The sequence below is a fragment of the Kosakonia sp. genome (assembly GCF_032104925.1).
GTDB lineage: Bacteria > Pseudomonadota > Gammaproteobacteria > Enterobacterales > Enterobacteriaceae > Kosakonia.
Map to the genome: position 1 here is coordinate 53,918 of NZ_DAMCGF010000010.1, position 56,589 is coordinate 110,506.

Genomic DNA, 56,589 nt, shown 5'->3' on the forward strand with positions numbered 1-56,589 from the left:
GATACGGCCGAAACTGAAGCCGGGCGCAGGGAGGCCGCCGCGCTGGCGGCCAGTCTGCTGGCAAAAAGCCGTTCAACCACCGGTAACGCCTACCTGACCCGCAAGGGCTTTCCTGCTCTGGAATGCCTGACGCTGACCACCACGCACAAAACCGGCGGCGTGACATACCGCGCCGGGGATGTGGTGGTGCCGCTGTATGACGACACCGGCGCGCTTGTGAACCTCCAGTTCATTAACGCTGACGGCGACAAGCGCACCCTGAAAGGCGGCCAGGTGAAGGGAGCCTGTCACCTTATCAACGGTGAAAAACAGGCGGGGAAACGCCTGTGGATAGCGGAAGGGTACGCCACGGCGCTGACCGTGCATCACCTGACCGGTGAAACCGTGATGGCGGCGCTGTCGTCCGTGAACCTCCTTTCTCTGGCGAGCCTTGCCCGCAACCGGCATCCGGGCTGTCAGATTGTCCTTGCCGCTGACTGTGACCTGAACGGCGACGGCCAGACAAAAGCCGCTGCGGCCGCAAAAGCCTGCGAGGGAATTGTCGCGCTGCCGCCGGTGTTCGGTGACTGGAATGATGCGTTTACCCTGAATGGTAAGGACGCCACGCGCAGGGAGATTTACGATGCCATTAAGCCACCGGTCGCGAGCCCTTTCGACGCCATGAGCGAGGCGGAATTCACCGCCATGAGCACCAGTGAGAAGGCGATGCGGGTACATGAGCATTACGGCGAGGCGCTGGCGGTGGATGCTAACGGCCAGCTTCTATCCCGGTATGAAGCCGGAGCCTGGAAAGTGATGTCCCCGGCTGACTTCTCCCGCGATGTGGCCGCACTCTTTCAGCGCCTGCGCGCGCCGTTCTCGTCAGGGAAAATTGCGTCGGTGGTGGAGACCCTGAAACTGATTGTGCCGCAACAGGGCGCTCCGGCACGGCGTCTGATTGGCTTTCGCAACGGTGTGCTCGATACCGTCAGCGGTACGTTCAGCCCGCACCACAAATCCCACTGGCTGCGTACCCTGTGCGAGGTGGACTTCACCCCGCCGGTGGCGGGCGAAACGCTGGAAACGCATGCCCCGCATTTCTGGCGCTGGCTCGACCGCGCTGCCGGTGGCCGCGCCGACAAGCGCGACGTGATACTCGCTGCGCTGTTTATGGTGCTGGCGAACCGCTACGACTGGCAGCTCTTTCTTGAAGTGACGGGACCAGGGGGAAGCGGGAAAAGCATTCTCGCCGAAATTGCGACTATGCTTGCAGGCGAGGACAACGCCACCTCCGCGACCATCGAGACGCTGGAATCACCCCGCGAGCGCGCCGCCCTGATTGGCTTCTCGCTGATTCGCCTGCCTGACCAGGAGAAATGGAGCGGTGACGGTGCGGGACTCAAGGCCATCACCGGCGGCGATGCCGTGTCAGTTGACCCGAAATACCGCGACGCCTATTCCACGCATATTCCGGCGGTGATTCTGGCCGTCAACAACAACCCGATGCGTTTCACCGACCGCAGCGGCGGCGTCTCCCGTCGCCGGGTTATCCTGCACTTCCCGGAACAGATTGCGCCGGAGGAGCGCGACCCGCACCTGAAGGACAAAATCGCCCGCGAGCTGGCCGTCATTGTGCGTCAGCTCATGCAACGGTTCAGCGACCCGATGAGCGCCCGCACGCTGCTCCAGTCGCAGCAGAACTCCGGCGAGGCACTGAGCATCAAGCGTGACGCCGACCCGGCGTTTGATTTTTGCGGCTATCTGGAGGCTCTGCCTGACGCTGACGGGATGTATATGGGTAATGCCAACATTATTCCGCGCCAGCCGCGCCAGTATCTTTATCACGCCTATCTGGTCTACATGGAGGCGCACGGTTACAAAAACACGCTCAGCCTGACCTCGTTCGGAAAGGGGTTACCGGCCATGCTGAAAGAGTACGGCCTGAACTATGACAGGCGGCGGACAAATCAGGGGATGCAGACTAACCTGACACTGAAAGAAGAAAGTAACGGCGACTGGCTGCCGAAGTGCGATGAGCCCGCAACAAAATAACCACCACAGACCGGCGATTGCCGGTCTTTTTCTATCTGACGCCCCCGGAAGTGAACAGTGTACTGTTCACTATTCACTAGCTCATCACCATCCATGCCACTGATAAACAATAAAAAAATCGCGAAATGAACAGTGTGAACGGTAAACCCCCAAAAAACTTTTTACGCCCATCGGCTTAATGCTTGTTGGAAAGCGCGCTACAGAAAGAGAACACTCTGCACACAGAACATATTTAAGAATCCGATTGAAGAGCCCGGAGCTGACGGATTTTAAAGGGAGTGGCTCTAAAGGATTGTTTTGGGCTGTGAGAGGAATTGGAATTTAAGTTAAATTTTGTTATTCAATTTACTGTGGGGAGCGGCAAAAATGCCGCCCCGAGATATATGCGAAAATCCAAGTGATACTAAGGATTAGCATACTCTAAAATTTCTTCCCCCATGAGCGTACAGTCATTAAGGAAGATGAATCTCATACGATACTTGCCTTTGTAGATATAACCCCAGGTCTGCAATACATCAAAATATTGCGATTTATTTTCCGGATTTTGCATCTTCGCTAATGCAGTTACATCTTTATCAACCTCAGCCCTGTCATCGTTGTCCCGATAAAAAGCCAGCAGTTTATTTGCTTCTGTTATTGCCTGAGCTTTACAAGTTAATTCAGACTGTTTCGCAGCAGCCAAAGACGGAAAAGTTATAGCACACAGAAATAATGTTAGAATGCCAGTTGATACTTTCATATTATTCCAAGCTCTCTCTTTGCTCTTATCAACGCCCCTTTCCTTTCTTCGAGACCGTTGTAGCCACCGTTCACGAGAAGGGTTACTTTATTTACGTCATCCCTGTCTGCTGCCGCATTCACATGTCTGAGATCCCAATAATAACAAGCTGCTTTAACCGCAACATATGGGTTCCTTGCAACTATAGTGGGATCAGTTACGTAATCTTTCTCAAACTGGCTTCCGAAATTCGTATAATTTTCTCGACCTGTCAGATGTAATAACCCACGACCTATAAATTTTGGACCATCACCGACTTCTGTATTACCTAAATTACGTCCTATCCGTGTTCCTGCATCATATTCTCTGCCACCATCTCTTGGAACTTCAGTTAATCTAGAAAAGTTGGCAGTTTCAACACAAGCTTGCGCTATAAAATGAGCGGCTCTTAATTCTGTATTTATTCCATAAACGGTAAACCATTGGTTCAAATGTGGTGCTATGGCATGGACATTGTAATGCTGTGAATTTAGCAGGCTTTCTATATGCCGGTAATGCCTGGCAATATTCCAAAGCATCTCTGCTGTAATATCAACCATTTGCCTTTTCCTTTTCTTATATCCCATAATCATTTTAACTACCGTGATTGAGCATTTGGCAGGCATTTTTTGCTTTCGTTTACAATCTAGGAAAATTCTTATCCTCTTATTTTTCAGCGTCGGGAGGAGCTAACATGCAACTGACAGATAACGATCAAGCAAACCGCATCACTGTCTGGCACGCCTTATCGGAGCTTTTCACCGGTCGGGAACTCCAGGACTATGACTATCGATGGATGGCTAAGGTGTTAAAGGAATCCGGGCTCAGCCGGGAAGCGATCTTTGTGATTCTGGATGAGGAAGTTGCCCCTGCCCTCCAGGCTAATCTCCTTTATAACCCAACGCCGGTGATGGATGGCTGGACAGAAGAAGATATTAAGCGGCTCGTAACAGAGTACGTGAGCAGGAAGCCGACCATCATTGAGCGTGTTGTTCCAGCCTGCTTGTTGTTAAAACAGCGTCGGAAACATATTCGGGATGAGCTGAATAGGCTTACTGCCGAGCTGGATAAATGCACATAAGAAATGAGCCCAAAAGTCTGTTAGGCGAAGCGATTGGTACACGTTTAGGTACACAATTGAAAGTTGAATTCACTAAAAACACTTTAATTCAATCAATTAGCGAATTTATTCAGACTCCGCCAGCCCAAAATTCTCCATCGGTGATTACCAGAGTCATCCGATGAAGTCCTAAGAGCCCGCACGGCGCAAGCCCTGCGGGCTTTTTTGTGCCTTGAGTTTGTCCCGCGAAGTCAGAAGCCAACTAATTAAATCCGAACCTTGCCGGCACCCCATAAAATATTCCTGTTTTGATTAATAGCGGGAATAAAAACTTTGGAATCAAGGGGTAGCCAGCTGCGCCACTTCAGCTTGCCGGGAAATGTCGTACAACAGCAAATGTTGGCATAGCGTGGTGATCAGACACTATCCGGTAAACAGAAAAGCAATATGATCAATGACTTTGGTGAGTCTGCATCTCAGCCATGTATCCCCCGCCCCTTAAAGAATAAAGGGGCGAGGGAACAATAACGCTCATAACAGCTCAGGCAGCGTTAGAGGGCCTTAGTGCACATGGTTGGGCTTAGCGTACCACCAGAACCCTCGTAAAGGTTGCCACCCCACTTGTCCAGCGAGTAGTGATAATTGGGATCGCTTGGTGTTGCATCTGCCAGCCAGTAAGCATCGTCGGGGAACGCAGAGGTGCCGCCTAAAGATCCCCACTCGTTCCACAATGCCCCCAGCGTACGAACCCCGGTGGGGACGAAACCAGAGTTTTGCGACACCTGGGCTGCGGTCGGCTGAGTGTACCCCTGCGCACTGCAATAGGGGCCAGCATCTACCCATAGCACTTGTTGTCTATCAGTAATAAACCAATTGCGCAGCGTGAAACTGTAGGTGATATCTGGCCCGATACCGCTTTTTGGTGTACCAGTAATGGTGACTTTGCGCCCATCGCCTGTCCCCGTGAAGCTCACCACGGCATTGATGTCAACATCGACCCAAGTGGCATCCGACGACCAGTTGAAATCTAAGGGAGCGCCATTGCCGATATTTAAAGTGAATGTCGCGCCGGTAAAGCCCGTCGTCGGGAAGCCGTCTCCTTTCTGGAATGTCGCCCCATTAACAGAGATATTCTGCAAGAACGGAATCGGGTTAATCGCATAGCCTGCCGACTCGATAGCCTGGCTCCACCCGCTCAGTTGCAACGTCGCCTTGTTTCCCGAGCTAACAGCCCCTGCCGTGTAGGTCGCCGTGTAAGTTCCGTCCTGGTTATCACTCCAGTTCCCATTTAAGCTGGCATTCGGAACCTGAACATTCTGCGCGGTCAGCAACCCGGTCGCACCCGTTATCACGTTCTGGTAGCTATCTTGCAGTGCGACCGTCACCCGGATTGTCATACTGGACATGTAGCGTGTCATATCCGTTGCAATGGCCGACCGTATCGGGTTCGGACTGCCCGGTGTCAGTGTTACCGTTGCGCGCAGGCTACTGAGACTGGTGTTGTCATACGCCGGGATAATGGTGTAAACACCCGCCTTCGTTCCCGACAGTCTTGCCGTATAGGTACCCGGCGTCGCGCTTTCAGTCAGCGAAGTAAGAGTGACCTGCGTTGCAGACGGCGTGTTACCGTTGCTGTCTTTTACCAACAGTGACAGGTTGCCCTGAATACCGCTCATCACCTTGCCTTGCAGATCTTTCGCCGCCAGCGTGAATGTCGACACCTCAGTGTTATCCGCCTTGATGGTATTTGGATTCACAGTAAACAGTGACTGCTGGGCATCAAGCAGCGTGGCATTGAATGCAACCGTCGCGGAAGGCAGTGAAATGCCTTTTGCTGTCGGCTCTAACGTGACCGTTTCCGTATCTTTCCCCGCTTTCACGGTGACGAGATATACACCCGCCTGCTTGCGGGTTAACGCAGAAACAGTGGCGCTTTTCAGCGTGTTATGGTTGAGCACAATATCCCGTGGATCGAGATCAACAAGCTGGTTGGTGTCATCCTTCAATGTCAGTGTCAATACCTGTTCGCTGACGCCGTCTGCCGCCAGCGAGCTATTTGCAGGCGTGAAGGTGCTCGTTTTGTTATTCACCGCAGAGGCAAGTACCGTCACCTGCGTCTCCTGGCGATCGGAACGGTTCCCCTTCGTGTCCACAGCAACGCCACTCACGGTATAGGTATTTACCGCTTGCGCGGAATATTGATAGCGCGGTAGTACGACCATGTAATCTGCGCCGTTTTGCACTATTTTTCCGCCAGCGGCAGTAAGTGTCGACGCATCCCATTCAATATGCGAAAGCCCATGCGTGCTTTTCACTGAAACACCGAGCGATTTTTGCTCACCGCCATTCCCTGTAACCCGTTCTGCAAGATGCAGCCTGATAATCTCTTTTTTCCGGTATTCAAGAACAATATTGTTGTTACGCTCAACAAAATCATACCGGCTTCCCTGCAGGCTGCGCATCGCGGCGACAGCTTCCGGGTTCAGCTGTTTTTGCCACGGCACACCAAGCTGATAGTTCACATTCAGGCTGAATCGGGTGTCGCTTTCCCCCGATGTCCCCTGCCGTTGCTCAGCCCCTAACGTCACGAGAGGAACCGGCGTATAAGTGATGCCGGCGGTAATCGCATGCGGGTCGCGCTGGCGATGGTTCACCCCGAACAACGCAACCTCCTGGCCATAATATTGTTCAAAGGTCAGCTTTCCGCCCAGTTGCGGCAGAGAAGGCAACCAGGCCTGGGCACGCACATCCCAGCCATTCGCCGGACGCTCCTGGTAATCGGCCAGATCTCTGGAATCTTTCCATCCGGTCAGCCGCATATACCCATTGGCGCTCAGCTTCATAAAGTCACGCCAGTATTCAGCGCCCACGCCCATACGCGCGTGTTCGCGGGAAAGATCGTAGTCACCGAAGACGTTTGCGCCCAGCATATACCCCGGCGCGAAATAACGAAGCCCCGCCCCCAGGTTAGCCTGGAGACGATCATCAGTACGGTGCACACTGCCCTGGGTGAAGACCATTTTGTCACCCCGGTCATACAGCGGCACAAGCAATTCAAACTGTGAGTTCTTTAAGGAAAAGTTCTTATCCGTGTCGAGTTGTACACGGGCGGTACCAAATTGGTTCAGCCAACGCTGAACTTCTCCGCCCGCTGCAGAGGTCGCCATACCACGCGCCATTGACGTCGCGGCATCGCTATTCGAACCGTTGGCAAAGAAGCGTCCAACCTGGGAGGAATAACCCGCCATTTTCAGCGCGGCGTCATTCGCGACTGTCGCACGCTGGGACGCGAAAGCGCCTGGTTTAGCCCCGCCCTTCACCGCCACGGCCGGAACCTCCAGTTCATCTCCCGGCTGCACATTGTTCAGGCCTCGCGCAAACGTGCGGAACTGGTTGAGCTGGCGAAGCTCCTCCAGGGTGAGGTTATATTTCTTAGCAACAGAGCGGGCCGTTTCTCCTGCACCCAGTGTGTAGGTCTGGGTCTTGATAGACGAAACGGTTTGAGATTGCAATTCAGCCCCGGCAATTGCCGGCGTAAATGCAACCGCGAGCGGAAAAGTTATCTGAATCGCAATATTAAGCCATGCCAACAGACTCAGCCCAGGAGAAAAGCCGATATTCGCAACAAAATATCGCGATTTAAATTTCGAAATCATGCATTCAACCAGACAAGAAAATTAAGCAATAAAAAGAAAATTCCGAAACCATTCTAAAATGGCAAAAGTTATTCCTCAATAGAGAATATTGAAACAAAAAAGAAAGAAGCACTGCAATAAGATTAATTATCTCCCTACCTACTCAAACCGCAACCCTTTAACCCTTTGTTTTCGCTATCTAATTCCAAGGCCCATCTGTGTTCTTACGATAATAAAATAATAATGTATTACGACATCCTGCTTTACTTTAATTTACATACTTAATGAGGCCTCAGTCAATTCTCAATTTCAATCCCTTTAAATGCAGACAGAACTGCGCGCTTTTCGCGTTATTAATTAACGAGAGGCTAAAAAGGCGGTTATCATTAATTCTTTTCTGTGTAATAAAATTAACTATCCTCTCGTTGCCATCCATTTATTAATGGTAATGAGAAGGGCAGCAGCAACCTCATCCGTTTCTTAATGATGCGAATCATTCGTTTTATTGACATTAACATTACCGCTTCTGCCCCTCCTCTTACGCCCCCCCGGAACGCAAACTTTCGGCACAAGATATCCCGGGCACGACTTTTACCCTTCCTGCTACCCGGACGGTCGTAGAGGGTAGCCTGTGCAACACGCCCATGCGCGAGGCAGCGTTTGTGGCAGCCCCGTCTATATACCTGCATAAGGAAAAACTTATACAGCGCAAATCTATTTGCATCGACTTTGTTCAACTCTTTAAATAAGCGTTGTGATTTTTCCTATATGTGACATTTACCGGCTTGCTTGTTAAAATGATGTAATAAATTAACGTTAGAAAAAAACCATTATCATTTACGCACACCGGTATTATTTATAGATAAAATTCAAGAAGATAAAGCATGGCTGAAAAGGATAATTTTTCTCAACGGGTTTTTACGCATTTTGTAATTAAAGTTATCGATTTTTTTAAAAATTATCTAACCGACTGTAATTGCTAAAGTTAAATTAGTAACAAAAACACAACTTTACAAACCGCCTATTTTTTCCGCATTATTTCCATTGTTCGCATGAATCCTTTTGTGTAAACTTATTTCCGTTGTCAGGAAAAGTCCTGGAAACAAAGATTTAAGCAGGAACACAATACAATCACCTGCACAATTATATTAAAGCTGTTAAAAGATTTACCTTTTAGTATTTTTAATTAATATCGAAATAAAGTGGTTGCTCGCATATTTAATTTTTAAATAACAGCGAAAGACAGCGCATCGCCTGTTTTTTGCGGGAGCAACTTTATGAACGAACAAAACTTTGACGAACAAATGCAATCTATCCAGGATCTGAACCTGTCCTATTTATTACTGGCACAGCGTCTGATCCGTGAAGATAAAATTGCAGCCGGTTTCCGCCTCGGTTTAAACGAAACCACGATGGAAACCTTACGCAGCTTGTCACTGTCGCAACTGATTAAACTGTCCTCTTCAGGCCAGCTGATTAGCCGGTTGCGTATTGATGATGATGTGATGATCAACTGCCTGACCAAAGACTCGCGTATTGATGCGCTTCAGCGTTTGCATACCGGCATTATTTTGTCGAGCAATCTGCTTAACACGCTCAATCATGATGACAGCGAGGCGGCGTAATGGAAGACTCAATGTTGCACGAAAAAAGCATTATGTCGGAAATTAAAGATACGCATATCGCCATGCAGTTGATTAATTTCGGCGCCAGAATGCAGGTGCTGGAGAGTGAAACCAGCCTTAGCCGCAGGAAACTGTTAAAGCTCTATAAAGAGCTGAAAGGGGATTCCCCGGCGAAAGGGATGCTGCCTTTTTCCGCCGACTGGTATATGGCGTGGGAGCAGAATATTCACTCATCCATTTTTTATAATATTTATCTTTACCTGCAGAAGGTCGAACCTGGCCGCTCTGTTGAAGTGATGCTGAAAGCCTACCGTCTCTATATGGAACACGGTTTGGCTGAAGAAAATGAAGAACCGGTGCTGGGGTTAACCCGCGCATGGACGCTGTTGCGCTTTATCGACGGCGGCATGCTCAAGCAGACACAGTGCGATTGTTGTGGCGGCAGTTTTATCACCACGCCGGAGCACATGTTCAACGGTTTTACCTGCAGCCTTTGCGTGCCACCGTCACGCGCGCTGAAGCGTAGCCCGCTGCTCAACTTCGCGGCTGGTGCACCTACCACATTGCAGTAATGGCATGATTTTGCCCCGACAGCGGGCAAAATCATCTTCACACCGCCAATAGCAGCCTCGCCTGCTCAGCATAACGTTGAGCAGGCGAGGCTGTTGTCTTTCTGTTATCTACGCCCGTTATGACAAGCGACCGGAAAAAACACCACGATAATAATTCGGGCTAATGTTAAGCCGCATCAGAATATCGCGCCGGTGTACGTAGGCGGTTTTCAGGCTGATCCCAAGCTCAGCAGAAACATCCTGCGCGCTGGCACCGGAGGCCAGCAGACAAAGCACCTCGCGCTGGCGCTGTGTTAACAGCGGTAGCGCAGAATAGTGCGGCGATGCCGCCCCTTTGCGTGACAGCAAACGGCTGATTGACTCATAAATGTGGCGGATAGGCGTATTCAGACACAGCGTCGGAACATCCGGCATCAGGGCGGGCAAAACAGGGTCCAGAGCGTCGCTCAGCACCAGGCATGGCAAATCCGGCTTCGCGTCGCGCAAATACTGCATGGTGTTCATCAACGACATCAGATTGGTGGCCTGCGTGGCCACCGCAACCACAAAACGCACTTTATTGCTGTTTGCTGCATACGCCTCTTGTGGGCTTGCGATATGGCTGATGCGCAAGCTCGGGCGATAGAACTTAATCAGCGTGGTTAATCCCTGCGCCGAAAATATATCTTCGCTGTAAATCAGAACGTTAGCGATACTAACTACATTTTTTTCACTCATAGTCCTTTACCTACTCAGCGTCACATCCCGTGACGAATCACGATGATTAAAAACGACCCTTCTGGCGTTATTTGAATCCCGTCAGGATCACAAACAGATGGTCAAAAATGCCCGCCATCATGTTTTCAAAGAAGGGTGCAAGCGTGTACATCACCAGCGACATGGCTACCATGCCGACAGTTAAAGAAAGCGGAAAACCGACCACAAAAATCGAAAGCTGCGGTGTCAGGCGGTTGAGCAACCCCATTGTCAGGTTGAGGCACAGCAATAAGGTGATAACCGGCAGGCCAAGCATTAAGCCGTAGCGAAAGATCAGGCTGCCTGCTTTGACCATCGCCATAAACCCTTCATGACCGAGCGGCGCGGCGCTAATCGGGAAAGCCTGAAAGCTATTCGCCACCACTTCGAGCATATAAAGATGGCCATTGAAGGTCAGAAACAGCAGCGTGACAAAGAGGTTCAGCAACCGAGAAACGACCGGCATACTCGGGCCGCCGCTGGGGTCATAAACCATGGCGAAGGAGAGGCCCATCTGCATACCGATAATCTCACCGGCGTGGCGCACCGCCACGAAAATCAGCTGAACCGCAAGCCCGATGGCAATGCCGATAATCAGCTGCTGGCAGCAGGCCCAGAAACCGTCGAGCGAGGCGATCGCGATGTTGCTCTGCGGCAGTTGCGGAGCGACAAGAAAAGCAGTGATCAACGCCAGCGCGACTTTCAACCGCGCGCTTAGCTGTTTTTCACTGAAGATCGGTGCCGCGCCGAACAGGGCGAGCATGCGCAGGCACGGCCAGAAATACTGGTTCACCTGGTCATAAAGCGTAACCAGCGAGAGCGTAAGCATCGTTAACGAATGATATAGGGCAGGCTACTGTACAGACCGCGCATGTAGTCAACCAGCGTTGACAACATCCACGGCCCGCAGGCGATCAGCACCACCACGATGGTGAGGATCTTCGGAATGAAGGAGAGGGTCATTTCGTTGATCTGCGTCGATGCCTGCAAAATACTGACAATCAAACCCGCGGCCAGCGCGGCTAACAATAACGGTGTGGCAATAAACAGCCCGACTTTCGTCGCCTGGAAGCCAAGCGACATGACACTTTCAGGGGTCATCTTCTTCTCTCTAACTAAAAAAGCTCTGCGCCAGGGAGCCGATAACCAGCTGCCAGCCATCCACCAGTACAAACAGCATCAGCTTAAAAGGCAGGGAAATCGTTGCCGGAGGCACCATCATCATCCCCAGCGCCATTAGCACACTTGCCACTACCAGGTCGATAATCAAAAAAGGAATAAACATCGTAAAGCCGATCTGGAAACCGGTTTTCAGTTCGCTGGTCACAAACGCAGGAACCAGAATGCTCATCGGCACATCGTCGGCGGTATTAAACTGCTCCGCTTTGGCGATACGGGAAAAGAGCGCCAGATCCCCTTCGCGGGTCTGTTTAAGCATGAAGGCGCGCAAGGGTTGCGACCCTTTTTGCAACGCGACTTCCATAGAAATCTTGTCCTGCGAGAGCGGCACCCACGCTTCGTCGTAAACCCGGTTCAATACCGGCGACATCACGAAAAACGTGAGAAACAGCGCCAGTCCCAGCAGCACCTGGTTAGGTGGTGTACTGGCGGTGCCAAGGGCGTTTCGCAGCAGCCCGAGCACAATCACAATGCGGGTAAAACCCGTCATCATCAGCAATATCGCGGGCAAAAACGTCAGCGATGTCATCAAAACCAGCGTTTGTACCGGCAGTGACCAGCTCTCGCCATTCGCCGAATGGCTAAGCATGATGTCGGTACTGGCCGCCCAGCTCAGACCGGCGGGGAAGAAAATCCCGGCAAGCGTGATCCCAAAGCCAAACAGTCCCGGCAGCAGGCGCGTGTTGCGTTTCATTTTTTGCCCTCACCTTTGTGCCGGGTAATGCAATTCACTAACGCCGCCTGAAAACTGGCAGCAAACGGCGCGACCTGAACTGGCTCAGCGTCCGCTTTTTTCTCCATCGTCATCAGGTTAGTAATGTTTTCCTGCGTCACGCCCAGCAGCAGCCACTTGTCATCCACTTCGACAACCACCAGACGCTGTCTCGCGCCGAGGGACTGGGTGTGTTTTACCGACAGAATGTTATTTCCCTTTACCATTCGTGAAGCGACGCCAGTGCGACGGCAGATCCAGGCCACCGCCACAATCAGCAACAGCACCAGCGCCAGCGCGCCGACGACATTGCCGATAGAGACCGGAGCCACGGCAGGCCCGCCAGCAACGGGCTGAACAGTATTAAGCGTTGGGGTATTCATTATCTGCTCAGGCGGTGCATACGCTCTGAAGGCGTAATAATATCGGTAATACGAATGCCGAATTTATCCGAAACGACCACCACTTCACCCTGGGCGATTAAGTAACCGTTAATTAAAATATCCAGCGGCTCACCGGCTAACCCGTCCAGGGAAACAATGGCACCTGGGCTAAGTCTTAATAACTCTTTGATCGTCATTTTTGTGCGCCCCAGTTCGACGGTCATTTTGACCGGAATATCGAGCACCAAATTTAAATCTTCAGAAAAATTAACCATCACATCGTCTTTCGCCGCAGCATGCAACTCGGCGTTATTGTCGTTCAATTGTTCGCTCATCGCGTCGCCCCAAAGGTCGTTAAGCGAGGATTTATTTGACCCCGATTCAAGTTCCATATCACTCATTCGTTGGTCACTCCTTCTTTAAGGCTAATAATGTAGAATTCATCAAATTTTCCACCTGAATGGCATACTGATTATTGGCGCAGCCATATTTACCCGACATCACTGGCACATCGTTAACAAACCCGCCAATCTCTTCAGGTTTTTCCAATGGAATAATATCGTCAGGTTTCAGGCTCATAATTCTGGACAAGCGGGTAGAAATCTCAGCGAATTTCACCACCAGTTCCAGTTCCGTATCACGCATTTGCGAAGCGAGCGCGCTGCGCCACTGGTTATTTTCGTGCTGCGAGTTTTCCAGCGGCGGGTTAGTCAACAACTCGCGAACCGGTTCGATAATGCTGAACGGAATACAAATTTGTAATTCTCCGCTATGCGAACCAATATCCACCTGAAACGGTGTGGTCACCACAATATCATTCGGTGACGACGTGATATTGGTGAACTTCACCTGCAATTCAGAACGGACAAATTCTGTTTTGATCTTATAAATAGATGTCCAGGCATAATCATATGCTTCGCGCGCCATCGACAACATGCGCTGGATAATGCGCTGTTCTGTAGGCGTAAATTCGCGTCCATCGGCTTTTGTCGGGAAACGCCCGTCACCGCCAAAAAGGTTATCCACCGCGGTAAACACCAGGTTGGGCGAAAAGACGAACAGCGCCGTGCCGCGCAGCGGATGCATGTTAATCAGATTCAGACTCGTCATCACCGGCAAGTTGCGGGCAAACTCATGGTACGGCTGAATTTTAATGTTTCCGGCGGTGACGTCCGGGCTACGACGCAAAATGTTAAACAAGCCGATACGAAACTGTCGCGCAAAACGTTCATTAATAATCTCCAGAGAATATAAACGTTCGCGAATAACCCGACGCTGGGTATTAGGATCATAAGGTTTAATATTATCTTCTGCTGACGACAGCGCCGGTTCCGCACTAATTTTCTCTTCGCCGCCGGAGCCGCCATTCAAAAGATTATCGATCTCGTCCTGTGATAAAATGCTGTCCGACATAATAGTTACCGTAAAATGAATGCATTAAACAGGACGTTTGTCACCATCGGTTGAGGCTGGCCAGCAAGCGATGCGTTAACCGCGTCTTTTGTTTTTAATGCCAACGTTTCTTTCGCCTTATCATCGACTAATTCAGCCGCTGTTTGTTGGGAAAAAAGCACTAACAAATTACTGCGAACTTCAGGAAGATGTTTTTCCAGCATCGCTTTCGCTGCGGTATCTTTAACTTTTAACGTCAGGCCAATATACAGAATGCGATCGTTTTCCTGAGCATCTGGTTTCAGACTGACAGTAAAGGTATCCAGATCCAAATAAACCGGCTCTGCCTGCTCAACTTCTTCGGCAGGTTTTTTACCATCGCTCCCATTAGCAACTTGCGTTTTAAGTTTGTTAATTTCCATATAGGCATAAGCGCCACCAGCGCACATACCAACAAGAATTAACAAAATGAGTAACGCCAACAGCGGGCTTTTTTTCCCACTCTGGGCGGCTTGTTTCTTCTTCGGCATTTGATGAATAACTCTGTAATTAAAAATAAATCAGGAATCATACTTAAGGCAGATAACCTGCTGGATGCGATTATTTTAATACAGCACCCATGCAGGACAATTCCTTGATAAACTGAAATTACTGTCAGCACCTTGCCATTTAGCGTATTCGTATTAAGCGAACGTATTGATTCCACGGGAATAGTGCATGACCCGGGAGAGGACAGGACGTTCTTCTTCTCGCGAAATTGCCGCTTCACCTTGTTCTGGATCAGACTTTCCTTGCCCGGAAGCATTGCCCGATGTCATCTCCCCCGCCGAGGAGGAGGTTTCGGCCCCCACGCTGCTCTGTCCGAGCGAAATGCCGGACTCTTCCAGCATGGTGCGCAGGTTCGGTATCGCCGATTCCAGCGCCGAACGCACCTGATGGCTCTCAGAGACAAAATGAACCTGGGCCTGATCGTTATTCACGCGCAGGCTGATTTGCAACGCGCCTAAGTCCTCAGGATGCAGGCGCAGTTCCGCATGGTGAACGCCATTACGGGTGAACACCGCAATTTGCTGCCCCAGCGATTGCTGCCACGCAGGCGTGCCAACCTCCGCCTGTAAGGTGCCGGTCGCCATCGCCGGAGAGGCTAATGCTGCCGTTGTTGACGGTGCGCTAACGGGTGCGGCGTGAGAAATCACGCTCAGTTGCGGTAGCGGTTCACCCGCTTTCACCGCATGCAACGCCGTGGCGAAACTTTCGCTGGCCGGTGCGGCCTGGGTTTGCCCATTGCCGCTAAGCTGCGCGGTGTCCGTTGCCGGCAAAGGGGAGTCGCTGCCTTCAACGTTTTTCTGCGCAAGCGGTGTCGCCGTGTGAAGCGCTGTGGTTATCCCCTGCCCTTTGCCGGTCGCGGGTCCGCGCTCCGGGGCGGCGGTCACTGGCGTCTGCACGTTCTCAGCGGGAGCGGCGGCGAAAGTCGCCTGCGCTAACGGGTCAGCGGCTTGAGCATCGGTCGCCACGGCGGCTGCTGTAAGCGTGTTTGCCGGGGTTGCAGTTATAGCAACTGCAGGTTCAGTCGCGTTCTGCGGTAACGTCGCCAGATCCGCCAGTGCCGGTTGCGCGGTCTGTTCGCCCTGGGCAAGCAGCGCATCCGCGGTGGTCACCTCCGCTGGCAACGCGATTGTCTGCGCCACTTGCGCCAGCGGATCGATAGCCAGCGTCGCAGGCTGCGCCGGACGGGCGTCGCCTGACGGCTCCTCTTTTTTATCCGCAGGTTTTTTAGTGCCTTCCTGCGCAGGCGCTGTTTTGTCGGTTTTTGCGGGTTGTTCTGCCGCCAGCTTTTTTTTCAGCGCGGAAGAAAACTCGCCCTCTTCCTGCGCGGATGAGGTGGATGCCGTCTGGCGTCCGCTATCGCTCGCGGGAGTAGGGGTAGAAGGTCTGATAATCATCTTATATGTTCCTTTGGCTGGCGCGACGGGCAAACTCATCCATCAGCTTTTGTTCCAGCCGGTTCTCTTTTAACAATCGCTGGGCTTCAGCACGGTTTTTCAGCGCTTCAAAAGCATTCAGCCGCTGCTTATCTTTTTTCCAGGCGTCCTGCACGTTATCCACGGCAAACTGGCTGGCGGAAACCCGCCTGACCTGTTGCTCAACCACCCCATCCAGAGAGGTTAAAAATCGCTGTTGTGTCTGTAGCGCCATAATTGAAACGCGGCTTTGCGTCAGCGTTGTTTGCATTTGCTGACGGTATTCTTGCGAGTACGTGCGCAACTGCTCCAGCCGGGAAGTCTCCTGGACATGCGCCTGACGAGCGCTACCGAGCCGTACCGTCGTGTCATTGAGCTTCTTTTCCGCCAGTTCACGCAGTACATCCATTGGGTTATGGCTGACCATTACGCACTATCCGCATTAGTTCGCCCCGGCATCCGGAAACAGCGCGGAAAGCTCCGCGCAGGAGGTCGGATAATCACAGGATTCATGAATTCCCTGGTGGAGATAACGTTCCATGCTGGGGTACAGGCTAATCGCCTGATCCAGCAACGGATCGCTGCCCGCCGCATACGCGCCTACGCTCACCAGATCGCGGTTACGCTGGTAAGAGGAGAGCATCTGTTTAAAACGCTGCACTTTTTTGTAATGCGCCGGTTCGATAAGCTCGGTCATCGCACGGCTTATCGAGGCTTCGATATCAATCGCCGGGTAGTGTCCCGATTCCGCCAGCCTGCGCGAGAGCACAATATGACCGTCGAGGATCGCACGCGCCGAGTCGGCAATCGGATCCTGCTGATCATCCCCTTCCGTCAACACGGTATAAAACGCGGTGATCGAACCGCCGCCTTTGGTGCCGTTACCGGCACGTTCCACCAGCGCAGGCAGCTTGGCGAAAACCGAAGGCGGATAGCCTTTGGTTGCGGGTGGTTCACCGATGGCGAGCGCAATTTCACGCTGCGCCATCGCGTAACGGGTTAAGGAGTCCATAATCAGCAGCACATCGAGGCCGCGATCGCGAAAATCTTCGGCGATACGCGTGCAGTAGACCGCGCCCTGCATACGCAGAATCGGCGACACATCCGCCGGTGCGGCGATAACGACTGAACGTTTAAGCCCCTCTTTACCAAGAATGTTCTCGATAAAATCCTTCACCTCACGGCCACGCTCGCCAATCAACCCGACGACGATGACATCCGCTTTGGTGAAACGCGCCATCATGCCCAGCAGTACGCTTTTACCGACGCCGGAACCGGCGAACAGCCCCATACGCTGGCCGCGGCCAACGGTCAGTAAGCCATTGATCGCGCGAACACCCACGTCGAGCACGTTTTTGATGGGATCGCGCTGCAGCGGGTTAAACGGCGCGGTAAACAGCGGCCCGCGATCGGTCGACCCCGGCGGCGGCAGGCCATCGAGCGGACGCGCGCTGGCATCCAGCACGCGCCCCAGCAATTCCGGTCCCAGCGGCAGCAGTTTGCCTTTAACGTTGTTACCAAAGGCATACACTCTGGCGCCAGGCAGTACGCCTTCGACGTTTTCCAGCGGCATCAAATAGAGGGTTTCGGCATTGAATCCCACCACTTCGCTCTCCACGCGCTGAATGCCCGTTTCGGTCTCGCGTTCGACAATGCACAGCGTGCCGATCGGCAATTTCAGACCGACCGCTTCCATCACCAGACCGGTCGCGCGCGTCAGCCGACCATAGCGGCGAAACGGCGGCAGTTCCGCCATTTTGTGCTCGCGCAGGTCAATGCCATCAAGCCACTTTTTTAGCCGGGTGGTCATAGCGCGAAGCCCTCACGACTCAGATTACACAGCTCGTTCCAGCGGGTTTCCGTGGTTGCGTCCAGCTCGCCGCCGTCGGTGGTTAACCGACAACCGCCCGGCAGCATTTGCGCATCGGTACGCAATTCCCAGCCACGGGCTTCCAGCACCGAGCCCAGCATCTCCTGCACAGCGGCAGACTCTTCGGCGCTGACCCACAGCTGCACATTGCCTTGCTGCAACGTGTCTTCATGCAGCAGTTGCTGAATGCGCGTCATCAGCCAGGCGTTGGTCGAGGTTGACACCACGCTTTCGCCCAACAAACTGCGCGCCGCCATCAGGGCGACCTGCACCAGACGCGCAGGCATCACGCTGTCGAGGCTATCGAGCGTTATCCTGACGTTATCAAACAGTTGGGCGAACTCATCGGTCTGCTTCTGCTGTTGCTGACGGTATTCCGCCGCGCCCTGCGCTGCGCCCTCTTCCCGGCCTTGCGCAAAACCCTCTTCGTAGCCCTGTTTTTTTCCTGCTTCCAGCCCCTGCGCCTGCCCCTGGGCAAAGCCTTTTTGTTCGGCCTGTTTGCGCAGACGCGACAACTCTACCTGCATCGCCGCTTCCGTCGCCGGATCGCCTGCCGGTACAGCCTCGCGCAACTCGCTCTCCTGACCGAATGACTCCTGAAGGAGATTTTCTGGCTGCCAGGACTTCCACTGGTGCTTAGACGTAGACATCGTCGCCTCCACCCAACACGATTTCGCCAGTTTCTGCCAGACGACGGACAATCAACAGGATCGCTTTTTGCTCGTTTTCGACTTGCGACATACGAACCGGGCCACGGGAATTCAAATCGTCACGCATAATATCGGCCTGACGTTTGGACATATTGCGGAAGAACTTATCGCGCAACGCGTCGTCCACGCCTTTGAGTGCCACCAGCAGCGATTCGTTATCCACTTCCTGCAAAATACGCTGGATGCTGCGGTCTTCCATTTCGACAAGGTTTTCGAACAGGAACATCTCGTCGATGATCTTCTGCGCCAGCTCCTGGTCGTATTCGCGCACCGCTTCGATAGCCGCGTCTTCCTGGTGGGATTTCATCATGTTGAGGATCTCCGCCGCCGGACGTACACCGCCCATCTTGTTGCGCTTGATGTTCTGACCGTGCAGCAAGTTGTTCAGCACTTCGGTCAGTTCCTGCAACGCCACCGGCTGCACGCCGCCGAAGGTGGCGATACGCAGCATGATGTCGTTACGTTCGCGCTCATCGAATTTCGCCAGCAGATCGGCTGCCTGGCTGCGTTTCAGATGCACAAGGATGGTAGCGATAATCTGCGGGTGCTCATCGCGGATGAGGTCAAAGACCATCTGCGGTTCCATAAAGTTGAGCGTCTCAATACCGTTACGCTCATCGTTGGCATCCAGCAGATCTTCCAGCAGCGAATTCGCCCGCTCTTCACCCAACGCTTTCACCAGCGCACTGCGCAGGTATTCGTTGGTATTCACATCCAGCACGGCAAACTCACCCGAATCACGGCGGAACTCTTTCATCACCGTGCCCAGCTGATCGTGGGTATAACTGCCGATGTGGACCATGGCGCTACTGATTAACGTAACTTCATGGGTATTCAAGTGCTTAAACACTTCGGCTGCACGCTCGTCACCGAGCGTCAGCATGACTATGGCGCTTTTCTGGGCGGCGTTCATGACGACTTCTGTTCCTTATTCAACCATTGGCGAAGAACCAGCGCGATAACCTGCGGCTCCTGATCGGCCATTTCACGCAGCTGCTGCGCGCCTTGTTCCGCCTCAACGCGCTGCTGTGCTTTCGCCATTTCCGCGCTCTGACGCTTACGGATTTGCTCTTCCAGCTCGGCCTGGCGGGCCTCTTTTTCCATTTCCATACGCTGTAACAGCATCTCCTGGTGGCGCGTCCAGAACGGCTGTACCGCTTTACGCCACAGGATCCAGGCGATCAACACTACAAACAGATAACGGGCGCCAGACATCATGAGTTTGATGACTTCAGGCTGTTTCCACAGCGGAACCGGCGGTTCGTCGGCCTCAGTGCTGAACGGGGTATTCACGACATTCAGCGTATCGCCGCGTTTGTCGGAGTAGCCCATCACCTCTTTCACCAGCGCGTTGATCTGGTCGAGCTTATCTTTGCTGAGCGCGGCAGTTTTACCGTCTGCGCCAGCCACATAGTTCACCACCACCGCAACAGAGAGGCGTTCCACCGTACCGGTACTGCGCTTGATATGCGTGAGCGTTTTGTCCACTTCATAGTTGGTGGTTTCATCGCTCTGCTTGTTGTATGGCGTCGCCGGTGTGGCAGGCGTCGCGGTTGCGTTCGCATTGGCGTTGGCATTGGTCGCGCCTTGCCCATTGGTTTGCTGCGCTGCCGGTTGCTCAATCGGCGCCGAAACCGGTGCAGGCGGCTGGTTGCTTAACGCACCAGGTACGCCACCTACCGCACTCTTACCGCCCTGCTCGGCATTGCTGCTCTGGCGGCTGCGGATCGCCATATCTTCCGGGCGGCTGTTGGGCTGGTACTGCTCGGCCGTTTGTTCGTGCTGCGTGAAGTCAACCTGCGCGGTCACCTGCGTTCTGACGTTTTGCGCGCCGACAATCGGTGCCAGGATGGCCTGAATGCGATTCTGGTATTCCGCTTCAATTTTGCGCGTATATTTCAGCTGCGTGGTCTGCGTCGCCTGCTCGCCGCTCTGCGTCATCAGGTGTCCGCTTTGATCGACAATCGTCACGCGATCGGCGCTCAGACCCGGCACGGCGCTGGAAATCATGTAAGAAATCGCACTCACCTGCCCGGCATCCAGCGTTCTGCCACTGATCAACGTCAGCGTCACCGACGCGGAAGGTTGTTTCTGATCTTGCAAAAACAGGGACGGCTTCGGCATTGCCAAATGCACACGCGCCGCGCTGACCGGACCAAGCGTTTCGATGGTGCGCGAAAGCTCGCCCTCCAGCGCACGCTGGAAGTTCACTTGTTCGTTAAACTGGCTGATGCCAAATTTTTCCTGATCAAGCAGTTCAAAGCCCACTGCGCCACCTTTCGGCAGCCCCTGCTGGGCCAGCTTGAGACGCACTTCATACACCTGCTCAGCGGGTATCTGAATAGAACCGTCGATCTCCGCAAAGCGGTACGGTATCTGCATCTGTTTCAGTTGCGTGACGATCGCCCCGCCATCCTGCTCGCTAATATTGCTGTACAGAACGCGGTAGTCAGGTTCTTTAGCCCAGAACAGCAGTGCAATTACGATGGAAATAGCAGCTGCGGCGGCAATGAAAAATATCATCCGGGGATTAAGCCGGATATTATCAAGCAGTGCCTTAATATCGACAATGCCTTTCTTGTTACTGCTTTGGGTCGTGGCAGTCATGCCAATATCCTGTAAAAGTGATCGCCGCAATAAAAATTAAAAAGCATTACGGCTCGCCTCATTTGGTATGAAATAAGTAAATGCAAAGTATTTCCCAGGGGAATTCCTGGTTACGTATTATCTACAAAACAGGCCATTTTCTAAGTGGTAAAAAGGTGAAATTTGTGTCAGCTATTCAGGTTATGTCGTTTTTCGAGCCACATGATAAGCTTACGGCTAATTACTACTAAGGTTGTTTTCTATGTCTATGAATGCAATAGGCGGGGTACTGGATCAGATTCAGTCCCAGGCCAGAAAAGTCTCAGACGCATCCGCGCTGAACCCCTTTACTTCGAACCGTAATGTCGAGAATAAGTCACAATTCTCTGATATTTTATTTAACAGTATTAACAATATTAGCCAAATGCAGACCACCGCTAAAACCCAGTCACAGGCTTATCTGGCCGGTGTCGAAGGTATTGGCTTAAACGATGTGATGGTTTCAATGCAAAAATCATCGCTGGCATTAAATCTTGGTATTCAGGTACGCAACAAATTAGTAAATGCATATCAAGATATTATGAATATGCCGGTATAACCGCTAAGTATTATCTTAATGCCGATTACCCCGGAAATATGGTTGCTATTTTTCACACCCGAATCATCCTGGATATTTCTTATTAAGATTTAACAGCACACACGTATTTATCGGGTGATGAGTGACTCATCATTTGCGAATACGTGTGTGCGCAATAAACCAGTGAATTACCGTCAACATTATTATTGATTGTCAGAAAAATATGCGTTCCATGACTCCGCACGCTCCACAAGCAGCCATCGTGCTGACCGAGAGTGAAATAGAAAAAATCAGCAAATTGATATACCAGCGCGCCGGTATTGTCCTTACCGCGCAAAAACGCGACATGGTTTATAACCGCCTCTCCCGTCGTCTGCGGGAGCTGAATTTAAAAAGTTTTGAGGATTACACCGATCGGCTGGTGGCGAATCCAGGCAGTGACGAGTGGCAGGTATTTGTGAATGCCCTGACCACCAACCTGACCTCTTTTTTCCGCGAGGCGTATCACTTCCCGACGCTGGCCCGGCATGCCCAGTCCAGAAACGGCAGCTACAACGTCTGGTGCGCGGCGGCTTCGACCGGCGAAGAGCCGTGGTCAATCGCCATGACGCTGGAAGAGACGCTGGGGCGCAGCATTACCGGCCCGCGCGTGCTGGCCACCGATATTGATACCGATGTACTGGAGAAAGCCAGCCTCGGGGTTTACCGGTTAAGTGATATCGACAACCTGACCGAACAGCAAAAACGCACCTGGTTTTTGCGCGGGACGGGCGAGCATCAAAACAGAGTGAAAATCAAAAGCGAACTTCGCAGCACCGTACAGTTTCGCCAGCTCAATCTGATTGATGCGCAGTGGGATATTCCCGCGCCTTTCGATGCCATTTTTTGCCGTAACGTGATGATTTATTTCGATCAGAACACCCAGGAGAAGCTGCTGCAGCGCTTCGCGAAAATACTGAAACCCGGCGGGCTGCTGTTTGTTGGCCACTCGGAACATTTTCAAAATTTAACCAGCCCGTTTCGTCTGCTCGGGCAGTCTGTCTATCGCCTTGGAGATTAATGTAAATGAGAAAAATCAAGGTGTTATGCATTGATGATTCGTCACTGATCCGCAAGATCATGACGCACATCGTTAACGAGCAGCCGGATATGGAAATGGTCGCCACGGCGCTGGACCCGATTGTCGCGCGCGATCTGATTAAACAACACAACCCAGATGTGCTGACGCTGGACGTGGAAATGCCGCGTATGGACGGGCTGGAGTTTCTGGAAAGGCTGATGCGCCTGCGCCCGATGCCGGTGGTGATGTTGTCATCTCTCACCAGCAAAGGCTCCGATATTACGCTCAGCGCGCTGGAGCTTGGCGCGGTGGACTTTATCACCAAACCGCAGATGGGCTTAAAAGAAGGCATGGCGCAATACAGCGACATGATTGCCGACAAAATCCGCATGGCGGCCAAAGCGCGTATCCGGCGCAGCGAAACGAAAGTGGCACCACCCCGCGTGATGAGAGCGCCGCTGGTGGGCAGCGAAAAGATTATCGCCATTGGCTCTTCCACGGGTGGCACCGAAGCGCTGCGCCACTTGTTGCAACCGTTGCCGGCGACGAGCCCGGCCATTGTTATCGCCCAGCATATGCCGCCTGGTTTTACCCGCTCCTTTGCCAACCGGCTGGACCATCTGTGCCAGATGTCGGTGAAAGAGGCGGAACACGGCGAGCGCGTACTGCCTGGTCACGTCTACATTGCGCCCGGTGCTTTTCATATGGAGCTGACGCGCAGCGGGGCGAACTATCACGTCGCGCTGAGTGATGATTTGCCGGTTAACCGCCACCGCCCCTCGGTGGACGCGCTGTTCCATTCCGTCGCGCGAAGCGCCGGGAAAAACGCCATCGGCGTCATTTTGACAGGGATGGGCAGCGACGGTGCCGCCGGGCTGCTGGCCATGCGCCAGGCAGGAGCGTGGACCATCGCGCAGAGTGAACGCACTTGCGTGGTCTTCGGCATGCCGCGCGAAGCGATTGCGCACAACGCCGCCTGTGAAACCGTCGATCTGGAACAAATTGGTCAGCACATCCTTCAGCGTTCTGCCGGTCAGGCGCGCAGGATTTAATTTTTCACCTACTTCGTTCTCTCTTATTCAGGAAAAAAAGAATGGCAGACAAAAACTTACGCTTTCTCGTTGTTGACGATTTCGCCACCATGCGCCGCATCGTTCGCAATCTGTTGAAAGACCTTGGCTTTAACCGTGTTGAAGAAGCCGAAGATGGCCTGGACGCGCTGAACAAACTGCGTGCAGACGCGTTCGATTTCGTTATCAGCGACTGGAACATGCCGAACATGGATGGCTTACAGCTGCTGACGGAAATCCGCGCCGACGCGAATTTAAACAAAATGCCCGTGCTGATGGTTACCGCAGAGGCCAAGAAAGAGAACATCATCGCGGCCGCGCAGGCGGGTGCCAGCGGTTATGTGGTGAAACCTTTCACCGCCGCAACGCTGGAAGAAAAGCTCAACAAAATCTTTGAAAAAATCGGGTGGTAACCGATGAGCGGCTTAGAAAATACGCAGCCAGAAGACGACTTTAAAAGCATCTTCTCCCGTGTCGGACAACTGACACGACTGCTGCGCGACAGCCTGGTCGACTTAGGTCTGGACCGCACCATTGTTGAAGCGGCAGAGGCGATCCCCGATACGCGTGAACGCCTGAACTACGTGGTAGCGAAAACGGCGCAGGCGGCTGAACGCGTCCTGACCTGTGTGGAAGAAGCGCGCCCGCAGCAGGAGGCAATTAGCGCGCAGGCGGAAGATCTCTCCGCCCGCTGGGATGCCTGGTTCGCCGATCCGGTGGAATTGCCGGTCGCCAAAGAGCTGGTCACGGATACCCGCCAGTTCCTCGTTCAGGCGCCGATGATGTCCCGCCAGACCAACGAGCATCTGATGGAAATCATGATGGCACAGGATTTTCAGGATCTTACCGGCCAGGTGATCCGCCGCATGATGCTGCTTATCGAAATGGTCGAGAAAGAGCTGATTCAGGTGCTGCTGGCTTACGTGCCGGAATCACTCCAGCAGGAGAAAGAGGCGGAAGCGGAAGCAAAAACAGCCGCCATGCTGGTCAATGGCCCGCAAATTGACAGCAGCAAAGCGGGTGTTATGGCGTCGCAAGATCAGGTCGACGACCTGCTCGACAGTCTGGGGTTCTAACGGTGCGCGGTTCGCCGCGCCGCTGAGCAAATCATGTCAGAAGAGAGTGATGTAGAAAAAACAGAAGAACCCACACCCCAGCGAAAACAGAAAGCGCGTGAAGAGGGGCAGATCCCCCGCTCGAAAGAGCTGAGTTCGCTGCTGATGTTGCTGGCCGGGTGGGCGTTTATGCTCTCTGGCGGTTCGCAGTTTGCCCGGCAACTGCTGGAGTTATTGCGAACCGGCCTGGTACTCAACCGGCTGTCGGTAATGGATGAGCAGTCGATGTTTCATCAGACCCGCTATTTGCTGGAGATGATGAGCAACGCGCTGCTGCCCATTTTGCTGGGATTGTTTGTCACCGGGATCGTATCGCCGATGTTGCTGGGCGGCGTCAACCTGAGCGGTAAATCGCTGAAGCTCGATCTGAAGCGGATCTCGCCGCTTTCGGGGTTCAAACGTCTGTTTTCCGCCCAGGTGTTATCAGAAATGCTCAAAGGGTGCCTGAAGGTCGTGCTGGTCGCGTGCGCCTTCGCACTCTACATCTACAAGAATAAAGCGCATTTCATTCAGCTAGTTAACGAAGCACTGCCGATGGCCATCGCGCATGCCATGAGCATGACGCTGGATTGCCTGATGATGGTGATTTTTTTCCTGTTACCGGTAGTGGGTTATGACGTTTTTTATCAGATAACCAGCAACCTGAAAAAGCTGCGGATGAGCCGTCAGGAGATCCGCGACGAATTTAAACAGAGTGAAGGCGATCCGCACATTAAGAGCCGCATTAAACAGATGCAGCGTGCGGCGGCGCAAAACCGAATGATGAGCGATATCCCGCAAGCGGATGTCATCGTCAACAACCCGACGCACTACTCTGTCGCCCTCTCTTATAAAGAAGGCGGGATGAGCGCGCCGGTCGTGCTGGCCAAAGGCGCCGGCGATATTGCCTTAAAAATTCGCGAGCTGGGGGCGCAACACCGCATCCCGATGCTCGAAGCACCACCGCTTGCCCGTGCGCTCTATCGCCATTGTGAGATTGGCGAACAGATCCCAGGCGAGCTTTATAGCGCCGTCGCAGAAGTGTTGGCCTGGGTTTATGGCCTGCGTCGGTGGCGCAACAACGGCGGCGTTCCGCCGAAGCAGCCCAGGGATCTCGCGGTTCCTGAGTCGATGGATTTTGTACATGAGAGTTCAAACTGATGGCTAATATCGCCAGCAAATTACGCTTACCCGCGTTTAAAGAGACACAGTGGCAAATCATGGCAGGCCCGGTGCTGATCATGCTGATTCTGGCAATGATGGTGCTGCCGCTGCCGGCATTTCTGCTGGATACCCTGTTCACCTTTAATATCGTGCTGTCGCTGATGATATTGATGGTGGCGATGTTTACGCAGAAAACCCTTGAGTTTTCCGCGTTCCCGACGGTGTTGCTGTTTTCGACCCTGCTGCGCCTCGCGCTGAACATTGCCTCCACGCGTATCATTCTGATGGAAGGCCACACCGGTGCCGCCGCAGCGGGCCGGGTGGTTGAAGCCTTCGGCCACTTCCTGGTCGGCGGCAACTTCGCTATCGGTATCGTGGTGTTCGCCATTCTTATCATCATCAACTTTATGGTTATCACCAAAGGTGCCGGACGTATCGCCGAAGTGGGCGCGCGTTTTGTGCTGGACGGGATGCCAGGTAAGCAGATGGCGATTGATGCCGATCTTAACGCCGGGCTGATTGGTGAAGCGGAGGCAAAACGCCGCCGTAGCGAAGTGACCCAGGAGTCTGATTTTTACGGCTCGATGGACGGTGCCAGTAAATTCGTACGTGGTGACGCCATCGCCGGGTTGCTGATCATGGCGATTAACGTCGTCGGCGGTTTGATCATCGGTGTAATGCAGCACGGCTTAAGCGTGGCGGAAGCGGGCGAAACCTACACCCTGCTGACCATCGGTGATGGTCTTGTCGCGCAGATCCCGGCGCTGATCATCTCCACCGCCGCCGGTGTGATTGTGACCCGTGTTTCCAATGATGAAGACATTGGGGAACAGATGGTCGGCCAGTTGTTCAACAACCCACGCGTGATGCTGCTTTCCGGCGGGGTAATTGGTCTGCTGGGGCTGATCCCGGGGATGCCGAACCTGGTATTCCTGATGTTCACTGCCATCCTGCTGGGGCTTGCCTGGTGGCTGCGCGGTCGCGAAATGAAAAACCCGGGCCGTCGCAGCGCCGTGACCGAAGATAAAGACAGCGCCAGCGCGCTGGCCGCCAACGAGCAGGCCTCGGCCGAAGCCTCATGGGCAGATGTTGAAATGGAAGATGTGCTGGGTCTGGAAGTGGGCTATCGCCTGATCCCGCTGGTTGATAGTGACCAGGACGGGCAACTGCTGGTGCGCGTGCGCGGTATCCGTAAGAAATTCGCGCAGGAGATGGGCTTTTTGCCACCGGCGATCCATATTCGCGACAACCTCGATCTGGCGCCTGGTGACTACCGCATTCTGCTTAAAGGCGTGGAAATCGGCAGCGGCACCATGGAGCCGGAACGCTGGATGGCCATCAACCCGGGTTATGCCGAGGGTGAGCTGCCCGGTACGCCGTGTGTCGATCCGGCCTTTGGCCTGCCCGCCTGCTGGATTGATGAAGTATTACGTGAACAGGCGCAAATTCAGGGCTTTACCGTGGTTGACCCAAGCTCGGTTATCGCCACGCACCTGAACCACTTGATCACGCTGTATACGGATGAATTGTTCAGCCGCCAGGAGACCCAGCAGTTGCTCGACCGCATCACCAAAGAGATGCCGAAGCTGGTGGAAGATTTAATTCCTGGGGTGATTTCGGTGACGCTGTTCCACAAAGTGTTGCAGAACCTGCTCTCTGAACGCGTTTCTATCCGCGATATGCGAACCATCATCGATACGCTGGCGGAATATGCGCCGGTGCAAAACGATCCGGATGAGCTGACCTCGCAGGTGCGTATTCGCCTGGGCCGCGCGATCACCGCGCAGTGGTTCCGCAATGACGATGACATCAAAGTGATCGGTCTGGATACGTCGCTGGAAAAACTGCTGATCCAGTCCCTGCAAAGCGGTAGCGCGATTGAGCCGGGTATTGCCGAAAACCTGATGCGTCAGGCCGACCGCGCCATTACCGAACAGCAGTCGCTCGGCGTTTCGCCGGTGCTGCTGGTTAACCCGGCGCTGCGCACCATGGTGTCACGTTTCCTGCGTCGTGCGTTCCCGCAACTGGCGGTATTGTCGACGCTGGAAATCAGCAATAACAAGACCGTGCAAATGACGGCGGTCATTGGCACCCATTAATGAAATCCCGGGTATGACTTCTTCCGGCGCTGCAGGTATCCCCTGCGGCGTCCGCACAAACGACGGCTGCAACTGGCAAAAACTAATGAAATCAGTGGTATTACTTCTTCTGGCGCTACAGGCATCCCCTGCGGCGTCCGCCCAAACAACAGGCGCCTGGAGCGCCTCATCCGCTGGCGGCAGCGTCACTACCGGTAAGCAGTTACTGCGTGGACGCCCGCTGCTCTCTCCCGAATCCCTTTCTCCTTCGGCGCAAGCGGTGCGTATTTCATGGCGTATTACGCTGCTCTCCCCTCCCCCGCCGGGGCTGGTCATTAAACTCTGCCGCATCGATAAATGCATTCCGCTGCCTGCCCTGAGCGGCGAGCGGCGCATTGATGTGCCGCTGGCGGCGAACGGAGAGTTCCGCTTTATCTACTCCGTCAACAGCCCCGGCCAGCTAAGACCGGCACTCAACGTTGTACGTAATCAGTTAACCGTAAATTATCGCTAATCAGAAAAACGAAAGGCTATGCGGGCAAATGCTGTTCCGCTGGCGGCGAACGGTGAGTTCCGCTTTATCTCTTCCGTCAACAGCCCCGGTCAGCTAAGGCCGGCGGTCAACGTTGTACGTAATCAGTTAACCGTAAATTATCGCTAATCAGAAAAACGAAAGGCTATGCGGACAAATGCTGTGCCGCTGGCGGCGAATGGTGAGTTTCGCTTTATCTACTCCGTCAACAGCCCCGGCCAGCTAAGACCGGCGCTCAACGTTGTACGTAATCAGTTAACCGTAAATTATCGCTAATCAGAAAAAACGAAAGGCTATGCGGATAAATGCTGTGCCGCTGGCGGCGAATGGTGAGTTCCGCTTTATCTACTCCGTCGACAGCCTCGGCCAGCTAAGGCCGGCACTCAACGTTGTACGTAATCAGTTAACCGTAAATTATCGCTAATCAGAAAAACGAAAGGCTATGCGGACAAATGCTGTTCCGCTAGCCTTTTGGGGATGATTAATGCAGTGAAGGGGCTTGATGTTGGGAATAAAGCTGACTGCAACGGGCACCACGATGTATGGAGGATAAATTCTGTTTAAGAGTATTAAGACGCGCCTGTAAATTCCGCGTTATTTCCGCTTCATTCGCCAGCAATTCTTTTAACAGTATCTTCAATTCGTCTTTCACCATCATTGAAAGCGCATCGGTACTATGATTTAAAATATCCTGCTTCTTAATAACATAATCCGATGCGACTTCAACGAAGTCATCCCAGCGAGCCTGTTTCGTCATCTCCAGCATCGCTACGTTCATTTCAAACAATTCATGGTAATACTGCAAAATACTCTCAGCCATAACGCACTCGCTTCTGTACCGGCTCAATCTCTTTCCATGTGGCGGCCAGTTTCATTAACAGGCTGTCGACATGTTTTAACGGCTCAGGTTCGTTACGCAAATTCGCTTCTAATAATGTGCGCGACATATATTCGTACATCTGTTCGAGATCGGCGGCAATATGCTGACCTTTTTCATGATCGAGCGCGGCACGCAGTCCGTTGTCGATAATATTAATCGCTTTAGAAATCATTTTTCCGCGCTGGGCAACGTTGCCTTTTTCAAAATAGATAGAGGCTTGCAAAATAGCGCTGTGGGCGCCATCAAACAGCATGGAAATTAACTGATGCGGTGTCGCGCCCGCTAATTTGCTTTGCAGTGATACCTGCGCATAGGCATTAGTGCCCTGAGATGCATACATATGCGGCTCCTGAAAGCAGGCCGTCAGGCCTGCTGATAACAAAAATTAAAGAGTTGCAAGCAGCGAGGACAACTGGCTGCTCATGTTGTTCATGTTCGACATCACGGTATCCAGATTCTGGAACTCGACGCGATAACGCTCAACCTGGGCGTCAATCAGCTTCTGCGTTTTGTCGATCTGGGTCTGGGCGATTTTGGACTGGGTTTCCAGACTCTCGGTCGCGGTATCAATTATACCGTCGGTCTTGGTTTTGCTATCGCCGAGGTACTCTTTCAGAATCGAACCCAGCGACGTCGCCAGCCCTTCGTTCGCGCCGCGACCGGAGAACATGTTCGCAATCTGCTCCGGGTTGTCGGCAATCGCTTCATCCAGCGTATCTTCATTCAGCGTCATCTGACCGGTCTGGGCATCAATCGAGATACCGAGATCCGCCAGTGATGCATAAGTGGCATCCGCATCGCCGTAAACACCGTTCACCGCAGAGCGAACTTCACTCACCAGACCGCGCAGGGTGGAATCGCCCATCAGCGCACCGCTCTTGGAACTCTGCGTGGCAACGTCTTCATCGCCAAGGCCGGAGGTATCCGCGGCGACATATTTACTCGCGGCAGAGGTCTTATCCAGCAAGGCGTTGTATTGCTTCACAAAATCTTGCAGGCTGGTTTTAATCGCCGAGGTATCGCTGGTCAGCGTAAGCTGCTCAGATTCACCGTTTTCCGAGACTTTTTTCAGGTTCAGCGTCACGCCATCGATGATGTCCGTGATGTTGTTGGTTGAACGCGTATAGTCAGAGCCATCGACGCGCAATTTCGCGTCTTTCGCATCGGAAACGGAGACCATGTTATCGGTCTGGCCCGGGTCGTTAACCACCTGGCCCTGATCGTCAATATGCTGGCCGCCATTCGACGTATCCAGCACACCGGCAAGCGAAGCATCGCCGGTAACTTTGACGCTCATCTGCCCCTCGGAGCCGGTTGTTTTCGAGCTCAGTACCAGCTGATAACCGTCATCGGTGCGCTGAACGGATGCGCTCACATCGCCTTTCTCTTTATTGATCGCTTTCGCAATCTGGTTCAGCGAGGTTTCATCATCAGCCAGCTCAACGTCCATCGTTTTCCCGTTGTTCTGGGTAATAGTGATGGTGCGCGTACCGCCAGAGGTTTTCGCACCGAGTGCGGTATCGGCATCGGTTTGCGGCTGGGTTTTCAGTTTATGCGCGGTGGCTAACTGCGAGATCGTTACCGAGTGGCTGTCGGCTTGCGCGCCGGTGCCCGCGACAGCGGAAAAGGCTTCGTTAGCGCTGACGGTCATTTTGCTAAACGCGTCGCCGCCCATGGTGGTGACGCTTTTTTGCAGGTTCGACAGCAGGCTTGAAATCTGGCCCCAGGCCGAGATTTGCGAGTCGTACTTTTTTTTCAGGTTGGTATACGGCGTCAGGCGCGTTTGTTCGCCCGCTTTCAGCTGATCCAGCATCGACGCCGTATCAATCCCGCCAGTACCAACCCCTAATGATGATATAGCCATTTCTTCTCCTGTCGGAAATGTATATTTGCGGTAATTCTCTATTAAGCTATCGGCGCGGGAAAATAAAAGATGAATTTTTTACTTTCATTCCCCTATAAAGGAATCTCCACTTTTCATCAGCTATTCTCAACAATTCAGGCCGTTTACAAAAGGGCAAACACCGCACATAAAGAAGCGAAAAACCATTCCTGATAATTAGCGACAAAATTGACGGCAATTTATCGCTTTGCGTGCAATAAAAACGCCTTCCTTATATAGCAGAGATGCCCCATTAAAATTCAAAGAAAAAATCCAAAAAAGTAATTAGGCAAAATACGCGCGGTTTTGTTGGCAATTTAAAACATAAACGGCAAAGGCGCATAAAATATCAACGATATAGCACCAAAACCCCATGAAAAAACAAAAAACGGCCAGCGAATAAAAAAGTTTTTCGCGCAAAAGATTTTAGTCATTTTTTATAAGGCCGATTTATTAAGTATGCGAACGAAATGACGCATAACCATACTCTGTATAGTAAATTGTGTATAAGGAAACCCCATGTCCCAGGTTATTAACACCAACGCACTCAGCCTCGTCGCCCAAAACAACCTGAATAAATCTCAGGGCTCTCTGGGTACTGCAATTGAACGTCTGTCTTCTGGTCTGCGTATTAACAGCGCAAAAGACGATGCCGCAGGTCAGGCAATCTCTAACCGCTTCACTGCGAACATCAACGGCCTGAGCCAGTCTTCCCGTAACGCCAACGATGGTATCTCTCTGGCGCAGACCACTGAAGGCGCGTTGAACGAAATCAACGACAACCTGCAGAATATCCGTCGTCTGTCTGTACAGGCGCAGAACGGCACCAACTCTGATTCTGACCGTCAGTCCATCCAGGACGAAATCGACGCGCGTCTGTCTGAAATCAACCGTATCTCTGAACAGACTGAGTTCAACGGCGTGAAAGTACTGAGCAAAGATCAGAGCCTGTCTATCCAGGTTGGTTCTAACGATGGCCAGACTATCGATATCGAACTGAGCAAAATGGATGCAAGCACCCTGGGTATGGACGGCTTCTCTATCAGCAACGGTGTTAACAAAGCTGATCTGACTGCCGCAGCAGGTACCGTTAAAGTTGATAGTGGTCTTGACTACGACAAAACCAAATTTACCGACGCCTCCACGGGTACTAAAGCAACTACTGTTGACGATATCGTTGAAGGTGATGACGGTAAAACCTATGCAAAAGTCGGTTCTGACCTGTTCGAAGTGACCGCAACTGATGCCACTACTGGTGCTATTACCTTTAACTCATCTACAGCAGCAACGGGTGTAAACGAAGTCGGTAGCCTGAATGGTGAAAACATCATGAAAGACCAGGCCGTTAACATGGGTAGCATCACTGGTACGCTGATGGACGATGGTAAAGGTAACTACTACATCGAAGATGCTAACGGTGAACTGACCAAAGCAGAAATCGATACCACCACTTGGGACGTAACCGATACCGGTAAAGCTGTTTCTACTAAACCATCAACCACCGATCCTCTGACCAAAATCGACGAAGCGCTGGCTCAGGTTGACGAACTGCGTTCTGGTCTGGGTGCGGTACAGAACCGTTTCGCTTCTGTTATCAGCAACCTGAACAACACCGTTAACAACCTGTCTCAGTCTCGCTCTCGTATTCTGGATGCTGACTTCGCTTCTGAAGTTTCCGAAATGAGCCGCGCGAATATCCTGCAGTCTGCTGGTACCTCTGTACTTGCTCAGGCTAACCAGGTTCCGCAGAACGTACTGTCTCTGCTGCGTTAATTTCTGGTGTTTCCGGCAGGCTCCGGCCTGCTTTTTACCCACCCGCCCATTCGCCCGGGCGGGTTTTTTATTGCCTGCAATTTACCCCTCACTTCCTATCAGTAATAACCGCCCTGCACCGCGTTGACTAAAACGCGTTATCAGAACCTTCATCTATCTTTTATTTCCGTGCTGGCTCTCTTTTTTATATTCCGTTTAAAGGAGAGTAGTCATGGCAGATTTAACCGCACCAGAAGGTTCATTCGCATGGGCAATATTACAGCTTCAGGCTGGTAACCGGGTCAGCAGAGGCGTATGGCATGATGCAGGAATGTACCTCGTCAGAAATCCAGGCTTAACAGAACAGGTGGTGGTTGAAAATGACTGGCGTGCGGCGGCAGGTATAACGGTTGGCACACCATTTAACTATTTGCCCAATATCGAGCTATGCAATGCGCAACAGGATTTTGTTCCCTGGGTTGCAACGCATGAAGATATGGAAGCGACGGGCTGGAGCAGGGTTGATGAGCCTGGCGACAACGGGAAATTGATATTTGATATGGAGGTTATCGTTCTCACTGGAGGAGAGGGAGAAACATATGCAGCTAAAAGTTAGGTAACGATTATTCAGGCACCTGAGTTGATTGCTAATGTGGTGAATTTCAGGACGGGGTATCTACCTGAACTCACCCCCGCTAAATGCCACTTCGCCATATTCTTTACCACCTACACTCTTGCAAACAATGAGCCATTAACGGCTGACAATATTGCAGGAATACATGTCCTGCCTGGTGATACTGCTTATTACCTTTCTCATGGCTTTAGGGTTGAGACTTTTGCCGCGACGAATGAACATCTGGTACTTTTTTACTTTGACGACGTTAAAACCAGCAATGATGCCTACAACATGCAAGAGTATCTGAAAAGCCAGTTGGGCAGAATGATTCGGGTTTATATCACCTGGCGATCGATCACGTTGCGAAAAGGCAAAAAAAAAGCCTTTCCGTCTGGAAAGGCCCGTAAGGTACAGCGCGTATAAAAAGTAAAACAAATTAGCTAAATGAGGTCTCGGTCGCGCGCTCAATCAGTTCCATCTCTTCGCTGTTCAGCAGCTTTTCAATATCGACCAGAATCAGCATGCGCTCATCAAGCGAGCCAAGACCCAGCAGATACTGCGTGGAGAGCGTGACGGTATATTCCGGCGCAGGTTTGATCTGCTCGGCATTGAGCGCCAGCACATCGGAAACGCCGTCAACCACAATCCCGACCACCCGGCCGCTGTCGAGGCTCAGCACAATCACCACCGTATTGTCGTCAAACTCGGCGGAAGCCAGTTCAAACTTCACGCGCAGATCGACAATCGGCACGATGACGCCGCGCAGGTTGGTCACACCGGCAATAAACGCAGGCGTGTTGGCGATGCGCGTAACGCGGTCGTAACCACGGATCTCTTGAACTTTGAGGATCTCAATGCCGTACTCTTCATTGCCCAGGCGGAAGACCAGGAACTCATTACCCGTGTTATCACCGGTTAACTGTTTGTCTGTGTTAGATAAATTCATTTCTTAACCTTTTTAAAAACTGATGTCAGGCGTTGTCTCAGTTCGCCCTGGCGCTTTTTGCCAGCGTCGTTAGAACCGCGACATCCAGAATGAGCGCAACGCTGCCGTCGCCGAGGATGGTCGCCGCAGAGATACCCGGAATTTTGCGGTAGTTCTGCTCAAGATTTTTCACCACCACCTGGTGCTGGCCAACAAGCTGATCCACCAGTAAGGCGTAACGGCTACCGGCGCTCTGCACAATGACGGCAATCCCTTCGCTGATGTCGTAGTTTTCATCGTGAATACCAAACAGCGTACCCAGCTCAACTAATGGCAAATACTCTTCGCGCACCTGCAACATGCGTTCGCCGCCGGTCATCCGGTGCAGCGTATTTTCCGAAAGCATCAACGATTCCATCATGCTGCCGAGCGGCAGAACGTAGATCTCCGGGCCAACACGCACCGACATCCCGTCGAGGATCGCCAGCGTGAGCGGCAGAATGATGCGGATCTTCGAGCCGCGCCCCTGCTCAGAATGGACAGTCACATGCCCGCCCATTTCCTGAATATTACGGCGCACCACGTCCATACCAACCCCGCGGCCAGAGACATCGGTCACTTTTTCCGCCGTGGAGAAGCCCGGCGCGAAAATCAGCATCCAGACATCTTCATCGCTCATGTTGTCGCTGATGGTCATGCCCTGCGCCTGCGCGCGCGCGAGGATCTTCTCGCGGTTCAGACCGGCACCATCATCGGTCACTTCGATGATGATATTGCCGCCGTGGTGTTCCGCCGAAAGGATCAGATTGCCTTTGTCGGCTTTACCATTGGCACGGCGCACATCAACCGGTTCAATACCGTGGTCGAGGCTATTACGCACCAGGTGCGTCAGCGGATCGACAATCTGCTCGATCAGGCGCTTATCCAGCTCAGCAGAACCGCCGACCAGCGTCAGTTCCACCTCTTTATTGAGCTTACCGGCCAGGTCATGCACCAGCCGAGGGAAGCGGCTGAAGACATACTCCATTGGCATCATGCGAATCGACATCACCGATTCTTGCAAGTCGCGCGCGTTGCGTTCGAGCTGCGCAATGGTGCTGATCAGCGTGTCGTGATTGGTGGAATCAAGCACGCCGGAAAGCTGGGAGAGCATCGCCTGGGTGATGATAAGTTCGCCCACCTGATTGATTATCTGGTCGACCTTCTCGACCGCCACGCGGATGCTGCTGGCTTCTGTCGCTTGCGGGCGCTGACGGTTATTTTCCGGGCGGGTCGCGCGCGCTGCTGGTACTGCCGGTGCCGCCACCGCGTTAACCGGCGCAGGCGTGGGTGGCGCAGGTTCGTTGGTTGTAGCAACGGGTTCGTCTGCAGCCGGAGCGGGCTCAATGGAAATCTGTTCCGGTTCGAGCACAAAACACAGCACCGCCAGAATATCGTCAGGGGATGCGGTGGTGTGCAGCGTCAGTTGCAGGCTCTCATTTTCAGCCTGCAACTGGCTTACGCGGCCTAAATTGCCCATTTCATCGATTAGCGGCTGGCGATCGTCTTCTTTGATTTTGCTCAGCACGATACGCAGCCGCTGGCCGTCTTCATCAGGTGTCGCAGCCGCTTGTGCGACCACGGTTTCGGCGACAACAGGCGTGGCTACGTCTGTGGAAACCGCAGCAGGAGCCGTGCCGTCGAGCGCTATCTGACGCAGCGCTTCGCAGATATAGTGGAATGTCTCCTCATCGGGCTCGGCGGAAGCTTTATAGGCATCCAGTTGATCCTGCATAATATCTTTGCTCTCCAAAAACAGATCGCGAATAGGGCCGGTAATCGTCAACGTACCGCTGCGTACATCATCCAGCAGGTTTTCCAGGATGTGCATGGTTTGCTGTAACACAGTGAAACCAAAGGTGCCCGCACCGCCTTTTATCGAGTGCGCAGCGCGAAAAATCGCATTCAGAACTTCTCTGTCCGGCGAGTCGAGATCCAGCTCCAGCAGATACTTTTCCATATCCGCCATCAGCTCATCCGCCTCGTCAAAAAAGGCCTGATAAAAATCGCTTATGTCCACTTACTTAATCTCCTCAGGACCGCTTTTTACCGTAGGTTCAACTGCCACTGCGCCGCTGCTCTGCGCCGGCGCATCGGTGGCCGATGTACTCTGGCGCGCCGGGGATGAAACCAGCGTGTCGCGCAAAAGCACATCTTCTTGCATGATCTGTTTCTCTTTCTGCTGGCTCAGCACCAGGATACTGATACGGCGGTTGATCGGATCGGCCGCGTCGGAACCGGCCTGCATCATGGTGTCCGCCGTACCGACAACGCGGATAAATTTATTGCTGGCAAGCCCTGCACCCGCCAGGATGCGCCGCGCCGCGTTTGCACGATCGGAAGAGAGCTCCCAGTTGCTGTAGCCCTGCTCACCGTTGGCGTAAGGCAGCGAATCCGTGTGGCCGGTCACAATGATGCGGTTCGGCATGTCGTTTAACACCGGCACCAGCGCCTGCAGAATATTCACCATGTAGCTTTCCGGTGTCGGCCGGCCTATCTGGAACATCGGGCGATCCGCGCTATCGGTGATTTGGATCAGCAATCCGTCATCGGTCAGTGAAAGCCGCAGGTTGGAGGTGAAGTTGTTCAACCGCGGATCGATTTGGATCAGGCTTTCCAGCTTCTCCCTCGCCCGCTTCAGATTGACTTCACTCTTCTTCGCGTCCAGTTTTTGCAATGTCTGTTTAAGGACTTCGCCATCCTGTTTGATAGGGTCATCGCCGCCGCCGGGAATAACGCTGTCGCTGAGGCTCGCTTTATCACCCTGCGCCAGCGTGGTTTTAATCGGCATTTTGAAGTATTCCGCGATCTGCTGGCGCTGCTCCGGGCTGGAAGAAGAGAGCAGCCACATCACCAGGAAAAACGCCATCATTGCGGTCATAAAGTCCGCATAGGCGATTTTCCAGGAACCGCCGTGAGAACCATGCTTTTTATTGATGGATCTGCGGACAACAATGGTAGTGGCAGACTTCTTACTCATGCCGACTCACCCGAAGAGGATGAAGAGCTTGAGGTGCGCACTTCGCGAACGTGATCTTCCAGTTCCGCGAAGCTGGGACGTTCCGTGGAAAAGAGGGTTTTGCGACCAAATTCAACGGCGATCTGCGGCGCATAACCGTTCATGCTGGAAAGCAGCATCGTTTTAATGCACTCAAGCATTTTCAGGTGTTCCGCACTATGCTGACGCAGCAGCGTCGCCAGCGGCAGCACCATGCCGTATGCCAGCAAAATACCGAGGAAAGTACCCACCATGGCGTGGGCAATCAGCGCGCCCAGTTCCGCTGCCGGACGATCGGCGGCCGCCAGGGCGTTAACCACCCCCATTACCGCCGCCACGATACCAAACGCAGGCAACCCGTCGCCGATGGCGTTAAGGCTGCTCGCGGGCACTTCATGCTCGTGCTCGCAGGTCTCAATCTCTTCATCCATCAACGCTTCCATTTCAAAGGCGTTGGTATTCCCGCTTACCATCAGGCGCAGGTAATCGGTGATGAAGTTCATGATTTCACTGTCGGCCATCAGCCGTGGATAGGCAGAGAAAATCGGGCTGTTTTGCGGATCTTCAATATCGTTTTCCAGCGATACGAGGCCATTCTGGCGACCTTTCGCCAGCAACAGATACATCATCGCCAGCAGATCCATATACAGCGCTTTGGTGAAATGGGAGCTTTTAAACAGGCCAGGAAATGCTTTTAAGGTGGCCCGGATCGCTTTACCGTTATTTCCGACAATAAAAGCCCCCACGCCCGCGCCGCCGATAATTAAAAATTCGGTCGGCTGAAACAGGGACGCGAGATTGCCGCCGCTGAGGGCAAAGCCGCCAAATACGGTCGCGAACACGACGATATAGCCAATAATGACTAACACTTCAACTCCTTAATAACTCGATAATCATTGCGCAACACTAATAACGGGCTGCGCGATGAAGATGTCGCAGCTTTTATTCCGATTGACTATGCGAACACGTCAGTTCGGGGGCGGCTTTTTTAATGGCCCGCGAGGGTGGAAAACACAAACAGCAGGTAAATGTCGCGCTGTTATTTTCCGGCGTGGTAATAAAACGCCCGCCACAAATGCTGCACTCAGTGTGTTTAACCATGCCGCAGTCAATAAACCGCAGCAGCGTCCAGGCGCGCGTTAAACCCAAAACAGGCTTTTTCTCTGTACCGTTGAGACTGTTTTCCAGATACAGTCGATAGCCTTTCAGCATTATTTCAACGGGACGCCCCGATTCCGTCTTTTGCAAATAACAATAAATGTTATAAAACATTGACGAATGAATATTTTGCTCCCACGCCATATACCAGTCGGTGGAAAACGGGAGCATGCCTTTCGGCGGCGAACAGCCTTTGAGTTCTTTATACAGTTTTAATAATCTTCTGCGGCTAAGATTGGTTTCACTTTCGAGAACCTGCATCCTGGCGCCAAAAGAAATCAATTCCATGGCAATTTGCGCATCCCTGATTTCTGACATGATGCTTTTTTCACACATACAAACTCCGCTGTCAGGATCTCGAAGGCTCTTTCCCAGAAAGAGAATTAAGCAAATCAGTGGATAAAATGATTCCGGTATGGATACTTTGCAAAGCATCAATACGGGAATCTTTGGTTAAACAGTCAATGACTGTTTCATTATCAATGCGTAACCGGCAAATAAGCTGACCGGTTGACGAAAGTTTAATAAGTTGTGGAAACGTTAATCCTTTCACAATATCGATCGTGGCATCACTTAATCCAAGGCGGAACTTTGCGGTAAAGCGGTCCTCATGAATTAAGCGCTGCGCCAATAACAAATAAGAAAGGTTCAAGTCCCGGATACATTGTGTCGGCTCATTAAAACTTGTTACGTTCATTACCATTCCCCTTGTATAAGGTAATCCATACTGCAATTACCGTCCTTTTGCTGTGTAACCACTATGTAACAACTTTAATGCCGATCTTTAGTTTAAGAAATCAAGGTGAAACGGAAATAATGAACCCAGTAAGGAAAGCCGGCCGAATCGATAATTAATCGGAGTAGGATTTTCCTGATATCTGATTATTCCCAGCCTCTTCCTTCCAGACGCGCACGTAAACGTTTGATGGTTTGACTATGCAACTGGCTGACGCGCGTTTCGGTAATACCCAGCAGTGAACCAACCTCTTTCATATTCAACTCCTGTTGATAATATAAATTGAGTAGCATCTGCTCGCGCTCAGGAAGTTCTCTGATCTCCTTACTGATCTGCTTTGTTAAATCGCCTAACAGAACATCATTTAGCGGGTCAAGATGGTCCTGTTCCATTTCTGACAGCTCAACACCATCTGCCAGTAATTCCTGCAGCTCGTCGAGTGAACAGAGCATGCTGGTATTAGTATCAGATAATACTTGCTGATATTCCTGCAAGCTCATACCTAATTCAGCAGCGACGTCCGACTCGCTTGCCACACCACCAGCACGTTGCTCAACGCGCATAATGGCAGAAGAAACTTCACGGGTTTTACGACGAACGCGACGAGGTACCCAATCGTGTTCACGTAATTCATCCATAAAGGCCCAACGTAAACGCTGCGCAATGTAAACCGTGAGTTTGACCCCTTTTTTGGGGTCAAACTGTTCGATTGCATCCAGAAGCGCAATGGCACCCGCCTGAATAAGATCGTCAATATCAACACTTGACGATAATTTAGACTGCATCTTTAACGCTTCGTAGCGAACCAAATAACCATATTTGGTCCATAACTGGTCTTTCTGAATTAACCCGTCAGGGCTATATAATCCATTCACTATTACAATTTCCGGGATGATAATAATTGACTAAAATTATTATCGATTATCGCCAATTCAAATAGCATGATAAGCAATCGGAAAGTGGAACATATCGTGACTTTATTTCCCCACGAAACCCACAGCTAATTAAAATGTTTCCCAGTCGCCTTCCATTTTCTTGGCAGGAACATAATCTCGCTTGGCAGTGGTAATAACAGGGCGCAATGTTTCGCTGTTATTTCGTTCACGAGCGACGGCAGAAACATGGTTCTCATTAACGGTAAACTGAGCGACAATTTGTTCCAGCTCGCTGGCATGTTCTTCAACGCTGGTTGCAGTTCGCGCGGCATTTTCTACCATGCTGGCGTTCTGTTGGGTAACCAGGTCCATTTCATTAACCGCCTGCGCAATCTGGTTAATTCCCGTGCTTTGTTCATCCGATGCTGAGGTAATTTCCGCCATGATGTCGGTTACCTGAATGACGGATTTCACAATTTCCTGCATGGAAGAACCAGCCAGTTCCACTTCCTGGGAGCCGATGTTCATATTGGCAACACAGGTGTTGATCAACTGGCGGATCTCTTTCGCCGCGTCGGCGCTGCGTTTCGCCAGGTTACGCACTTCACCGGCGACAACCGCAAAACCACGCCCCTGCTCACCGGCACGCGCCGCTTCAACCGCCGCGTTAAGCGCCAGGATGTTGGTCTGGTTAGCAATGCTATCAATTACGCTGTTGATGTCAGCAATTTGACGGGAGTTTGCCGTAATTTCCGTCATGATCTTATCAAGATTGGTCATCACTTCACCGCCTTTCTGCGCGCTGACGCTGGCGCTTTCAGCCAGTTGCTGCGCACTGTGGGCGTTGTCGGCGTTCTGACGCACGGTGATTTTCAGCTCTTCCATGCTGGCCGCCGTTTCCTGCAGAGCGGACGCTTGCTGCTCAGTACGCGAAGAGAGATCGTTGTTGCTGGTGGCGATTTCCTGAGCGTTAGAGTAAATCTGTTTCACGCCGCGACGGATACCATAAACCGTGTCGGTCAGCGACTGGCGCATGTGCTCAACTTCCAGCAGCATTTTGCCGATTTCGTTAAGCGCACCCGCTTCAATTTTGCTGCTCAGATTGCCTTCAGCAATAGACTGGAAAGAGGTAATCGCTTGTTCCAGACGGTTAAAGATGGTGCGTTTCAACCAGATACGCGAACCCACTGCGATGATAATCGCTAATACCAGAGCCAGGAAAGAGACAAAGGTCATACGCTGGGTGTCGTTGTGCGACGTTTCGCTAAAACCGCTAATCAATTGTTCGGCATACGCTAAATATTCTTCGGAAGCGTCCTGCAGCGCGACACGCATTCTGGCTTCAGAAATAATATTTCCGGAATAACCTGTTGGGTTGCGAATAAATTCTACCTTCTTACGTGCAGCTGCCAGCACAGTTTCAAAGTGTTTTTGAATATTCGCGGCAATAGTGCGCTCTTCTTCCGTTTGAAAAGGCGTGGACATAAATTTATCCATTTGCTTTTCGGCGTTATTCAACATGCTTACTGCCCGGTCAATACCGCTTTGCTCAAGTGGTTCATTGAGCATGGTGGCCAACATACCGGCGTTAATATGTGCCATCCCGCCAGACACACCAACGATTGCGCTATTTAACATATCAATATTGGTGTTGGTCATAACGGCATCGTCGAAGTTTTCCGCTGTCGATTGGGAACTGGTCAACGCGTAAGCGGATATCACAACAATACAAGCAATTAACAACCCAAACAGGATATTAATCCCGGTGGAAATTTTTAAGTCTTTAAACATAATGAAACCTAACTAAAAAAACAGGGTGAAATATCTTTTCGCAGATAGTGATTCACACATGCGGGGTGAATAAAAACCCGTCAATAATGACGGGCCTGTAATGCGTTATCCCATAACTTTAAATATGGAAAGTTGCTGCATCGACTGAAATACGGTCATGGACGAATTGAGCGCGAATTCCGACATTTTTGATTGCGACAATAACGTAATCATCGAATCCCAATCCGAACCTAATGTTTCCTGCAACCGGCTTTGCACATTGATATTTTGCGTTTCAGAGCTGAAACCCAGGGCTTCAAGTTGCTGCATATTGGTACCGACGGTGGCGCGAACCTTACCGAGGTTATCAATGTTTTTCTTAACGCTGATGTTGGTGCTGTCCAGCGTGGTTTGCAAAGCCTGGCGATCGGCATCGCTGGTAATCGGCTGCTGCAGTTGCGTAATAGCCGCGTCCAGCGCTTTGAACAGATCGTCTGGCGTACCGCTCATAAAGACATCGCTGCCGGTATGCCCCACCTGCATTTCCGTGCTGTCGGAAACCACCTGCGTCATCGCGGTATCACCGCCGACATAGCTACCGTCTTTCTGGAAAGGCGCGGCCCCGGTTTTGTAACCGGCGAAGATGTAGCGACCGTCGCTGTTTTTGGCGTTCGCCAGATCCAGCAGGTTGTCGCGAATACCCTGCAACTCCTGCGCCAGCGCCGTGCGATCTTCGTCGGAGTACGTACCGTTACCGCCGGCGACAATTTTCTGCGTCAAATTTTTAGACAGCAGATTAGAGATTGAGTCCAGCGTGCTATCTTCCTGGCCCAGCGCATCCTGCGCGTAGGTGCGCGCCGTGTCGTACTGGCTCATTCTGGATAACGCATTCTGCAAAATAACCGCCTGCGACGCGCCCGACGGATCGTCGGAAGGCTTCAGCAGCGTTTGCCCGGCAGAGAGGCGCGTGGACAAATCGTTATAACCGTTCATGGCATCCGACAAGCTATCAATACGGTTTTGAAACATGTAACTGGTGCTAAGACGCATCGTTTATTCCTGACTTTTCATTGAGTGGCCCGGCTAACCGGGCGTACTTAGCGAATACTTAACAACGTGTCGAACAGGGTGGTCGCCGTCTGTAAAACTTGCGCGTTCGCCTGGTAATACTGAGAAAACATCTGCAAATTGACGTACTCCTCATTGATGTCGACACCGGATACCGACTGCTGCTGAAGCGCCCACTGGTCATAAACATTCGCCGAGGTGCTCATGTCCGCTTTCAGCCCGCTGACCGAAGAACCGACTGAGCTGACAAGGCTTGCGTAAGCGCCAGACAGCGTCATGCCGTTCACCACTTTTTCATCCTTGATGCCAATCATCGCCAGCATGTTTTCGTTATCGCTCTGATCGGCCGGATCGGGAGATTTCGCCGCCGCAATCTGATCGCCATCGGTGATCGCCACGGTGATGTTATCCGCCACGCCATCGGTCGGGTTCAGCGTAAAGCTGTCTCCCGGCTGCGGCGTACCGCCAGGGGTAATCGTGATCCCTTCGAATTCCAGTTCGCCATTGCCGCCAATGGTCGGCGTGATGGTGCGGCCGTCGGCGGTGGTGATGCTCCAGTCGGTGCTGGCTGGCCCGTTAAAGGTCAGTTCGTAGTTTTCCGATTTCACCGCAGGGATATCGGCAAAGCTGACATCCAGCGAACCGGTGCCGGTGTTGTTGATATTGCCGATGGCTTGCGGCTTACCGATGTTGAAAATATCGGCACCCGCATTACCGTCGAGGTCGTAACCCTGGCCGTTCACTTCATTGAACGTGTTGGCCATTTGCAGCGCCAGCTGGTTCAGTTGATCGCGCGCGGAGACCAGGTCTTCGTTGCGGAATTTGAACAGCCCGCCCAGCGCACCTGTGGTTTTGCCTTCGTCGAGCGGCAGGGCGTTGCCCGAAGCATCAACGTACGCCACCACGGTTTTTGCCGGGTTGCTTTCAGATGCGCTGGCCTGCAGTTCATAGGATTTGCCGCCGCTGACCAGCGCCATGCCGTTTTGCATGGAAACACTCACCGCGCCGGTATCGGTATTTTCTGTCACCTTAATACCGAGCTTCTCGCTCAACTGACCTAATAATTGGTCACGCTGATCGAGTAAATCCGCAGGCATACCGCCGGTCTGACCGTGGATCTTTTCAATTTGCTTATTCAGCGACGCCAACTGTTTGGTATAGGAGTTAATATCATCAACGGTCTGTTTAATTTGCGTGTTGGTACTCTGCTCCAGACCATTTAATGTTTTGCTGCTGCTGCGATATTGGTTAGCAAGAGCATTAAATTCAGCCATAACCCCCTGGCGAGCCGCCGGGTCAACGGGATCTTTACTGACCGATTCCATGGCTTTGAATAAATTGTCCGTGGTCACGGAAATATTGTTGGTGCTATCGCCAAGCATGTTATCAATTTGGCTAACCTGCTCGTAACGACTATTAAGGGAATAAAATTCCGTTGCCGCACCGCGCACCTGGTTGGTCATAAAACCATTATAAGCGCGCTGAACATCGCCTACTTTTACGCCATAGCCGAAGAAACCATAATTGGTGGATTTGCCACCCGCTTCGCCCAGGACAATATTCTGGCGGCTGTATCCGGCAGTCGTCGCATTTGACAGGTTATTCCCCACCACATTCAATGCATTCTGCGCAGCGTTAAGCCCATTCTGGGCCAGGTTGATTAAATTCATATGTTATCGATCCTAACCAGAGGAGGAGGTAAGACGCCCCTGATAAAAGTAGCGCTCTCTTATATTTATCGGCCTTGCAAAATTTCACTAAAGCCTGACGGTTAAAATAATGAAGAAAAATCTGACGAATAAGCTTCAGCCGCCTGATTCACGTTATTCTTCACTTGCTGAATGATGCTGATCAATTTTTTCGCATAGGCAGGATCGGTTGCATATCCGGCAGACTGCAACGCTTTTGCCGCTATTTCCGGCGATTCAGATTTCACAACATTTTTATAACGCGGGCTACGACTTATTAACGACGTATAATCTTCCAGCGCCTCGGCATAAGAGGAATAAACTTTAAATTTGTCTTTTATTTTTTGCGCGACGCCACCTTCATATTCCGTGGTGGTGATTTCCGTGGTTTCACCCTGCCAGTCTGCCGTGGCTTTCACGCCAAATAAGTTATGGCTGGGTTTACCATCGCTGGTCATAATTTCGCGTTTACCCCAACCAGATTCCAGCGCCGCCTGCGCAATAATTAATTGATGCGGAATACCGCTTAAACGCGCGACCGCCATCGCGGGTGCCATCATGCGGGAAATAAAGCTGCCACCCGGAACTGCCGGTATTTCCGCCTGCGCCATGGCGGCTTTTTCCGCTGGCTGCTCGTCGGGCTCAACCGGCTGCAAACGCAGCGGCACGCTGATAAAGCGTGCCGGGCTGATATTAAGCGGCACTTCACGCGTCGCGGTGACATTTTCCACTGTTGAGGCGGGTTTACCGGTCAGTTGTTGCACCATCAGATCGGCAAAGCCCATTTTTCCTTTATCGGCGATGTTCTGCGACAGCTGCTGGTCATACATCGAGGTAAACATCTCCGACTGCTGCGTATTAAACAGGCCGTCTTTGAAGGAGGCCTGGCGCATGCTCTTGAGCATCATCTGCACGAACAGCCCTTCCATCTGTTTCGCCACCGCCTTTAGCGCATCCGGAGCGTCGTTGCGGGCGGCCAGTTTCAGCTTGTCGAGGCTGTGCGCGTCAAACGCCGCCCCCTGAGTCATTGCCGGGCCGATCATCAGTTAATCTCCAGACGAGCATGCAGGCAGCCTGCGGTTTTCATCGATTGCAGGATCGCCATCAAATCATTCGGCGATGCGCCAAGGCTGTTTAACGCACGAACCACATTGTTCAAATCGGTGCTGGTGTTCACGCGTTGCAGAGAGCCGTTTTGCTCACGCACGGAAAGCTGCGTGTTTTGCGTGACCACCGTTTGCCCGCCTGCCAGCGGCGTATTCGGCTGGTTCACCTGGGTGTTGTTAGCGACTTCTACCGTCAGATCGCCCTGCGCAACCGCACAGGAATCGAGGGAAACATGGCGGTTCATCACCACCGAGCCGGTACGCGAGTTGATGATAATTCGCGCATCGCCCGCATCCACGCGCAGCGGGATATCCTGCACTGTTGCAAGGAAACGCACACGCGCGGCGCTGTCGGCAGGTGCGCGCAGGCTAATGGTGCGCGCATCTTCCGCAAACGCGGCACCCGCGAAACGGCGGTTGATGGCATCGCTCACCTGTTGCGCTACGGTGAAATCATCTTCATTAAGCTGGAGCTTGAGCGAGCCTTGTCCGGCAAAGTTCGATGGCACTTCACGTTCAACCGTTGCGCCGCCGCTAATGCGCGCGCTATTGAGCTGGTTCACCTGCACCCGGTTGCCACCGGCCTGCGCACCTGCGCCGGAAACCAACAGGTTCCCCTGCGCCAGCGCATAAATCTGGCTATCCGCGCCCTTCAGCGGGGTCATCAGCAGCGTGCCGCCGCGCAGACTTTTCGCGTTACCCATTGAGGAGACCACCACGTCAATTTGCTGACCGGCGCGGGCAAACGGCGGCAGTTCCGCCGTCACCATTACGGCCGCGACGTTTTTGAGCTGCATATTCACGCCCGCCGGCACGGTGATACCGAGCTGCGAGAGCATATTGTTCAGACTCTGGGTGGTGAACGGTGTCTGCATGGTCTGGTCACCCGTACCATCAAGCCCGACAACCAGGCCATAGCCCATCAGGGAGTTGCCGCGCACCCCTTGCAGGGTGGTGATATCGCGGATCCGCTCCGCGCTGGCCTGCCCGGCTACCAGCGCAGACAGACAGCACACCAGCGCCAGGCAGCGGGTTAAGAAATTCGTTTTCATCATCAATCAAAAAGGTGCAAGGTTAAGGAACATGCGCTGCAGCCAGCCCATTTGCTGCGCTTCGTTGATATAGCCATTACCGACATACTCGATGCGCGCGTCCGCCACCTGGGTGGAGATAACGGTGTTACTGGCGCTGATCGTGCGTGGGTTCACGATGCCGGAGAAGCGGATAAACTCAGTCCCCTGGTTAATCGCAATCTGTTTTTCGCCGACAACCGCCAGGTTGCCGTTTTCCAGCACCTGTTTCACCGTCACGGTGATGGTGCCGCTAAAGGTATTTTTCGCCGCCGCGCCGCCTTTCCCGGCGAAGTCATTCGTTCCACTGATCGACGCATCGGCTTTGCCGTTGCCCACCAGACCGGCCATAAAACCGGGTACGCCGGCAACGCCGACATCGGTGGAACCGTCACGCGAGGCACTCGCCGAGGAACTTTTGCTGGCGCTGACATTTTCCTGCAGCGCAATGGTCAGCGTATCGCCGACGTTACGTGGGCGGCGGTCTTCAAACATCGGTTGATAACCATAATTCATCGCCTGCCCTGTCTGAAAAATCGAGCCATTCGCGGTAGCGGCAGCGACCGGTGCAGGCATAGCGGAGGTTTCGCCCCCCACCAACGGTTTTTGCGGGATATAGGCGCAGCCGGTAACTACGGAAATCAGCATAAAGGTCGTTGCAAAACGACAAAGCGTACGTACAGAGCAAGGGTGATTGGTCATCTCATTCACTACAGGTAAAGCAGCCGCGAGCAACGCCCGCGGCCAGGGATCAAAGTTGGGTCAGTCGTTGCAGCATCTGGTCGGAAGTCGACACCGCTTTACTGTTAATTTCGTAGGCGCGCTGTGTCTGGATCATGTTGACCAGCTCTTCTGCGACGTTAACGTTCGAGGTTTCGACGTAGCCCTGTTTCAGGGTTCCCGCGCCGTTTAAACCCGGCGTGGATTCATTCGGTGCGCCAGACGATTGCGTTTCGCGATACAGGTTTTCACCAATGCTTTCGAGACCGGAATCATTGATAAACGAGCTCAGCGTCAGCTGACCCACCTGCTGCGGCGCGGTCTGCCCCGGCACGGTCACGCTGACAATACCGTCGTTACCGATGGTCAGGCTTTGCGCGTCCTGCGGGATGGTGATCGCCGGTTGCACCTGGTAACCGCTGGAGGTCACCAGTTGTCCGTTCTGGTCAAACTGGAACGAACCGTCGCGGGTGTAGGCGGTGGTGCCATCCGGCAACTGTACCTGGAAGAAACCGCTGCCCTGAATAGCGACGTCTTTGCTGTTGTTGGTCTGCGTCAGGCTGCCCTGGCTGTGAATGCGCTCGGTCGCGACCGGGCGAACACCGGTACCCAGCTGTAAACCAGAAGGGATAGTGGTCTGCTCGGAAGACTGCGCGCCCGGCTGGCGTAAGGTCTGATAAATCAGATCTTCAAACACCGCACGCTGGCGTTTAAAGCCGTTGGTGCTGACGTTCGCCAGGTTGTTGGAAATCACATCCATATTGGTTTGCTGGGCTTCGAGGCCGGTTTTCGCAATCCATAAAGAACGGATCATGGTGTTTTTCTCCTTACCGGGGCTTAACCGGCGCTCAGTAACTGGTTAGCTTTTTGTTCGTTATCATCAACGGTGGTGATGACTTTCATGTTCATGTCAAAACCGCGCGCGGTGGCGATCATGTCCACCATCGATTTCACCGGGCTGACGTTGCTGCCTTCCAGCATGCCGGGCATCAGGCGCAGATCGGCATCGGCGGGAAGCACCTGTGCCGCAGCCGGATCGGCGACATGAAACAGACCGTCGTCGCCATGTTTCAGCGTGTTCGGTGTGGCGTTAACCATTTTCAGGCGCGCCACCTGCGCCAGCGCTGAAGGCTCATCCCCTGCGCCCAACGCGGTGATGGTGCCGTCCGCCGCGATAGTCAGTTCCGCCTGCGGCGGTACGGCTACCGGGCCGCCGTCACCGAGTAGCGGCATACCGCGCACCCGCAGCTGGCCTTCGGCATCCACTTCGATGTTGCCATCTTTGGTGTAGCCTTCACTGCCATCGGGCAGTTGCACTGCCAGCCAGCCGTTTTGCGGCATGGCCACATCCAGGCTGCGCCCGGTGGCCTGCATCGCGCCCATGGTGTTGTCACTAAACGGCGTGGATTCCGCCACCATGGTGCGGGTTTCTATCGACGGCCCCTGCACAGGGATCGCGCGAAACGCCGCGATCTGCGCACGAAAACCGGTGGTAGAAGCATTCGCCAGGTTGTTAGAAGTCACCGCCTGGCGGTTAAGGGCCGCGTTCGCGGCCCCCATTGCGGTATAAATCGCGTGATCCATGAAGCGCTACTCTTAACCCAGGTTAACCAGCGTTTGCAGAAGCTCAGACTGAGTCTTGATGGTCTGAGAGTTGGACTGGTAGTTACGCTGGTAAACAATCATGTTCACCATCTCTTTACTCAGATCCACGTTGGACGCTTCCAGCATGTTGCCGCGCAGCGAACCCAGGTTACCGGTGTCGGCAATACCAATCACCGGCTGGCCCGATTCCGGGGTTTCCGTCCAGCAGTTGTTCCCCGCCGACTGGAGGCCGCCCGGGTTGGTGAAGTTGCTCAGCACTACCTGGCCCAGCAGCTGGTTTTCACCGTTGCTGTAGGAGGCGATGATCTGGCCGTTATCACCAACGGTGTAGCCGTTCATCAGTCCCGGCGGGTAGCCGGTGGTGCTTGGGCTGTCCATGGTGTTTTCCGACGCCTGCTGAGAAAGACCGGAAAGATCGAGGTTGAAATTCAGCGCCGCGCCGCCCTGGTAAGCGGCACCCACCACCGGCAGATTCGCCGGGTTGGTGGTGAGCTTGCCGGAGGTATCAAACGTCAGGTTGACGGAGCTGGTGGTGCCCGGCGACGTGGAGTCCACGGAGTAAGCCGTCCACTGGTTATCCGCCGTTTTCACGTAATAGACGTTGATCGCATGCTCGTTGCCCAGGCTGTCATAAGCGTTAACCTGGGTGGAATAGCTGTAAGATTTGCCATCAGCCGGATCGAAAGGCGTTACCGTGACAACGTCGTTACCGGAATTCAGGTTACCGGAAATGGAACCTGCGTCAGAGGCACGCGCCGGCATCTGCCCGGTCGGGATCTGAATCGGTCCTACCGGTGCGCCCTGCTGGATCGCCGGCGGGGTACCCGTTGCCATATAACCGGTCAGGCGCATGCCCTGGTTATTGACGACGTAGCCATTTTCATCGCTCTGGAACTGGCCATTACGGCTGTAAAATACGCGACCCGCTTCGGTCACCATGCGAAAGAAGCCATTGCCCTGGATACCCATATCCAGCGGGCTGCTGCCTGCGCCAAGTACGCCATCGCTGAAGTTCTGGTTCACACCAGCAACCTGTACGCCCATGCCGACCTGAGAACCGGCAAACACATCGGCGAAAGCCACAGAACCTGATTTAAAACCGACCGTTTGTGAGTTGGCGATGTTGTTACCTACAACATCCAGCGCCTGTGAAGAGGCGTTTAATCCACTAAGACCTTGAGAAAAACCCATGTGATAAATTCCTGTGCGCGGGTTGCGCAAAATCCAAACTAAAAATTACTCGATGAGGTAAACGTCACTCAGCGAGGCGGTACCATTAACACCCAGTTGCAGCACCGCCCCTGAGTTGGTGAAGGAGACGCTCTGCACTTTCGCCGGTTTCAGCGCGGTAATGGTTGGCGTGCTGCCGTCGGCGTTGGTGGCCGAGAACGACACTTTGAAGTTCGTGTCGGCCTGCAAGCGCGGATCGCTCGGCTGGAAATCGTCAAAATCATCCAGCGAGTACTGATGCACGCCCGCGTCCACATTTTTCAGCTTCGCGGTATAGGCGTTACCGGCCGGATCGGTCAGCGTGACGGTGACTTCATCCGCCGGGCTGTTCAGGGAAAGCCCGACTTTCTGGTTTCCGCCCTGCGCGGTGGAAACTGAAGGTTCGCCTTCAACCATGATGTCGCGGCCTACCCAGTCAGCGGAGTTCATCTGCTGCATACTGGCGACCAGCGTGCCCATGCTGTTCATGGTGGTGTTGAGCTGCTCGACACCCGCCGCCGTGTTGAACTGCGCCAGCTGAGCAGTCAGCTGGTTGTTGTCCATCGGGCTGGTGGGATCCTGGTTTTTCATCTGCGCAACCAGCAGCGTCATAAAGTTGTTCAGCAAGTCGTCGGCGCTGGAGCCGTTACCAACGCTGGTATTACTGGTGTTATTAGCCCCGGACGACGAGGTGGTTTTCGTCGTCGTGGCGCTTTGGGTCATGACCGGTGAAATTGCCATCGTTTAATCCTTACTGGCCCAGCGTCAGCGTTTTCAGCATCAGGTTCTTCGCCGAGTTCATCACTTCGACGTTGGCCTGGTAGCTGCGGGATGCAGAAATGGTGTTGACCATTTCACCCACCACATCGACGTTCGGCATATGCACATAACCTTTGTCGTCCGCCAGTGGGTTTGCGGGTTCATAAACCAGTCTGTCCGGCGCAGTGGATTCCGTAACGCCGCTCACTTTCACCCCGCCAATCTCCTGACCGGCGGAGTTATCAACATTGAAAACCACCGAACGCGCGCGGTACGGTTTACCATCCGGACCGGCAATACTGTCGGCGTTCGCCATATTGCTGGCACTGACGTTAAGTCTTTTTGATTGGGCAGCCATTGCCGAACCTGAAATATCGAAAACACTAAACAGCGACATGAAAATTATTGACCTTGGTTAAGGGCACTCGTTAAACCTTTTATTTGAGCGCCGAGAATCGTTAGACTCGTCTGATATTTGACATTGTTGTCAGCAAAATTAACGCGTTCACGATCCATATCGACAGTGTTTCCATCAGCTCTTGGCTGATCGGGAATACGATAAAGTAATTGACGATTGTCCGTTTTCGGCGCTACGCCAGGAATATGTTTCCCGGCTGTTAAACTTAGTGTTAATGGATGACGCGTTTCCTGCTGCATTGCATTTTTCAATTCTTTCGAAAAATCAATATCTCGCGCCTTGTATCCCGGCGTATCGGCATTCGCGATATTGGACGCTAAAATATCCTGCCGCCGTGACATCAGGCTTAACGCCTGCTGCTGGAAACGCAATTCATTATCAAGTTTATCAAACATGAAATGACTCGCTTACTTCGAAATTGATTACGGGGCATAGTCTAAGAGACAACCTAATAAATCTATACCTTAAAAATCCGACAGAAGTAGACGCATTTAGCCAATTCACTTTCGCTTAATTTGCCAAAAAGAAGCTTATATTTAAAAGTTGAAATATCAATGCAGTGAAATGCTGTCAAAACTGACGGCATTTAATTGATAAGAAAATAGCCTTCCTGAATTACAATAAAAAAATATTAATCCTATTGCTCTTTTATATTATAAGGCAGGTTTATCCCATTATGCCGCAGTCCCTTATCAGGTCGCTTATCGTGATTTTCGCGCTCTGCAGCCCGTTCTCACCGGCTTTTGCCAGCGCGCCGGAAAATAGCGATCTCGAAGCCAGGATCGCCACCTTGCTGGCCGCGGACAATAAACAAACAGAAAATCAGCCGCAGCTGCGCATTAACATTCTTACCCCAGCGGCCAAACTCGCCGCATTATGCGCACAGCCGGATTTACGCCTTTCTGGCCGCTCCGTGCGCCTGACCGGCCGGCGCAGCGTCATCGCCAGATGCGGTAAAAAACAGCAGTTCATTCAGATTCAGATTAGTGCCACCGGCAGGTACTGGGTGGCAACGCAGACGCTGAAACCGGGGCAGATTATCGGCGCAGAGGATATCCAGCCCGTGAGCGGCGAACTGGATCGTTTACCGGCCGGTTTATTGCTTGATCCGCAGCGCATCATTGGTAGCACGCCCACGCGCATCATCCAGCCGGGGTCGCCGCTGGCGGACAACCAACTGCGCCGCAGCTGGGCGGTGATTGCTAATCGCACTGTCGAGATTACCGCGCCGGGCGACGGTTTTCTGATCCATGCCAAAGGAAAAGCGCTGGATAACGCGGCACTTGATGAAAGCGTCAGAGTACAGACGCGCACTGGCCAGGTGGTGGTCGCCACCGTAACAGGACAAGGCCAAGTGAGCATTAGCATGTCGAACTGATTTCAGTTTTATTTTCCCCGTGCCGATATCTTTAATACAGAGCCACCGCATAGAAAACCAGGATCCGTATGAACATTGAACGCACCCGCCAGGCCACTCCTATTCAGGCAACCGGCACTCAACAACCGCTCGTTGAGACCAGAGTCATGAATGATGAGCCAGCGCAATCGGGGAAAACAGACGCCCAGCAGGCTGGTACGCAGGTCAAACTTAGCCAGCTGACGCAGCAAATAAAAAATGACGGCAGCCGTGATATTGATACGGAACGTCTTGCCGCCATTAAAGCGAAGATGGATGCAGGTGAACTCCACCTGGACAGCGATAAAATCGCCAGCGCGTTGGTACGCGACATCTTTCGATTCTCATAATCTCAACGTGCACGTGAATGATGGAAAACTTACCCGTAATTCTGAACAAACTGTATAAGCTGCTTGGTGAGCTTGAAGCGACCCTGGTGGAAGAAATTGGTCAGCTTAGCCGCGCCCAGATCAACCCGGTTTCGCTGCAAGTGATCTCCGACAACAAGAGCCGTTTGTTGTCGGCGATTAACTTTTATGATGAGCAGCGCAAGCAGGAAGAGAAACAGCATAAGCTGACGTTTCCCTATCCGCGCCATTCAGAACTGGCCACGCTTTGGGATCGTATTACCGTGGTGGTGCGAAAATCGGCTGAGCTCAACCAAAAGAGCTATCAGTTGCTGAACATGCATATGAAGAAGATGAACGACTTCAAAAAGATTGTCAGCCAGACGGCCACCACCACGCAGCTTTATGGCGAAAGCGGAAGCCGCAGCAATGATGCTTCGGGTAATGTTTACCGCATTTCCGTGTAACGCGACGTCTTCTCTGTGCAGCATTCAGCATTAACACCATGTCATGGCGACTTACGCGCCCGTGTTGTTTCCCGCGCCAGGTTCGGAAGTGATTCTCGCTTCCGCGCCTGGTGTGTATCTCTTGCCTGTGCCTGGTGTGTATGTCCTGCCCGTGCCTCACGCGTTGCCCCTGACGCATATTACCTGAACCCTCTTTGCGCGGATTTTCTGCGCATCATCTCCTGTATCCGTTCGGCATAGCCTACCGACGCGGTGATTGACCTTTCTTGCGGGCTGCGGGCTGGTATTTCATTCCATTGGTTTCTTCGGCGTGCTGTCGGGCAGGTGGTCGATGGCTAAGCCAACTCTTTTCTTAACCCGGATCTTCTCTTCTGTGCTGTTAGCTGGCGTTTAGTTTCGGCGTTTTCCTCTGTGTGGCATTCGTGTGCCAAAGTCAGTACCTTTCTTCTGCGCTGTTAGCTGGCATTCGGTTCCGGCGCTTTCTTCTTTGTGGCGTTCGGGCGCGAAAATCAGCGCCTTTCTTCTGTACCGTTAGCTGGCGTTTAGTTCCGGTGTTTACTTCTGCGTGGCGTTCGGGCGCGAAAATCAGCGCCTTTCTTCTGTGCTGCTAACTGGCATTCGGTTCCGGTGTTTACTTCTGCGTGGCGTTCGGGCGCGAAAATCAGCACCTTTCTTCTGTGCTGTTAGCTGATTTCCAGTTCCGGTGTTTTCCTCTGCGTGGCGTTCGGGCGCGAAAATCAGCGCCTTTCTTCTACGCGGTTAGCTGCCGTTTAGTTTCGGTGGTTTACCCTGTGTGGCGTTATGGTATTCATTTTGGCCTTCAGCGCCTGTCCGGACGGCTGAAATTTCCCGATGCGCGCTTGCGTTCTGTTTTACGGCCTTTATCCATAGCACAATCCTCTGTGCGGTTTATTTGACCATCAGCGTTGGTTATCTTCGTACTAGTCTTAGCGATAAACCCGCGCAGAATGCCGCTCCCAGGGCATCCCCTAACAAAAATGTTTCTAAATGTTTCATTAATTCCGACGATGAGTGTGAGGTCAATCGCATTAAAAAACAAAAGCGCTGATTTTGATCCTTTTTTTCCGGTTAAAAATGCTGCCTGATCGGGGGATGACCAGAGTAAATAATTAGCACTTTTTTAATAAGGTTTTTTTGTTCTGTTTTTTTACCCCCGGATATATCAATCGGTAGAAAAAAGGTTATTTACGAACGCATCAAAAATAGAGAAAATACATTCAAGCAATGCAACAGGACGTTTTACCGGTTCATTCTGATTGGTGCTTTGCTTAAATCCCCTCTCGATGAAAGGCGTGATCTTTAGTTGCCATATGTCGGGAAACCTGGTGACTAAACTATATTACTGTGGCAATTAAACAGTACATTAGTTGTCATATGTGATGTAAAACCACTATTTCGATTGCCACCTTGGGTGGCATTTTTTTTGCCTTTTTTTCAGTGCGTTAAGCACGGAAGGTAAGCAGAAAATCAACAAAAACAGGAAACAAGGGAAAGGTCTGCATATTTTTCTCAGCACGCAAGCTGGAAAATTAAAATGCAAAGAGGAGATATAAAAAAGGTAAACGTCAGGAATGGGAATTACTGTAATTCAAAAAAAACAGGAGATATAAAACACCATAAAAATATCCATTTATTATTTTAATGGATATATTCTGATGGTTTTATCTTATTAGCGAAAAAAATAGATGGCAGCGTGTTTGGCAATGACTGCGGAGGCGTATTCTACCGTATCTTTTTTAATCGTCCAGTTTCTGCCGTCTGCGATGTTAACACCACAACCCATTGTTATAGTTAAACTTTATTGCAAAACCACGAAAAAACGATACCACAAGGCAACTTTTAATATCGTCAGCGTTAATTTTCCATGCCAATTTCCGATTTTAAACACCAAAACTAACGAAAATCACGACATTTTAAACCGGAAAAGCTACTCCTGTTGCGGTTGTATGCTCTCGGCAGGCTGCGACTCATCGGTCCATAGCCTTGTGAAATCGGGCCAGCTTTGCGGGTAGCAAAAAACCCCCTGCACGCTGGCGGGCGTTACAAGACGGTAGCGTTGCGCAAGCAGCGGCACGATCCAGCGGCGGTTACTGAGAAAGCGCATCAATCTTTTGACGCGCTGGCTATAGCGCTCAGCAGGTCCGGCATTAATACGATCAAGAATGCTGATCCCGCGCCGCCAGACCGCTTCGCCCCAGAACCAGGCCCACATCACGCTATGACGGTATCGCTCTTCCATGCTGAAAGCATCATGCTGCTCAAAACGCAGAAAACCCATGCACAGATCCTGCTCGGCCCAGT

61 protein-coding genes (2 of these 61 only partly in view) are annotated in these 56,589 nt (G+C 52.5%); 21 read left to right on the plus strand and 40 right to left on the minus strand.

Annotated elements, in window-relative coordinates; genetic code table 11:
• Positions 1 to 2,031, plus strand: partial view of a primase-helicase zinc-binding domain-containing protein gene (locus tag RT644_RS18195; protein ID WP_313627445.1) — the 3' portion only. Its footprint begins 303 nt before the window's first position; only the last 2,031 of its 2,334 coding nucleotides appear in the window; the start codon falls outside the window, past its left edge; it ends in the stop codon at positions 2,029 to 2,031.
• Between the two features lie 403 nt (positions 2,032 to 2,434).
• On the opposite strand, the gene RT644_RS18200 is transcribed toward RT644_RS18195, so the two are convergent.
• Positions 2,435 to 2,770, minus strand: coding sequence for a hypothetical protein (locus RT644_RS18200; protein WP_313627447.1), 336 nt, complete (start codon positions 2,768 to 2,770; stop codon positions 2,435 to 2,437).
• Complete coding sequence (locus tag RT644_RS18205; RefSeq protein ID WP_065369985.1) at positions 2,767 to 3,348, minus strand: glycoside hydrolase family 19 protein; 582 nt, start codon at positions 3,346 to 3,348, stop codon at positions 2,767 to 2,769. Before RT644_RS18205 ends, RT644_RS18200 begins: the two co-directional genes overlap by 4 nt.
• 134 nt (positions 3,349 to 3,482) lie before the next feature.
• On the opposite strand from RT644_RS18205, the gene RT644_RS18210 reads away from it, so the two are divergent.
• On the plus strand, positions 3,483 to 3,869 hold the full coding sequence (locus tag RT644_RS18210; RefSeq protein WP_313627449.1) for a hypothetical protein: 387 nt from the start codon (positions 3,483 to 3,485) through the stop codon (positions 3,867 to 3,869).
• 530 nt (positions 3,870 to 4,399) lie between these two features.
• Here the strand turns inward: RT644_RS18210 and RT644_RS18215 are convergent.
• On the minus strand, positions 4,400 to 7,504 hold the full coding sequence (locus tag RT644_RS18215) for an inverse autotransporter beta domain-containing protein (protein WP_313627451.1): 3,105 nt from the start codon (positions 7,502 to 7,504) through the stop codon (positions 4,400 to 4,402).
• A gap of 1,256 nt (positions 7,505 to 8,760) precedes the next feature.
• Between RT644_RS18215 and flhD (RT644_RS18220) the strand changes: the two genes are divergently transcribed.
• The gene (gene flhD, locus RT644_RS18220; RefSeq protein WP_313627453.1) at positions 8,761 to 9,108 is read left to right on the plus strand and encodes a flagellar transcriptional regulator FlhD; all 348 of its coding nucleotides are present in this window, start codon (positions 8,761 to 8,763) and stop codon (positions 9,106 to 9,108) included.
• Positions 9,109 to 9,122: 14 nt separating this feature from the next.
• Positions 9,123 to 9,680 carry a flagellar transcriptional regulator FlhC gene (gene flhC / locus RT644_RS18225; RefSeq protein WP_052332815.1) on the plus strand — a complete coding sequence of 186 codons (558 nt, stop codon included), beginning with the start codon at positions 9,123 to 9,125 and terminating at the stop codon, positions 9,678 to 9,680.
• Between the two features lie 117 nt (positions 9,681 to 9,797).
• Here flhC (RT644_RS18225) and RT644_RS18230 read toward each other — a convergent pair whose 3' ends face one another.
• From RT644_RS18230 to fliF, 14 genes are all read right to left on the minus strand, one after another.
• Positions 9,798 to 10,397 (minus strand): LuxR C-terminal-related transcriptional regulator, encoded by a 600-nt coding sequence (locus RT644_RS18230; RefSeq protein ID WP_313627455.1) that lies wholly within the window; start codon positions 10,395 to 10,397, stop codon positions 9,798 to 9,800.
• 67 nt (positions 10,398 to 10,464) lie between these two features.
• Positions 10,465 to 11,244: a flagellar biosynthetic protein FliR gene (gene fliR, locus RT644_RS18235; protein WP_020454823.1), complete on the minus strand. Its 780-nt coding sequence runs from the start codon at positions 11,242 to 11,244 to the stop codon at positions 10,465 to 10,467.
• 2 nt (positions 11,245 to 11,246) lie between these two features.
• Positions 11,247 to 11,516, minus strand: coding sequence for a flagellar biosynthesis protein FliQ (gene fliQ / locus RT644_RS18240; protein ID WP_044489457.1), 270 nt, complete (start codon positions 11,514 to 11,516; stop codon positions 11,247 to 11,249).
• Positions 11,517 to 11,526: 10 nt separating this feature from the next.
• Entirely contained in the window at positions 11,527 to 12,288 is a 762-nt protein-coding gene (gene fliP / locus RT644_RS18245) for a flagellar type III secretion system pore protein FliP (RefSeq protein ID WP_020454825.1), read from the minus strand.
• A complete protein-coding gene (gene fliO, locus RT644_RS18250) occupies positions 12,285 to 12,689 on the minus strand; it encodes a flagellar biosynthetic protein FliO (RefSeq protein WP_020454826.1) in 405 nt (134 codons plus the stop codon). The genes fliP and fliO overlap by 4 nt, the downstream gene beginning before the upstream one ends.
• Positions 12,689 to 13,090, minus strand: coding sequence for a flagellar motor switch protein FliN (gene fliN / locus RT644_RS18255; RefSeq protein ID WP_020454827.1), 402 nt, complete (start codon positions 13,088 to 13,090; stop codon positions 12,689 to 12,691). Before fliN ends, fliO begins: the two co-directional genes overlap by 1 nt.
• Positions 13,091 to 13,097: 7 nt before the next feature.
• On the minus strand, positions 13,098 to 14,102 hold the full coding sequence (fliM, locus tag RT644_RS18260) for a flagellar motor switch protein FliM (protein ID WP_313627459.1): 1,005 nt from the start codon (positions 14,100 to 14,102) through the stop codon (positions 13,098 to 13,100).
• Between the two features lie 5 nt (positions 14,103 to 14,107).
• Positions 14,108 to 14,611 carry a flagellar basal body-associated protein FliL gene (fliL, locus tag RT644_RS18265; RefSeq protein ID WP_020454829.1) on the minus strand — a complete coding sequence of 168 codons (504 nt, stop codon included), beginning with the start codon at positions 14,609 to 14,611 and terminating at the stop codon, positions 14,108 to 14,110.
• A 153-nt stretch (positions 14,612 to 14,764) separates the two neighbouring features.
• Positions 14,765 to 16,024: a flagellar hook-length control protein FliK gene (locus tag RT644_RS18270; protein ID WP_313627462.1), complete on the minus strand. Its 1,260-nt coding sequence runs from the start codon at positions 16,022 to 16,024 to the stop codon at positions 14,765 to 14,767.
• Position 16,025: 1 nt separating this feature from the next.
• Positions 16,026 to 16,469: a flagellar export protein FliJ gene (gene fliJ, locus RT644_RS18275; protein ID WP_313627464.1), complete on the minus strand. Its 444-nt coding sequence runs from the start codon at positions 16,467 to 16,469 to the stop codon at positions 16,026 to 16,028.
• Positions 16,470 to 16,484: 15 nt separating this feature from the next.
• Entirely contained in the window at positions 16,485 to 17,852 is a 1,368-nt protein-coding gene (gene fliI, locus RT644_RS18280) for a flagellar protein export ATPase FliI (protein ID WP_020454832.1), read from the minus strand.
• Positions 17,849 to 18,562, minus strand: a complete 714-nt coding sequence (locus tag RT644_RS18285; protein WP_044489458.1) for a flagellar assembly protein FliH — start codon at positions 18,560 to 18,562, stop codon at positions 17,849 to 17,851. The genes fliI and RT644_RS18285 overlap by 4 nt, the downstream gene beginning before the upstream one ends.
• Positions 18,549 to 19,535 carry a flagellar motor switch protein FliG gene (gene fliG, locus RT644_RS18290; protein ID WP_020454834.1) on the minus strand — a complete coding sequence of 329 codons (987 nt, stop codon included), beginning with the start codon at positions 19,533 to 19,535 and terminating at the stop codon, positions 18,549 to 18,551. The genes RT644_RS18285 and fliG overlap by 14 nt, the downstream gene beginning before the upstream one ends.
• Positions 19,532 to 21,229: a flagellar basal-body MS-ring/collar protein FliF gene (gene fliF / locus RT644_RS18295; RefSeq protein ID WP_020454835.1), complete on the minus strand. Its 1,698-nt coding sequence runs from the start codon at positions 21,227 to 21,229 to the stop codon at positions 19,532 to 19,534. The genes fliG and fliF overlap by 4 nt, the downstream gene beginning before the upstream one ends.
• Before the next feature lie 241 nt (positions 21,230 to 21,470).
• On the opposite strand from fliF, the gene fliE reads away from it, so the two are divergent.
• From fliE to RT644_RS18345, 11 genes are all read left to right on the plus strand, one after another.
• A complete protein-coding gene (fliE, locus tag RT644_RS18300; RefSeq protein WP_020454836.1) occupies positions 21,471 to 21,806 on the plus strand; it encodes a flagellar hook-basal body complex protein FliE in 336 nt (111 codons plus the stop codon).
• Positions 21,807 to 22,017: 211 nt separating this feature from the next.
• Positions 22,018 to 22,845 carry a CheR family methyltransferase gene (locus RT644_RS18305; protein WP_313627563.1) on the plus strand — a complete coding sequence of 276 codons (828 nt, stop codon included), beginning with the start codon at positions 22,018 to 22,020 and terminating at the stop codon, positions 22,843 to 22,845.
• A 5-nt stretch (positions 22,846 to 22,850) separates the two neighbouring features.
• Positions 22,851 to 23,897: a chemotaxis response regulator protein-glutamate methylesterase gene (locus RT644_RS18310; protein ID WP_044489461.1), complete on the plus strand. Its 1,047-nt coding sequence runs from the start codon at positions 22,851 to 22,853 to the stop codon at positions 23,895 to 23,897.
• Between the two features lie 41 nt (positions 23,898 to 23,938).
• Positions 23,939 to 24,328 carry a chemotaxis response regulator CheY gene (cheY, locus tag RT644_RS18315; protein ID WP_020454839.1) on the plus strand — a complete coding sequence of 130 codons (390 nt, stop codon included), beginning with the start codon at positions 23,939 to 23,941 and terminating at the stop codon, positions 24,326 to 24,328.
• Positions 24,329 to 24,331: 3 nt separating this feature from the next.
• Positions 24,332 to 24,991 carry a protein phosphatase CheZ gene (gene cheZ, locus RT644_RS18320; RefSeq protein ID WP_020454840.1) on the plus strand — a complete coding sequence of 220 codons (660 nt, stop codon included), beginning with the start codon at positions 24,332 to 24,334 and terminating at the stop codon, positions 24,989 to 24,991.
• Positions 24,992 to 25,024: 33 nt separating this feature from the next.
• Positions 25,025 to 26,170, plus strand: coding sequence for a flagellar biosynthesis protein FlhB (flhB, locus tag RT644_RS18325; RefSeq protein ID WP_269231937.1), 1,146 nt, complete (start codon positions 25,025 to 25,027; stop codon positions 26,168 to 26,170).
• A complete protein-coding gene (gene flhA / locus RT644_RS18330) occupies positions 26,170 to 28,272 on the plus strand; it encodes a flagellar biosynthesis protein FlhA (RefSeq protein ID WP_020454842.1) in 2,103 nt (700 codons plus the stop codon). The genes flhB and flhA overlap by 1 nt, the downstream gene beginning before the upstream one ends.
• An 85-nt stretch (positions 28,273 to 28,357) precedes the next feature.
• Complete coding sequence (locus RT644_RS18335) at positions 28,358 to 28,765, plus strand: flagellar protein FlhE (protein ID WP_409521883.1); 408 nt, start codon at positions 28,358 to 28,360, stop codon at positions 28,763 to 28,765.
• A gap of 18 nt (positions 28,766 to 28,783) precedes the next feature.
• The gene (locus RT644_RS23665; protein ID WP_409521884.1) at positions 28,784 to 28,912 is read left to right on the plus strand and encodes a hypothetical protein; all 129 of its coding nucleotides are present in this window, start codon (positions 28,784 to 28,786) and stop codon (positions 28,910 to 28,912) included.
• An 18-nt stretch (positions 28,913 to 28,930) separates the two neighbouring features.
• Positions 28,931 to 29,059, plus strand: a complete 129-nt coding sequence (locus tag RT644_RS18340; RefSeq protein WP_313627472.1) for a flagellar protein FlhE — start codon at positions 28,931 to 28,933, stop codon at positions 29,057 to 29,059.
• Between the two features lie 19 nt (positions 29,060 to 29,078).
• A complete protein-coding gene (locus tag RT644_RS18345) occupies positions 29,079 to 29,207 on the plus strand; it encodes a flagellar protein FlhE (RefSeq protein WP_313627474.1) in 129 nt (42 codons plus the stop codon).
• Positions 29,208 to 29,264: 57 nt separating this feature from the next.
• Here the strand turns inward: RT644_RS18345 and fliT are convergent, their stop codons facing one another.
• Genes fliT through fliD form a run of 3 tightly spaced genes read right to left on the minus strand, consistent with a single transcriptional unit; the run spans position 29,265 to position 31,527 of the window.
• The gene (fliT, locus tag RT644_RS18350; RefSeq protein WP_020454846.1) at positions 29,265 to 29,603 is read right to left on the minus strand and encodes a flagellar protein FliT; all 339 of its coding nucleotides are present in this window, start codon (positions 29,601 to 29,603) and stop codon (positions 29,265 to 29,267) included.
• Entirely contained in the window at positions 29,596 to 30,003 is a 408-nt protein-coding gene (gene fliS, locus RT644_RS18355) for a flagellar export chaperone FliS (RefSeq protein ID WP_020454847.1), read from the minus strand. Before fliS ends, fliT begins: the two co-directional genes overlap by 8 nt.
• A 45-nt stretch (positions 30,004 to 30,048) precedes the next feature.
• Positions 30,049 to 31,527, minus strand: coding sequence for a flagellar filament capping protein FliD (fliD, locus tag RT644_RS18360; protein ID WP_313627477.1), 1,479 nt, complete (start codon positions 31,525 to 31,527; stop codon positions 30,049 to 30,051).
• A 537-nt stretch (positions 31,528 to 32,064) separates the two neighbouring features.
• On the opposite strand from fliD, the gene RT644_RS18365 reads away from it, so the two are divergent.
• The 3 genes from RT644_RS18365 to RT644_RS18375 all read left to right on the plus strand — a co-directional run bounded on the left by RT644_RS18365 (position 32,065) and on the right by RT644_RS18375 (position 34,336).
• Complete coding sequence (locus RT644_RS18365; RefSeq protein ID WP_020454849.1) at positions 32,065 to 33,318, plus strand: FliC/FljB family flagellin; 1,254 nt, start codon at positions 32,065 to 32,067, stop codon at positions 33,316 to 33,318.
• 211 nt (positions 33,319 to 33,529) lie between these two features.
• Positions 33,530 to 33,913, plus strand: a complete 384-nt coding sequence (locus tag RT644_RS18370) for an MW1434 family type I TA system toxin (RefSeq protein WP_313627480.1) — start codon at positions 33,530 to 33,532, stop codon at positions 33,911 to 33,913.
• Between the two features lie 24 nt (positions 33,914 to 33,937).
• Entirely contained in the window at positions 33,938 to 34,336 is a 399-nt protein-coding gene (locus RT644_RS18375; RefSeq protein WP_313627482.1) for a hypothetical protein, read from the plus strand.
• Between the two features lie 13 nt (positions 34,337 to 34,349).
• On the opposite strand, the gene cheW is transcribed toward RT644_RS18375, so the two are convergent.
• The 19 genes from cheW to flgB form a co-directional block, all read right to left on the minus strand.
• Positions 34,350 to 34,859, minus strand: coding sequence for a chemotaxis protein CheW (gene cheW / locus RT644_RS18380; protein WP_020454851.1), 510 nt, complete (start codon positions 34,857 to 34,859; stop codon positions 34,350 to 34,352).
• Between the two features lie 37 nt (positions 34,860 to 34,896).
• Positions 34,897 to 36,897 (minus strand): chemotaxis protein CheA, encoded by a 2,001-nt coding sequence (gene cheA, locus RT644_RS18385; RefSeq protein ID WP_313627484.1) that lies wholly within the window; start codon positions 36,895 to 36,897, stop codon positions 34,897 to 34,899.
• Positions 36,898 to 37,857, minus strand: a complete 960-nt coding sequence (motB, locus tag RT644_RS18390) for a flagellar motor protein MotB (protein ID WP_160269011.1) — start codon at positions 37,855 to 37,857, stop codon at positions 36,898 to 36,900.
• On the minus strand, positions 37,854 to 38,744 hold the full coding sequence (gene motA, locus RT644_RS18395) for a flagellar motor stator protein MotA (RefSeq protein WP_020454854.1): 891 nt from the start codon (positions 38,742 to 38,744) through the stop codon (positions 37,854 to 37,856). The genes motB and motA overlap by 4 nt, the downstream gene beginning before the upstream one ends.
• Positions 38,745 to 38,817: 73 nt before the next feature.
• A complete protein-coding gene (gene flhC, locus RT644_RS18400) occupies positions 38,818 to 39,369 on the minus strand; it encodes a flagellar transcriptional regulator FlhC (protein ID WP_020454855.1) in 552 nt (183 codons plus the stop codon).
• A gap of 13 nt (positions 39,370 to 39,382) precedes the next feature.
• Positions 39,383 to 39,730, minus strand: coding sequence for a flagellar transcriptional regulator FlhD (gene flhD, locus RT644_RS18405; RefSeq protein ID WP_020454856.1), 348 nt, complete (start codon positions 39,728 to 39,730; stop codon positions 39,383 to 39,385).
• 185 nt (positions 39,731 to 39,915) lie between these two features.
• Entirely contained in the window at positions 39,916 to 40,644 is a 729-nt protein-coding gene (locus RT644_RS18410; protein ID WP_020454857.1) for an RNA polymerase sigma factor FliA, read from the minus strand.
• Between the two features lie 129 nt (positions 40,645 to 40,773).
• The gene (locus RT644_RS18415) at positions 40,774 to 42,435 is read right to left on the minus strand and encodes a methyl-accepting chemotaxis protein (protein WP_313627488.1); all 1,662 of its coding nucleotides are present in this window, start codon (positions 42,433 to 42,435) and stop codon (positions 40,774 to 40,776) included.
• Between the two features lie 105 nt (positions 42,436 to 42,540).
• On the minus strand, positions 42,541 to 43,464 hold the full coding sequence (flgL, locus tag RT644_RS18420; RefSeq protein ID WP_020454859.1) for a flagellar hook-associated protein FlgL: 924 nt from the start codon (positions 43,462 to 43,464) through the stop codon (positions 42,541 to 42,543).
• Between the two features lie 47 nt (positions 43,465 to 43,511).
• Positions 43,512 to 45,152, minus strand: coding sequence for a flagellar hook-associated protein FlgK (gene flgK, locus RT644_RS18425; RefSeq protein ID WP_313627490.1), 1,641 nt, complete (start codon positions 45,150 to 45,152; stop codon positions 43,512 to 43,514).
• Positions 45,153 to 45,253: 101 nt separating this feature from the next.
• Entirely contained in the window at positions 45,254 to 46,213 is a 960-nt protein-coding gene (flgJ, locus tag RT644_RS18430) for a flagellar assembly peptidoglycan hydrolase FlgJ (RefSeq protein WP_160269004.1), read from the minus strand.
• The gene (locus tag RT644_RS18435; protein ID WP_313627493.1) at positions 46,213 to 47,331 is read right to left on the minus strand and encodes a flagellar basal body P-ring protein FlgI; all 1,119 of its coding nucleotides are present in this window, start codon (positions 47,329 to 47,331) and stop codon (positions 46,213 to 46,215) included. Before RT644_RS18435 ends, flgJ begins: the two co-directional genes overlap by 1 nt.
• Positions 47,332 to 47,334: 3 nt before the next feature.
• On the minus strand, positions 47,335 to 47,994 hold the full coding sequence (locus tag RT644_RS18440) for a flagellar basal body L-ring protein FlgH (protein ID WP_020454863.1): 660 nt from the start codon (positions 47,992 to 47,994) through the stop codon (positions 47,335 to 47,337).
• Positions 47,995 to 48,097: 103 nt separating this feature from the next.
• The gene (gene flgG, locus RT644_RS18445) at positions 48,098 to 48,880 is read right to left on the minus strand and encodes a flagellar basal-body rod protein FlgG (protein WP_017459383.1); all 783 of its coding nucleotides are present in this window, start codon (positions 48,878 to 48,880) and stop codon (positions 48,098 to 48,100) included.
• A 23-nt stretch (positions 48,881 to 48,903) separates the two neighbouring features.
• Complete coding sequence (locus RT644_RS18450; protein ID WP_020454864.1) at positions 48,904 to 49,650, minus strand: flagellar basal body rod protein FlgF; 747 nt, start codon at positions 49,648 to 49,650, stop codon at positions 48,904 to 48,906.
• A 12-nt stretch (positions 49,651 to 49,662) separates the two neighbouring features.
• Entirely contained in the window at positions 49,663 to 50,862 is a 1,200-nt protein-coding gene (flgE, locus tag RT644_RS18455; RefSeq protein ID WP_020454865.1) for a flagellar hook protein FlgE, read from the minus strand.
• 45 nt (positions 50,863 to 50,907) lie between these two features.
• Positions 50,908 to 51,621: a flagellar hook assembly protein FlgD gene (locus RT644_RS18460; RefSeq protein WP_160269001.1), complete on the minus strand. Its 714-nt coding sequence runs from the start codon at positions 51,619 to 51,621 to the stop codon at positions 50,908 to 50,910.
• A 10-nt stretch (positions 51,622 to 51,631) separates the two neighbouring features.
• Positions 51,632 to 52,036, minus strand: a complete 405-nt coding sequence (flgC, locus tag RT644_RS18465; protein WP_020454867.1) for a flagellar basal body rod protein FlgC — start codon at positions 52,034 to 52,036, stop codon at positions 51,632 to 51,634.
• 5 nt (positions 52,037 to 52,041) lie between these two features.
• Positions 52,042 to 52,452 (minus strand): flagellar basal body rod protein FlgB, encoded by a 411-nt coding sequence (flgB, locus tag RT644_RS18470; protein ID WP_017459378.1) that lies wholly within the window; start codon positions 52,450 to 52,452, stop codon positions 52,042 to 52,044.
• Between the two features lie 281 nt (positions 52,453 to 52,733).
• Between flgB and flgA the strand changes: the two genes are divergently transcribed.
• The 3 genes from flgA (at position 52,734) to RT644_RS18485 (ending at position 54,267) form a co-directional block, all read left to right on the plus strand.
• A complete protein-coding gene (gene flgA / locus RT644_RS18475; RefSeq protein WP_313627498.1) occupies positions 52,734 to 53,435 on the plus strand; it encodes a flagellar basal body P-ring formation chaperone FlgA in 702 nt (233 codons plus the stop codon).
• A 68-nt stretch (positions 53,436 to 53,503) separates the two neighbouring features.
• Complete coding sequence (flgM, locus tag RT644_RS18480; protein ID WP_020454869.1) at positions 53,504 to 53,803, plus strand: flagellar biosynthesis anti-sigma factor FlgM; 300 nt, start codon at positions 53,504 to 53,506, stop codon at positions 53,801 to 53,803.
• Between the two features lie 17 nt (positions 53,804 to 53,820).
• A complete protein-coding gene (locus RT644_RS18485) occupies positions 53,821 to 54,267 on the plus strand; it encodes a flagella synthesis protein FlgN (RefSeq protein WP_020454870.1) in 447 nt (148 codons plus the stop codon).
• Between the two features lie 1,948 nt (positions 54,268 to 56,215).
• Here the strand turns inward: RT644_RS18485 and RT644_RS18490 are convergent.
• Positions 56,216 to 56,589, minus strand: the end of a protein-coding gene (locus RT644_RS18490; protein WP_020454872.1) for an SgrR family transcriptional regulator. It continues 1,273 nt past the right edge of the window; the window shows 374 of its 1,647 coding nt (coding positions 1,274-1,647); its start codon lies off the right edge, out of view; it ends in the stop codon at positions 56,216 to 56,218.

Coding starts and splice junctions, on each gene's coding strand:
- RT644_RS18200 (WP_313627447.1), bottom strand. CDS start 2,770: ATGAAAGTATCAACTGGCATTCTAACATTATTTCTGTGTGCTATAACT.
- RT644_RS18205 (WP_065369985.1), bottom strand. CDS start 3,348: ATGGTTGATATTACAGCAGAGATGCTTTGGAATATTGCCAGGCATTAC.
- RT644_RS18210 (WP_313627449.1), top strand. CDS start 3,483: ATGCAACTGACAGATAACGATCAAGCAAACCGCATCACTGTCTGGCAC.
- RT644_RS18215 (WP_313627451.1), bottom strand. CDS start 7,504: ATGATTTCGAAATTTAAATCGCGATATTTTGTTGCGAATATCGGCTTT.
- flhD (WP_313627453.1), top strand. CDS start 8,761: ATGAACGAACAAAACTTTGACGAACAAATGCAATCTATCCAGGATCTG.
- RT644_RS18230 (WP_313627455.1), bottom strand. CDS start 10,397: ATGAGTGAAAAAAATGTAGTTAGTATCGCTAACGTTCTGATTTACAGC.
- fliR (WP_020454823.1), bottom strand. CDS start 11,244: ATGCTTACGCTCTCGCTGGTTACGCTTTATGACCAGGTGAACCAGTAT.
- fliQ (WP_044489457.1), bottom strand. CDS start 11,516: ATGACCCCTGAAAGTGTCATGTCGCTTGGCTTCCAGGCGACGAAAGTC.
- fliP (WP_020454825.1), bottom strand. CDS start 12,288: ATGAAACGCAACACGCGCCTGCTGCCGGGACTGTTTGGCTTTGGGATC.
- fliO (WP_020454826.1), bottom strand. CDS start 12,689: ATGAATACCCCAACGCTTAATACTGTTCAGCCCGTTGCTGGCGGGCCT.
- fliN (WP_020454827.1), bottom strand. CDS start 13,090: ATGAGTGATATGGAACTTGAATCGGGGTCAAATAAATCCTCGCTTAAC.
- fliM (WP_313627459.1), bottom strand. CDS start 14,102: ATGTCGGACAGCATTTTATCACAGGACGAGATCGATAATCTTTTGAAT.
- fliL (WP_020454829.1), bottom strand. CDS start 14,611: ATGCCGAAGAAGAAACAAGCCGCCCAGAGTGGGAAAAAAAGCCCGCTG.
- RT644_RS18270 (WP_313627462.1), bottom strand. CDS start 16,024: ATGATTATCAGACCTTCTACCCCTACTCCCGCGAGCGATAGCGGACGC.
- fliJ (WP_313627464.1), bottom strand. CDS start 16,469: ATGGTCAGCCATAACCCAATGGATGTACTGCGTGAACTGGCGGAAAAG.
- fliI (WP_020454832.1), bottom strand. CDS start 17,852: ATGACCACCCGGCTAAAAAAGTGGCTTGATGGCATTGACCTGCGCGAG.
- RT644_RS18285 (WP_044489458.1), bottom strand. CDS start 18,562: ATGTCTACGTCTAAGCACCAGTGGAAGTCCTGGCAGCCAGAAAATCTC.
- fliG (WP_020454834.1), bottom strand. CDS start 19,535: ATGAACGCCGCCCAGAAAAGCGCCATAGTCATGCTGACGCTCGGTGAC.
- fliF (WP_020454835.1), bottom strand. CDS start 21,229: ATGACTGCCACGACCCAAAGCAGTAACAAGAAAGGCATTGTCGATATT.
- fliE (WP_020454836.1), top strand. CDS start 21,471: ATGTCTATGAATGCAATAGGCGGGGTACTGGATCAGATTCAGTCCCAG.
- RT644_RS18305 (WP_313627563.1), top strand. CDS start 22,018: ATGACTCCGCACGCTCCACAAGCAGCCATCGTGCTGACCGAGAGTGAA.
- RT644_RS18310 (WP_044489461.1), top strand. CDS start 22,851: ATGAGAAAAATCAAGGTGTTATGCATTGATGATTCGTCACTGATCCGC.
- cheY (WP_020454839.1), top strand. CDS start 23,939: ATGGCAGACAAAAACTTACGCTTTCTCGTTGTTGACGATTTCGCCACC.
- cheZ (WP_020454840.1), top strand. CDS start 24,332: ATGAGCGGCTTAGAAAATACGCAGCCAGAAGACGACTTTAAAAGCATC.
- flhB (WP_269231937.1), top strand. CDS start 25,025: ATGTCAGAAGAGAGTGATGTAGAAAAAACAGAAGAACCCACACCCCAG.
- flhA (WP_020454842.1), top strand. CDS start 26,170: ATGGCTAATATCGCCAGCAAATTACGCTTACCCGCGTTTAAAGAGACA.
- RT644_RS18335 (WP_409521883.1), top strand. CDS start 28,358: ATGAAATCAGTGGTATTACTTCTTCTGGCGCTACAGGCATCCCCTGCG.
- RT644_RS23665 (WP_409521884.1), top strand. CDS start 28,784: ATGCGGGCAAATGCTGTTCCGCTGGCGGCGAACGGTGAGTTCCGCTTT.
- RT644_RS18340 (WP_313627472.1), top strand. CDS start 28,931: ATGCGGACAAATGCTGTGCCGCTGGCGGCGAATGGTGAGTTTCGCTTT.
- RT644_RS18345 (WP_313627474.1), top strand. CDS start 29,079: ATGCGGATAAATGCTGTGCCGCTGGCGGCGAATGGTGAGTTCCGCTTT.
- fliT (WP_020454846.1), bottom strand. CDS start 29,603: ATGGCTGAGAGTATTTTGCAGTATTACCATGAATTGTTTGAAATGAAC.
- fliS (WP_020454847.1), bottom strand. CDS start 30,003: ATGTATGCATCTCAGGGCACTAATGCCTATGCGCAGGTATCACTGCAA.
- fliD (WP_313627477.1), bottom strand. CDS start 31,527: ATGGCTATATCATCATTAGGGGTTGGTACTGGCGGGATTGATACGGCG.
- RT644_RS18365 (WP_020454849.1), top strand. CDS start 32,065: ATGTCCCAGGTTATTAACACCAACGCACTCAGCCTCGTCGCCCAAAAC.
- RT644_RS18370 (WP_313627480.1), top strand. CDS start 33,530: ATGGCAGATTTAACCGCACCAGAAGGTTCATTCGCATGGGCAATATTA.
- cheW (WP_020454851.1), bottom strand. CDS start 34,859: ATGAATTTATCTAACACAGACAAACAGTTAACCGGTGATAACACGGGT.
- motB (WP_160269011.1), bottom strand. CDS start 37,857: ATGAGTAAGAAGTCTGCCACTACCATTGTTGTCCGCAGATCCATCAAT.
- flhC (WP_020454855.1), bottom strand. CDS start 39,369: ATGTGTGAAAAAAGCATCATGTCAGAAATCAGGGATGCGCAAATTGCC.
- flhD (WP_020454856.1), bottom strand. CDS start 39,730: ATGAACGTAACAAGTTTTAATGAGCCGACACAATGTATCCGGGACTTG.
- RT644_RS18415 (WP_313627488.1), bottom strand. CDS start 42,435: ATGTTTAAAGACTTAAAAATTTCCACCGGGATTAATATCCTGTTTGGG.
- flgL (WP_020454859.1), bottom strand. CDS start 43,464: ATGCGTCTTAGCACCAGTTACATGTTTCAAAACCGTATTGATAGCTTG.
- flgK (WP_313627490.1), bottom strand. CDS start 45,152: ATGAATTTAATCAACCTGGCCCAGAATGGGCTTAACGCTGCGCAGAAT.
- flgJ (WP_160269004.1), bottom strand. CDS start 46,213: ATGATCGGCCCGGCAATGACTCAGGGGGCGGCGTTTGACGCGCACAGC.
- RT644_RS18435 (WP_313627493.1), bottom strand. CDS start 47,331: ATGATGAAAACGAATTTCTTAACCCGCTGCCTGGCGCTGGTGTGCTGT.
- RT644_RS18440 (WP_020454863.1), bottom strand. CDS start 47,994: ATGCTGATTTCCGTAGTTACCGGCTGCGCCTATATCCCGCAAAAACCG.
- flgG (WP_017459383.1), bottom strand. CDS start 48,880: ATGATCCGTTCTTTATGGATTGCGAAAACCGGCCTCGAAGCCCAGCAA.
- RT644_RS18450 (WP_020454864.1), bottom strand. CDS start 49,650: ATGGATCACGCGATTTATACCGCAATGGGGGCCGCGAACGCGGCCCTT.
- flgE (WP_020454865.1), bottom strand. CDS start 50,862: ATGGGTTTTTCTCAAGGTCTTAGTGGATTAAACGCCTCTTCACAGGCG.
- RT644_RS18460 (WP_160269001.1), bottom strand. CDS start 51,621: ATGGCAATTTCACCGGTCATGACCCAAAGCGCCACGACGACGAAAACC.
- flgC (WP_020454867.1), bottom strand. CDS start 52,036: ATGTCGCTGTTTAGTGTTTTCGATATTTCAGGTTCGGCAATGGCTGCC.
- flgB (WP_017459378.1), bottom strand. CDS start 52,452: ATGTTTGATAAACTTGATAATGAATTGCGTTTCCAGCAGCAGGCGTTA.
- flgA (WP_313627498.1), top strand. CDS start 52,734: ATGCCGCAGTCCCTTATCAGGTCGCTTATCGTGATTTTCGCGCTCTGC.
- flgM (WP_020454869.1), top strand. CDS start 53,504: ATGAACATTGAACGCACCCGCCAGGCCACTCCTATTCAGGCAACCGGC.
- RT644_RS18485 (WP_020454870.1), top strand. CDS start 53,821: ATGATGGAAAACTTACCCGTAATTCTGAACAAACTGTATAAGCTGCTT.